Origin of the sequence: Pseudomonas sp. Au-Pse12, assembly GCF_021341665.1 — a bacterium.
Classification (GTDB): Bacteria; Pseudomonadota; Gammaproteobacteria; order Pseudomonadales; family Pseudomonadaceae; genus Aquipseudomonas.
Genome location: NZ_JAJTTH010000002.1, coordinates 225154 through 282339 on the forward strand (window position 1 = coordinate 225154; position 57186 = coordinate 282339).

General features: G+C 63.8%; 52 protein-coding genes (2 of these 52 cut by a window edge). 19 read left to right on the forward strand and 33 right to left on the reverse strand.

What is annotated here, in order from left to right:
- Positions 1-844 carry the 3' portion of a DMT family transporter gene (locus LXM55_RS05600; RefSeq protein WP_233319425.1) on the forward strand. Its footprint begins 56 nt before the window's first position, so the window shows 844 of its 900 coding nt (coding positions 57-900); its start codon lies off the left edge, out of view; it ends in the stop codon at positions 842-844.
- A 3-nt stretch (positions 845-847) separates the two neighbouring features.
- Here the strand turns inward: LXM55_RS05600 and LXM55_RS05605 are convergent, their stop codons facing one another.
- The 5 genes from LXM55_RS05605 to LXM55_RS05625 all read right to left on the reverse strand — a co-directional run bounded on the left by LXM55_RS05605 (position 848) and on the right by LXM55_RS05625 (position 5213).
- Complete coding sequence (locus tag LXM55_RS05605) at positions 848-2065, reverse strand: class I SAM-dependent methyltransferase (RefSeq protein ID WP_233319427.1); 1218 nt, start codon at positions 2063-2065, stop codon at positions 848-850.
- A 174-nt stretch (positions 2066-2239) separates the two neighbouring features.
- On the reverse strand, positions 2240-2857 hold the full coding sequence (locus LXM55_RS05610; protein WP_233319429.1) for a TPM domain-containing protein: 618 nt from the start codon (positions 2855-2857) through the stop codon (positions 2240-2242).
- Positions 2858-2886: 29 nt separating this feature from the next.
- Positions 2887-3642 carry a TPM domain-containing protein gene (locus LXM55_RS05615; RefSeq protein WP_233319431.1) on the reverse strand — a complete coding sequence of 252 codons (756 nt, stop codon included), beginning with the start codon at positions 3640-3642 and terminating at the stop codon, positions 2887-2889.
- Between the two features lie 33 nt (positions 3643-3675).
- On the reverse strand, positions 3676-4605 hold the full coding sequence (locus LXM55_RS05620; protein WP_442799738.1) for a TPM domain-containing protein: 930 nt from the start codon (positions 4603-4605) through the stop codon (positions 3676-3678).
- Complete coding sequence (locus tag LXM55_RS05625; protein WP_233319435.1) at positions 4605-5213, reverse strand: LemA family protein; 609 nt, start codon at positions 5211-5213, stop codon at positions 4605-4607. The genes LXM55_RS05620 and LXM55_RS05625 overlap by 1 nt, the downstream gene beginning before the upstream one ends.
- A gap of 239 nt (positions 5214-5452) precedes the next feature.
- On the opposite strand from LXM55_RS05625, the gene bglX reads away from it, so the two are divergent.
- A complete protein-coding gene (gene bglX / locus LXM55_RS05630; RefSeq protein ID WP_233319437.1) occupies positions 5453-7744 on the forward strand; it encodes a beta-glucosidase BglX in 2292 nt (763 codons plus the stop codon).
- Positions 7745-7916: 172 nt separating this feature from the next.
- Here the strand turns inward: bglX and LXM55_RS05635 are convergent, their stop codons facing one another.
- From LXM55_RS05635 to LXM55_RS05680, 10 genes are all read right to left on the reverse strand, one after another.
- Positions 7917-9074 carry a phospholipase D-like domain-containing protein gene (locus tag LXM55_RS05635; protein WP_233319439.1) on the reverse strand — a complete coding sequence of 386 codons (1158 nt, stop codon included), beginning with the start codon at positions 9072-9074 and terminating at the stop codon, positions 7917-7919.
- Position 9075: 1 nt separating this feature from the next.
- A complete protein-coding gene (locus tag LXM55_RS05640) occupies positions 9076-9657 on the reverse strand; it encodes a YceI family protein (protein ID WP_233319441.1) in 582 nt (193 codons plus the stop codon).
- 81 nt (positions 9658-9738) lie between these two features.
- Entirely contained in the window at positions 9739-11046 is a 1308-nt protein-coding gene (locus LXM55_RS05645) for an OprD family outer membrane porin (protein WP_233319444.1), read from the reverse strand.
- A gap of 183 nt (positions 11047-11229) precedes the next feature.
- A complete protein-coding gene (locus LXM55_RS05650) occupies positions 11230-12000 on the reverse strand; it encodes an IclR family transcriptional regulator (RefSeq protein ID WP_233319445.1) in 771 nt (256 codons plus the stop codon).
- A gap of 85 nt (positions 12001-12085) precedes the next feature.
- On the reverse strand, positions 12086-13549 hold the full coding sequence (locus LXM55_RS05655) for an amidase (protein WP_233319447.1): 1464 nt from the start codon (positions 13547-13549) through the stop codon (positions 12086-12088).
- Positions 13546-14856 carry an MFS transporter gene (locus LXM55_RS05660; protein WP_233319448.1) on the reverse strand — a complete coding sequence of 437 codons (1311 nt, stop codon included), beginning with the start codon at positions 14854-14856 and terminating at the stop codon, positions 13546-13548. Before LXM55_RS05660 ends, LXM55_RS05655 begins: the two co-directional genes overlap by 4 nt.
- A gap of 98 nt (positions 14857-14954) precedes the next feature.
- Positions 14955-16130, reverse strand: a complete 1176-nt coding sequence (locus LXM55_RS05665) for a M20 aminoacylase family protein (RefSeq protein WP_233319450.1) — start codon at positions 16128-16130, stop codon at positions 14955-14957.
- A gap of 171 nt (positions 16131-16301) precedes the next feature.
- Complete coding sequence (locus LXM55_RS05670; RefSeq protein ID WP_233319452.1) at positions 16302-16631, reverse strand: amidase; 330 nt, start codon at positions 16629-16631, stop codon at positions 16302-16304.
- The gene (locus tag LXM55_RS05675) at positions 16628-17722 is read right to left on the reverse strand and encodes a serine hydrolase domain-containing protein (RefSeq protein ID WP_233319454.1); all 1095 of its coding nucleotides are present in this window, start codon (positions 17720-17722) and stop codon (positions 16628-16630) included. Before LXM55_RS05675 ends, LXM55_RS05670 begins: the two co-directional genes overlap by 4 nt.
- A gap of 84 nt (positions 17723-17806) precedes the next feature.
- Positions 17807-18685, reverse strand: a complete 879-nt coding sequence (locus LXM55_RS05680) for an acyl-CoA dehydrogenase family protein (RefSeq protein ID WP_233319456.1) — start codon at positions 18683-18685, stop codon at positions 17807-17809.
- A gap of 140 nt (positions 18686-18825) precedes the next feature.
- On the opposite strand from LXM55_RS05680, the gene olsB reads away from it, so the two are divergent.
- Together olsB and LXM55_RS05690 are read left to right on the forward strand one after the other, a co-directional pair.
- On the forward strand, positions 18826-19581 hold the full coding sequence (gene olsB / locus LXM55_RS05685; RefSeq protein ID WP_233319458.1) for an L-ornithine N(alpha)-acyltransferase: 756 nt from the start codon (positions 18826-18828) through the stop codon (positions 19579-19581).
- Entirely contained in the window at positions 19581-20375 is a 795-nt protein-coding gene (locus LXM55_RS05690; protein ID WP_233319460.1) for a lysophospholipid acyltransferase family protein, read from the forward strand. Before olsB ends, LXM55_RS05690 begins: the two co-directional genes overlap by 1 nt.
- A 104-nt stretch (positions 20376-20479) precedes the next feature.
- Here LXM55_RS05690 and LXM55_RS05695 read toward each other — a convergent pair whose 3' ends face one another.
- On the reverse strand, positions 20480-21061 hold the full coding sequence (locus LXM55_RS05695; protein WP_233319462.1) for an acyl carrier protein phosphodiesterase: 582 nt from the start codon (positions 21059-21061) through the stop codon (positions 20480-20482).
- Between the two features lie 153 nt (positions 21062-21214).
- Here LXM55_RS05695 and LXM55_RS05700 point away from each other — a divergent pair, with 153 nt between their 5' ends.
- From LXM55_RS05700 to LXM55_RS05710, 3 genes are read left to right on the forward strand one after another with little or no spacing between them, the layout of a single operon-like run.
- Positions 21215-21517: an ArsR/SmtB family transcription factor gene (locus LXM55_RS05700; protein ID WP_233319464.1), complete on the forward strand. Its 303-nt coding sequence runs from the start codon at positions 21215-21217 to the stop codon at positions 21515-21517.
- Positions 21518-21535: 18 nt separating this feature from the next.
- Positions 21536-22702 (forward strand): MFS transporter, encoded by a 1167-nt coding sequence (locus LXM55_RS05705; protein WP_233319466.1) that lies wholly within the window; start codon positions 21536-21538, stop codon positions 22700-22702.
- Positions 22703-22735: 33 nt separating this feature from the next.
- The gene (locus LXM55_RS05710) at positions 22736-23785 is read left to right on the forward strand and encodes an alkene reductase (protein ID WP_233319468.1); all 1050 of its coding nucleotides are present in this window, start codon (positions 22736-22738) and stop codon (positions 23783-23785) included.
- Positions 23786-23872: 87 nt separating this feature from the next.
- Here LXM55_RS05710 and LXM55_RS05715 read toward each other — a convergent pair whose 3' ends face one another.
- Positions 23873-24757, reverse strand: a complete 885-nt coding sequence (locus tag LXM55_RS05715; protein WP_233319469.1) for a DMT family transporter — start codon at positions 24755-24757, stop codon at positions 23873-23875.
- A gap of 161 nt (positions 24758-24918) precedes the next feature.
- Positions 24919-25551 carry an efflux system transcriptional repressor EmhR gene (emhR, locus tag LXM55_RS05720; protein ID WP_233319948.1) on the reverse strand — a complete coding sequence of 211 codons (633 nt, stop codon included), beginning with the start codon at positions 25549-25551 and terminating at the stop codon, positions 24919-24921.
- A 265-nt stretch (positions 25552-25816) separates the two neighbouring features.
- Here emhR and emhA point away from each other — a divergent pair, with 265 nt between their 5' ends.
- From emhA to LXM55_RS05740, 4 genes are all read left to right on the forward strand, one after another.
- Complete coding sequence (gene emhA / locus LXM55_RS05725) at positions 25817-26974, forward strand: efflux RND transporter periplasmic adaptor subunit EmhA (protein WP_233319472.1); 1158 nt, start codon at positions 25817-25819, stop codon at positions 26972-26974.
- A 3-nt stretch (positions 26975-26977) separates the two neighbouring features.
- Positions 26978-30121, forward strand: coding sequence for an efflux RND transporter permease subunit (locus LXM55_RS05730; RefSeq protein WP_233319474.1), 3144 nt, complete (start codon positions 26978-26980; stop codon positions 30119-30121).
- The gene (gene adeC / locus LXM55_RS05735; RefSeq protein ID WP_233319476.1) at positions 30118-31578 is read left to right on the forward strand and encodes an AdeC/AdeK/OprM family multidrug efflux complex outer membrane factor; all 1461 of its coding nucleotides are present in this window, start codon (positions 30118-30120) and stop codon (positions 31576-31578) included. Before LXM55_RS05730 ends, adeC begins: the two co-directional genes overlap by 4 nt.
- A 299-nt stretch (positions 31579-31877) precedes the next feature.
- On the forward strand, positions 31878-33140 hold the full coding sequence (locus LXM55_RS05740; protein WP_442799739.1) for an OprD family porin: 1263 nt from the start codon (positions 31878-31880) through the stop codon (positions 33138-33140).
- A gap of 69 nt (positions 33141-33209) precedes the next feature.
- Here the strand turns inward: LXM55_RS05740 and pcaC are convergent, their stop codons facing one another.
- The 11 genes from pcaC to pcaR all read right to left on the reverse strand — a co-directional run bounded on the left by pcaC (position 33210) and on the right by pcaR (position 44131).
- Complete coding sequence (gene pcaC / locus LXM55_RS05745) at positions 33210-33602, reverse strand: 4-carboxymuconolactone decarboxylase (RefSeq protein ID WP_016965122.1); 393 nt, start codon at positions 33600-33602, stop codon at positions 33210-33212.
- A 22-nt stretch (positions 33603-33624) separates the two neighbouring features.
- Positions 33625-34413: a 3-oxoadipate enol-lactonase gene (gene pcaD, locus LXM55_RS05750; protein ID WP_233319480.1), complete on the reverse strand. Its 789-nt coding sequence runs from the start codon at positions 34411-34413 to the stop codon at positions 33625-33627.
- A gap of 11 nt (positions 34414-34424) precedes the next feature.
- The gene (locus LXM55_RS05755; RefSeq protein ID WP_233319482.1) at positions 34425-35789 is read right to left on the reverse strand and encodes a 3-carboxy-cis,cis-muconate cycloisomerase; all 1365 of its coding nucleotides are present in this window, start codon (positions 35787-35789) and stop codon (positions 34425-34427) included.
- Between the two features lie 48 nt (positions 35790-35837).
- On the reverse strand, positions 35838-37133 hold the full coding sequence (locus LXM55_RS05760; RefSeq protein WP_233319484.1) for an MFS family transporter: 1296 nt from the start codon (positions 37131-37133) through the stop codon (positions 35838-35840).
- Between the two features lie 95 nt (positions 37134-37228).
- A complete protein-coding gene (gene pcaG, locus LXM55_RS05765; RefSeq protein WP_233319486.1) occupies positions 37229-37795 on the reverse strand; it encodes a protocatechuate 3,4-dioxygenase subunit alpha in 567 nt (188 codons plus the stop codon).
- Position 37796: 1 nt separating this feature from the next.
- Entirely contained in the window at positions 37797-38501 is a 705-nt protein-coding gene (gene pcaH / locus LXM55_RS05770; protein WP_233319488.1) for a protocatechuate 3,4-dioxygenase subunit beta, read from the reverse strand.
- Positions 38502-38538: 37 nt separating this feature from the next.
- A complete protein-coding gene (gene pcaF / locus LXM55_RS05775; protein ID WP_233319949.1) occupies positions 38539-39744 on the reverse strand; it encodes a 3-oxoadipyl-CoA thiolase in 1206 nt (401 codons plus the stop codon).
- Entirely contained in the window at positions 39741-40520 is a 780-nt protein-coding gene (locus LXM55_RS05780; protein WP_233319489.1) for a CoA-transferase subunit beta, read from the reverse strand. Before LXM55_RS05780 ends, pcaF begins: the two co-directional genes overlap by 4 nt.
- On the reverse strand, positions 40520-41377 hold the full coding sequence (locus LXM55_RS05785) for a CoA transferase subunit A (RefSeq protein WP_047284229.1): 858 nt from the start codon (positions 41375-41377) through the stop codon (positions 40520-40522). Before LXM55_RS05785 ends, LXM55_RS05780 begins: the two co-directional genes overlap by 1 nt.
- Before the next feature lie 276 nt (positions 41378-41653).
- The gene (locus tag LXM55_RS05790) at positions 41654-43000 is read right to left on the reverse strand and encodes an MFS transporter (protein ID WP_233319491.1); all 1347 of its coding nucleotides are present in this window, start codon (positions 42998-43000) and stop codon (positions 41654-41656) included.
- A gap of 288 nt (positions 43001-43288) precedes the next feature.
- Entirely contained in the window at positions 43289-44131 is an 843-nt protein-coding gene (gene pcaR, locus LXM55_RS05795; RefSeq protein WP_016962563.1) for a pca regulon transcriptional regulator PcaR, read from the reverse strand.
- A gap of 685 nt (positions 44132-44816) precedes the next feature.
- On the opposite strand from pcaR, the gene LXM55_RS05800 reads away from it, so the two are divergent.
- Both LXM55_RS05800 and LXM55_RS05805 read left to right on the forward strand, forming a co-directional pair.
- Entirely contained in the window at positions 44817-45017 is a 201-nt protein-coding gene (locus LXM55_RS05800; RefSeq protein ID WP_102861491.1) for a hypothetical protein, read from the forward strand.
- 377 nt (positions 45018-45394) lie between these two features.
- Positions 45395-46870, forward strand: coding sequence for an inorganic phosphate transporter (locus tag LXM55_RS05805; RefSeq protein WP_233319493.1), 1476 nt, complete (start codon positions 45395-45397; stop codon positions 46868-46870).
- Between the two features lie 134 nt (positions 46871-47004).
- Here the strand turns inward: LXM55_RS05805 and ccoM are convergent, their stop codons facing one another.
- A complete protein-coding gene (gene ccoM, locus LXM55_RS32505) occupies positions 47005-47121 on the reverse strand; it encodes a cytochrome c oxidase subunit CcoM (RefSeq protein ID WP_015634423.1) in 117 nt (38 codons plus the stop codon).
- A gap of 144 nt (positions 47122-47265) precedes the next feature.
- Entirely contained in the window at positions 47266-47427 is a 162-nt protein-coding gene (locus LXM55_RS05810) for a hypothetical protein (RefSeq protein WP_092320233.1), read from the reverse strand.
- 193 nt (positions 47428-47620) lie between these two features.
- On the opposite strand from LXM55_RS05810, the gene LXM55_RS05815 reads away from it, so the two are divergent.
- The 3 genes from LXM55_RS05815 to LXM55_RS05825 all read left to right on the forward strand — a co-directional run bounded on the left by LXM55_RS05815 (position 47621) and on the right by LXM55_RS05825 (position 50272).
- Positions 47621-48511, forward strand: coding sequence for a LysR substrate-binding domain-containing protein (locus LXM55_RS05815; RefSeq protein WP_233319494.1), 891 nt, complete (start codon positions 47621-47623; stop codon positions 48509-48511).
- An 88-nt stretch (positions 48512-48599) separates the two neighbouring features.
- Positions 48600-49070 (forward strand): RidA family protein, encoded by a 471-nt coding sequence (locus tag LXM55_RS05820; RefSeq protein ID WP_233319496.1) that lies wholly within the window; start codon positions 48600-48602, stop codon positions 49068-49070.
- Between the two features lie 5 nt (positions 49071-49075).
- On the forward strand, positions 49076-50272 hold the full coding sequence (locus LXM55_RS05825; RefSeq protein ID WP_233319950.1) for an aminotransferase class V-fold PLP-dependent enzyme: 1197 nt from the start codon (positions 49076-49078) through the stop codon (positions 50270-50272).
- On the opposite strand, the gene LXM55_RS05830 is transcribed toward LXM55_RS05825, so the two are convergent.
- Positions 50269-50610 (reverse strand): aspartate-semialdehyde dehydrogenase, encoded by a 342-nt coding sequence (locus LXM55_RS05830; RefSeq protein WP_233319498.1) that lies wholly within the window; start codon positions 50608-50610, stop codon positions 50269-50271. The two genes, LXM55_RS05825 and LXM55_RS05830, sit on opposite strands and share 4 nt — an antisense overlap.
- Positions 50611-50829: 219 nt before the next feature.
- Here LXM55_RS05830 and rapA point away from each other — a divergent pair, with 219 nt between their 5' ends.
- Positions 50830-53679, forward strand: a complete 2850-nt coding sequence (gene rapA, locus LXM55_RS05835) for an RNA polymerase-associated protein RapA (RefSeq protein WP_233319499.1) — start codon at positions 50830-50832, stop codon at positions 53677-53679.
- A 164-nt stretch (positions 53680-53843) separates the two neighbouring features.
- On the opposite strand, the gene LXM55_RS05840 is transcribed toward rapA, so the two are convergent.
- Positions 53844-55190 carry a spinster family MFS transporter gene (locus LXM55_RS05840; protein WP_233319502.1) on the reverse strand — a complete coding sequence of 449 codons (1347 nt, stop codon included), beginning with the start codon at positions 55188-55190 and terminating at the stop codon, positions 53844-53846.
- A 326-nt stretch (positions 55191-55516) separates the two neighbouring features.
- Here LXM55_RS05840 and LXM55_RS05845 point away from each other — a divergent pair, with 326 nt between their 5' ends.
- Both LXM55_RS05845 and LXM55_RS05850 read left to right on the forward strand, forming a co-directional pair.
- The gene (locus LXM55_RS05845) at positions 55517-55885 is read left to right on the forward strand and encodes a YkgJ family cysteine cluster protein (protein ID WP_233319503.1); all 369 of its coding nucleotides are present in this window, start codon (positions 55517-55519) and stop codon (positions 55883-55885) included.
- A gap of 142 nt (positions 55886-56027) precedes the next feature.
- Positions 56028-57186 carry the 5' portion of a putative bifunctional diguanylate cyclase/phosphodiesterase gene (locus tag LXM55_RS05850; protein ID WP_233319505.1) on the forward strand. 1121 nt of this gene lie beyond the right edge of the window, so the window shows 1159 of its 2280 coding nt (coding positions 1-1159); it begins with the start codon at positions 56028-56030; its stop codon lies beyond the right edge, outside the window.

Consider the following 57186-nt stretch of genomic DNA (forward strand, 5'->3'; position numbering starts at 1 on the left):
CAGCCTGACCCTGCCCTTCACCCGGATCGTGGTGGAGCAGATGCACCCGTTGCTCAACGGCCTGGGCCGTGCACTGTTCGCGGCGATTCCGGCGGCCTTGCTGCTGCTCTGGCGCCGGGAAAAGTGGCCGACCTGGAAACAGGTCAAGGGCCTGAGCGTGGTGATTCTCGGGGTGATCCTGGGCTTTCCGGTGCTCTCGGCCTGGGCCATGCAGACCTTGCCCGCGTCCCACGGCGCGCTGGTCAATGGCCTGCAGCCGCTGTGCGTGGCGCTGTATGCGGCGTGGCTGTCCCACGAGCGGCCGTCGAAAGCCTTCTGGGCCTGCGCCGCCCTGGGCAGTGCGCTGGTGCTGGGCTATGCGCTGCTCAGCGGCGCCGGCAGCATCCAGGCCGGTGACCTGCTGATGCTCGGGGCGATTGCCGTGGGCGGCCTGGGGTATGCCGAAGGCGGCCGGCTGGCGCGGGAAATGGGCGGCTGGCAGGTGATCTGCTGGGCGCTGGTGCTGTCCACGCCGCTGCTGATCGGCCCGGTGTGGTACCTGGCCGCGCAGCATCAGGGGGCGATTTCCATGAGGACCTGGTGGGCCTTCGGCTACGTTGCGCTGTTCTCCCAGTTCCTGGGGTTTTTCGCCTGGTATGCCGGGCTGGCCATGGGTGGAATTGCCCGGGTCAGCCAGATCCAGCTATTGCAGATCTTCTTCACCATCGCCTTTTCCGCGCTGTTCTTCGGTGAACAGGTGCAGCCCATCACCTGGGTGTTCGCGGTGGGCGTGATCCTCACCGTGGTGCTCGGGCGCAAGACCGCCGTGCGCCCAGCCGCGCCACATCCCGCCCGGGCCGGCTAGCCCTCAGCCGAGGTAGCCGTCGGCCTTGAGCAAGGTTTCCAGGCAGTGTTCGCTGATCTGGTAGAAGGCCTTGAGCTCTTCGATCCGGGCCAGCAGTTGGCGAGGGTCCACCGGCTCGGCGCGCTTGACCGCCAGGATCATCTTGTTCTTGTTGGTGTGCTCCAGGGAGATGAACTCGAAGACCTTGGTTTCATAGCCGCAGGCTTCGAGGAACAAGGCCCGCAGGCTGTCGGTGACCATTTCCGCCTGCTGCCCCAGGTGCAGGCCGTATTGCAGCATCGGCTTGAGCAGCGCCGGGCTCTGGATCTGCTGGCGGATCTGCTTGTGGCAGCACGGCGAGCACATGATGATCGCCGCGCCGGAGCGGATGCCGGTGTGGATCGCGTAGTCGGTGGCGATGTCGCAGGCATGCAGGGCGATCATCACTTCCAGCTGGCTGGGGGCCACGCTGCGCACGTCACCGCACTTGAACACCAGGCCCGGGTGCGCAAGGCGCTGCGCGGCGGCGTTGCACAGGGTCACCATGTCCTCACGCAATTCGACGCCGGTCACCTCGCCCTCGGCCTGCAGGGTGTTGCGCAGGTAGTCATGGATGGCAAAGGTCAGGTAGCCCTTGCCGGAACCGAAGTCCGCCACCCGCACCGGCTGATCGAGCTGGATCGGCGAACTGCTCAGGGCGTGGCTGAACACTTCAATGAACTTGTTGATCTGCTTCCATTTGCGCGACATCGCCGGAATCAGCTCGTGCTGCTTGTTGGTCACCCCCAGGTCGGCGAGGAACGGCCGGCTGAGGTCGAGGAAGCGGTTCTTCTCCCGGTTGTGCTCGGCCGACGGCACATCGCGCTGGGTTTGCGGCTTGCCCTTGAACAGCGAACTCTTGCCCTTCTTGCTGTATTCCAGCTGCACTTCATCGGTGAGGGTCAGCAGGTGGGCGTTCTTGAACGCAGCCGGCAGCAGCTCGGCGATGGCCGCGCTGCCTTCGTCCAGGGTGAAGTTCTTGGTGATGTCGCGGGTCTTGTAGCGATAGACGAAGGACAGGCACGGCTGCTCCTTGACCGTCACTTGCTTGATGATCAGGCGTTGCAGGTCCGCCTCCGGGCCCACGTGCTTGGCCAGTACCAGCTTGATAAAGGCGTTCTGCGTGAGGCTGGTGTCGAGCAATTGCAGGAACTGGGCGTGATGATCCGGCGCGGGGCGGGCGGAAGGTGCGGTAACAGACATGGGGGGCAGGTGCCTCGGGGTGCGCGGTGTCGATCAGGGAATGGCGGGTATTTTAGGGAGGAAGCCCCGTCGGGGCACGGAGTTATTCACCCGACGGTAAAAAATAGTCGCCCGAGGGCGATGCAAGGCTCAGGGGCTGTTCGCCGGCAAGCCGGCTCCTGCACCGGTGGTGGCTCAGTTGAGCACCACCAGGCGGTTGGGCAATTCGTTGCGCACCTGGGTCAGGGGCACATGGACCTTGAGCAGTTCGCCGCTGGCTTCAATGCAGTCGAGGAAGCCCTGCAGGGTCTGGCCCTGCCGGACTTGCTGGGTAAAGTTGCGCACGATGCCGTTCCACTGCTTGTTATCCAGGCGCCTGGAAATGCCCTCGTCCACGAGGATTTCCACGTAGCGCTCGGCTTCGCTGACAAAGATCAGCACCCCGGTGCCGCCCACGGTGTGGTGCAGGTTCTGTTCGAGGAACTGGCGCCGGGCCAGGTTGGAGGCCCGCCAGTGGCGCACCGAGCGCGGGATCAGCCGGGTGGTGATCCGCGGCAGGCGAAACACCAGGCACAGCACGATGAAGGTCGCCCATTGCGCCAGCAGCAACAGGTGCATGTTCAGCCAGCCGGTGGCGTAGTGCACCAGCCCCGGCACCACCAGCGCCAGCAGGCTGGCCCAGAGCAGCGGGATATAGGCGTAGTCGTCGGCCCGGGCGGCCAGCACTGTCACCAGTTCGGCGTCGGTCTGCTGTTCCACCCGGGCAATGGCTTCGGCCACTTGCCGTTGTTCGTATTCACTGAGTAATGCCATGTCGTTGGATTTCCGCTTTTTATTTTGAGTTACCAGCCGCCGGAGGAACCGCCGCCGCCAAAGCTGCCGCCGCCACCGCTGAAACCACCGCCGCCGGACCCACCACCAAAACCGCCACCGCCGAAACCACCCCCACCACCGCCGCGACCGCTGGTGGTGGTGATGAAACCGAGCGCCTGCGCCACCATCACCACCAGAATGAACAGCAGCACCAGGAAGAGGAACAGCCACGGATGACGCTGGACAAAATCGTCCTGGGCGCGGCTCTCGCCGCTGTCGTAGGCCGTGGCCGGCTCGTCCAGCGGCGTGCCGCCGAGCACCAGGAGCATGGCCGAAACCCCGTCGCTGATGCCCTTGCTGAACTGCCCGGTCTTGAACGCCGGAGTGATCACCTGGTTGATGATCACCGAGGCCTGGGCGTCGGTCAGGCGCTCCTCCAGGCCATAGCCCACTTCGATGCGCAGCTTGCGCTCATCCCGAGCGACGATCAGCAGCGCGCCGTTGTTCTTGTCCTTCTGGCCAATGCCCCAGTGGCGCCCCAACTGGTAGCCGTAGTCCTCGATGCTGGCGCCTTGCAGGTCGGTCAGGGTCACCACCACCAGCTGTTCGCCGGTGGCCTGTTCGTGGGCTTGCAGTTGCCGAGTCAGCTGGGCGCGGACGCTCGGCTCGATCATCTGCGCATCGTCCACCACCCGCCCGCTCAGGGCCGGAAACCTCAACTCGGCCTGGGCCGTGACCGCGAAGACCCAGAGCAGCAGCACCAGGCCGATTTTATAGAGTCGCATCAGCACCTCATCCTTAATGTTTGTCCGCGTGCGCTACCAACTGCCGGACGCCCCGCCACCGCCAAAACTGCCACCACCGCCACGGTAGCTGTCGTCGTCGGAGCTGGAGCTGGAGCTGCCGGAATCGCTGTAGCTGTTCCAGCTGGAGGCGGTGCTACTGTCCTGGCTGCTGTAGCTCGGCTGTCTTGGCTCGCTGTCTGCCCGAGGATCATTGTTCGCCTGCTTGCGCACCGCCGGCTTTTTCGTGCGCACGGTGAAGTACCAGGACAGCAGAATGATCACCAGGAACAACCCCAGGTAGAACAGCTTTGTCACCAGGCTCACCGTCCACAGCGTCTGCTGATCGGGAGGAAAGGCAATCCCGGCAAGCCCTTCGCCCTGCAGCAGGCTGACCACCGAGGTGACACCGGCAATCACTCCCTGGGAGTAAAGACCGTCCTTGAAATAGGGGGTGATCGCACCGTTGATGATGACCCCGGCCACGGCATCGGTCAGCGGATCTTCCAGACCGTAGCCAACTTCGATGCGCACCTTGCGATCATCCCGCGCCACCAGCAGCAGGACGCCGTTGTTCTTGTCCTTCTGGCCTACGCCCCAGTAACGGCCCAAGCGCAGCCCGAAGTCCTCGATGCTGTAGCCACCCAGGTTCGCAACGGTAACCACGACCACCTGGTCGCCGGTGCTGCGCTCGTGCCGGGCCAGCATTTCGCTCAGGTACTGCACCGTCTCCGGCGTCAGCATCTGCGCCGTGTCCACCACCCGCCCCGTGAGTTTGGGAAACAGGCTTTCAATCGGCACTGCGGTGGCGGTGGCCGGTGCGGGCTCGACCCGGACAGCAGGTTGCGATGCACGCAACGCCACCTCATCCGTGGGCGTGGCCCCTGGTTGTTGCGCCAGTGCGGCGCCACTCACCAGCCATAGCGCCAGCAGCGCGCTTCGCAGCACGCGCGGCCCCCGAGGCATCAGAATTTCACTTGCGGCGCTTTGTCGGCGTCGGGGCTGGTGGCTTCGAAGGATTCACGCACCGGCAGGTCGCTGTACAGCAGGCCGTGCCACAGGCGGCCAGGGAAGGTGCGGATTTCGGTGTTGTACTTCTGCACCGCCAGGATGAAGTCGCGACGGGCCACGGCGATGCGGTTCTCGGTGCCTTCAAGCTGGGATTGCAGGGCCAGGAAGTTCTGGTTGGCCTTCAAGTCCGGGTAGCGCTCGGACACCACCATCAGGCGGCTCAAGGCTCCGCTCAACTGGTCCTGGGCCTGCTGGAACTGCTTGAGCTTTTCCGGGTTGTCCAGGGTCTTGGCGTCCACCTGGATCGAGGTGGCCTTGGCCCGCGCCTCGATCACCGCGGTCAGGGTTTCTTCCTCGTGCTTGGCGTAGCCCTTGACGGTTTCCACCAGGTTGGGGATCAGGTCGGCGCGGCGCTGGTACTGGTTCTGCACCTGGCCCCAGTCAGCCTTGACCTGCTCGTCCAGGGTCGGAATGTTGTTGATGCCGCAGCCGCTGAGCAGGCTGGTGAGCAGCAACAGGGCAGCGACAGGCCAGCTCGAACGCAGGCTTTGAGTGATGTTCATGGGTGGGGCTCCTTGCACAACCTGATTGAAATGAAGCTTTTGCCCGGTTTCACACCTCCTGTGGGCAAAATCTGCCTGCGCCACTGGAATGCATCGGGCTGATGGGCTAAAAGATGCCCAGCGCGAAAAAGAGTTCAGAAGTGTGCTGGATTTATCTGAACAACAATAGTCGCTCCCTAAATTTTGGCTGTTCGACGCGTCACTCATGCGTCGGTCTTGAGCCCTTGAGAACAATATTCATGAAGAAGCTGTGTTTGCTGGGCCTGCTGGTCAGCCTGGCCAGTCACCCGGTGTTGGCCGAATCTGCCCCGGTCCCCCTGGAAAACAAAGAAGCCTTTATCAACGACCTGCTCAAGCGCATGACCCTGGAAGAGAAGATCGGCCAATTGCGCCTGATCAGCATCGGCCCGGAAATGCCCCGCGAGCTGATCCGCAAGGAAATCGCCGCGGGCAATATCGGCGGCACCTTCAACTCCATCACCCGCCCGGAAAACCGGCCGATGCAGGACGCGGCCATGCGCAGCCGGTTGAAGATCCCGATGTTCTTCGCCTATGACGTGATCCACGGCCACCGGACCATCTTCCCCATCAGCCTGGCCCTGGCGTCCAGCTGGGACATGGACGCCATCGGCCGCTCCGGGCGCATCGCCGCCAAGGAAGCCAGCGCCGACAGCCTGGACATCACCTTTGCGCCGATGGTCGATATCTCCCGCGATCCGCGCTGGGGCCGTACCTCCGAAGGTTTTGGCGAAGACACCTACCTGGTCTCGCGCATTGCCAAGGTCATGGTCAATGCCTACCAGGGCCAGAGCCCAGCCCTGCCGGACAGCATCATGGCCAGCGTCAAGCACTTCGCCCTGTATGGCGCGGTGGAAGGCGGTCGCGACTACAACATCGTCGACATGAGCCCGGTGAAGATGTACCAGGACTACCTGCCGCCCTACCGCGCGGCGATCGACGCCGGTGCCGGCGGGGTGATGGTGGCCCTGAACTCGATCAACGGCGTGCCCGCCACCTCCAACACCTGGCTGATGAACGACCTGTTGCGCAAGGAATGGGGCTTCAAGGGCCTGGCGGTGAGCGACCACGGCGCGATCATCGAGCTGATCCGCCATGGCGTCGCCAAGGACGGTCGCGAAGCGGCCAAGCTGGCGATCAAGGCCGGCATCGACATGAGCATGAACGACTCGCTGTACGGCAAGGAACTGCCGGGGCTGCTCAAGTCCGGCGAGATCGAGCAGAAGCACATCGACAACGCCGTGCGTGAAGTGCTGGCCGCCAAGTACGACATGGGCCTGTTCAAGGACCCTTACGTGCGCATCGGCAAGGCCGAGGATGACCCGGCCGACACCAACGCCGAAAGCCGCCTGCACCGCAGCGACGCCCGCGACATCGCCCGGCGCAGCCTGGTGCTGCTGAAGAACCACAACGACACCCTGCCGCTGAAGAAAACCGCGAAGATCGCCCTGGTCGGCCCGCTGGCCAAGGCGCCGATCGACATGATGGGCAGTTGGGCCGCCGCCGGTGTGCCGGCGCAGTCGGTGACGCTCTACGACGGCATGCGCCATGTCCTGGGCGACAAGGCCCAGCTGGTGTACGCCCGGGGTTCCAACATCACCGCCGACAAGAAGGTGGTGGACTACCTGAACTTCCTCAACTTCGATGCCCCGGAAGTGGTGGATGACCCGCGCCCGGCGCAACAGATGATCGACGAAGCGGTCAAGGCGGCCAAACAGGCGGACGTGATCGTCGCAGCCGTGGGTGAATCCCGGGGCATGTCCCACGAATCCTCGAGCCGCACCGACCTGCTGATTCCCGCCAGCCAGCGCGACCTGATCAAGGCGCTCAAGGCCACCGGCAAGCCGTTGGTGCTGGTGCTGATGAATGGCCGGCCGCTGTCGCTGCTGGAAGAAAACCAGCAGGCCGACGCGATCCTGGAAACCTGGTTCAGCGGCACCGAAGGTGGCAACGCCATCGCCGACGTGCTGTTCGGCGACTACAACCCGTCGGGCAAGCTGCCGATCACCTTCCCCCGCACCGTGGGGCAGATTCCGACCTACTACAACCACCTGACCATTGGCCGGCCGTTCACCCCGGGCAAGCCAGGCAACTACACCTCGCAGTACTTCGACGACACCACCGGCCCGCTGTTCCCGTTCGGTTATGGCCTGAGCTACACCAGCTTCAGCCTGTCGGACATGGCCCTGTCCTCCACCACCCTGAACAAGAGCGGCAAGCTCGACGCCAGCGTGACCGTGAAGAACACCGGCAAGCGTGACGGCGAAACCGTGGTGCAGCTGTATATCCAGGACGTGGCCGGCTCGATGATCCGCCCGATCAAGGAATTGAAGAACTTCCAGAAAGTCATGCTCAAGGCCGGTGAAGAGAAGTCCATTCACTTCACCATCACCGAGGACGACCTGAAGTTCTACAACGCCCAGCTCAAGTACGCCGCGGAACCGGGTGACTTCAACGTGCAGATCGGCCTGGACTCCCAGGACGTCAAGCAACAGAGCTTCGAACTGCTCTGACCTCTGACACCGGCCGGCGCATGACCTGCGCTGGCCGGCTGCCGCTGCAATCGCTACACCCCCTGCAATTTCTGTAGCCGCTGCCGAGCCTGCGAGGCTGCGCAAAGGCCCGCAGGGCCTTGCTTGGCGGTCTTGAGATGTTGCGTCCCTTCAGGCGATTCGTAGGCTACCGTCAGCCGCGCCGATCCAGCAGGTTGACCACCAGGCGGTCGACCCACCCCCAGATCCGCTGCTTGATCCGCCGCCACAACGGCCGCTTGCGCCACACCGCCAGGCTGACTTCTTCGCTCTGGGCAAAGTCGGCGTCGAAGCTCGCCACCACCGCTTGGGTCAACTCGGGGTCCAGGGCTTCGAGGTTGGCTTCCAGGTTGAAGCGCAGGTTCCAGTGATCGAAGTTGCACGAGCCCACGCTCACCCAGTCGTCCACCAGGGCCATCTTCAAGTGCAGAAAACGTGGCTGGTACTCAAAGATCCGTACCCCGGCCTTGAGCAGGCGCGGGTAATAACGGTGCCCGGCATAGCGCACCGCCGGATGATCGGTGCGTGGCCCGGTCAGCAGCAGGCGCACGTCGAGGCCCCGGGCCGCGGCCTTGCGCAACGAGCGGCGCACCGACCAGGTGGGCAGGAAATACGGGGTCGCCAGCCAGATGCGACGCTGCCCGCTGTTCAAGGCGCGGATCAGCGCATGCAGGATGTCGCGATGCTGGCGGGCGTCGGCATAAGCCACCCGGCCCATGCCTTCGCCGGTATCGGGCAGGCGCGGCAGGCGTGGCAGGCCGAAATCGGCACCGGGCTTCCAGGCCCCGCGATGCGGGTTGGCGCTCCATTGCCGATCGAACAACTGCTGCCAGTCGCTGACCATCGGCCCGGCGATCTCCACCATCACTTCATGCCAGTCGCAGCTGTTGTCCTCGGGCTTCCAGAACTCATCGGTAACCCCGGTTCCCCCTACCACCGCCAGGGCTTGGTCCACCAGCAGCAGCTTGCGGTGGTCGCGGTACAGGTTGAGAAAGCCCTGGCGCCATTTCAGTCGGTTGTAGAAACGCAGTTCGACACCGGCCTCGGTCAGCCTGCTGCGCAGGGCCTGGGTAAAGGCCAGGCTGCCGTAGTCATCGAACAGGCAGCGCACTCGCACCCCACGCGCCGCGGCCTGCACCAGGGCCTGGACCATGGCGTCGGCGCAAGTCCCGGCTTCCACCAGGTACAGCTCCAGCTCAACCTGATGCCGGGCACGGGCGATGGCCACCAGCATGCGCGGAAAGAATTGCGAGCCATCGATCAACAACTCGAAGCGATTGCCTTCGCGCCAGGGGAACACCGCTGCGCGCATGTCAGCGCGCCGTGAAGATCAGTACCGCACCCACCGGCACCGAGAAACTGATGGCCGACAGCCCGGCCATCTTGCGCAGGGTGTCGAGGCCAGGGGCCAGGTTGAAGTCCTCGGCATTGAGCACCAGGGGCTCCAGGGTCACCACCTGGAAACGCCGGTCATCCAGGCGGGTGGCCAGCAGCTCGGCATTGTAGGTGTGCTCCTCGCCGTGCAGGGCAACGGTGACCGGCAGCAGCAACTCGATCTGTGCCCCGGGGGCCAGGTCATTGATCGGGCGCAGATTGATCTGCGCGCTGATCCGCGCCTCGGGAAACTGCTGGATCTGGAACAGCTCCTGGCGCATGCGTTCATCGCGCAGGGGAATACCGCTACTCACCGATTCCAGCTCGATCTGCACCTGGGCCTGGCCCTGGCCATCGACCTTGCCGTGCAGCACCAGAAAGCGCTGGACCTCGGAAATGCTGGCGTTCTTGGTGGTGACGAAGGACACGCGGGAAGACTCGTTGTCCAGGTACCAATTGGCCTGGACCGGCAAGGCCAGTACTCCGAGCAGGCTGAGAAGAAGGCGGATCGGCGTACGCATGCAAGCTCCCATCGACAGAATGCGCCACCTTAACTGCCCGCCGGGGGGCTGGCAAACGTCATGGCAGGCGGCGCAGTAGAGCTAGAAGCGGTAGGTATAGTTCAGATAGAAGCGCTCGGCGCTGTGGCTGATGATGCCCGCCGGCCCCCTGGAGATGCTCTGGCGCCGGATCCCGTCGGGCTCGCCCCGAGTACGAAAGCGCCCGTGCAGCCAGGCAACGTCAAGCCCATCGAGCCAGCCGTCGAAGGTATAGCGCAGCACGCTCTGGAACTCCCGGCGGGAAAACCCTTCGTAGCCCTTGGCCTGCCGGGAGCTGGCGTAGTGCATATCCCACTTCAGCCGGGGCAAGCCGAAATCGGCGAAATCCATGCCTCCCAGCAGCTTGAACATCTCCTCGTCCTGCAGCCCGAAGTAGTAGAACAGCTTGCCGCTGCTGTTCCAGGTGCCATGGTCCTGGGCGAAGAAGGTGCGGTCATAGTCGTCGCCCCAGACCTTGTTCCAGGTCAGCCCCGCGTAGTAGCGGCTGAAACGGTACTTGAACGACAGATCCAGGTGCCGGGCATCGTGGGAACGCTCCGCCTCATACAGCCCGCGCACGCCGGAGTATTCGAAGCGCTTGCCGGCATCCTGCTGGCGCCCCCAGATGGTATGCACATCGATGCCACGCTTGGGGCCCAGTTCGAAACCCTGCCCCAGCTTCACCGAGGACGCGCGCAGGTAATCCCGGGCCACGCCGTGTTCGAGCTGCAGGTTGCTGCCACCGGGCAACACATAGCCCAGGGCATAGAGCCGCAGGTCGTCGACCTTCTGCCCTCGATAGTTGCGCAGGTCCTGGCTCCAGCCCGAATCGTTGCGCGGGCTGAAACCGTCGATGCGACTGAGGTTCAGGCTCAGCGCGCCACGCTCGTAGCCCAGGTCCTGGCCCAGGGTGGCTGCCGGCAGGATGCGCGAATAGCGATCGTCACGGTACAGCTGGTATTGCCGGCTCCTTTTCCCCACTCCGCCGCTGAAGGTCCCGGCCTCATCCACCCAACGCCCACGCAGGTACAGCTCAAGGGGCTTGGCGATGCCATGGGGCTGCTGCACGCTGCGATCGGCTCGCAGGTTACTGATGTTGTTGGCGTCTCGCCCCACGTGCAAGGCATCGGCCAGGCCATAGCTGTAGTCGAGGCCCAGCACCTCGCGGTACCAGCCGGAACTGAAGCTGAACTGGGCGGCCTGCACCCATTCGTCCCGGGTCGGGCCCACCCCTCCCCCGTCGTTTTCCTTCCAGTAGGACTGGCTGTAGCGCAAGGACGTGCGGCTGTCCTCGAAAAACCCTTCAGCCAGGGCCCCACCGGCCACCAGACAGCACAACAACCCGCTCAGATAACGTTGCTCAGCCCGCATGAGATCACCTGTTCTTATTATTGGAATTGGCGTCATGGCCGCCGACGGCGGACCAGGCTTCATTCTCGGAGCAGCGGGATAAAGGACAATGGGCACTGGTTCCGCAGAATGGAACCCAGTACTTGAGGAGGGCGTTGCCCGCGCAGCACGATCAGGCCGCCCGGAGCAGCCGAGCGGGAGACTTCAGGCGATGTCTTTCTGCACCTGCTCGATGGTTTCGGCCAGCAGCCACAGATGGCGATTGCGCACCTGCTCGACACAAGCCATGTCCCGAGGCCAATGCAGGGCGATGCTGCCGATCACCCGGCCTTCGGCCTGCAGTGGCAAGGCCACCGCCCGGATCAGGAACGGCAGGCGCACCGGGTACTCCCAGTGCCCCTCGGTACGCTGGCCAAACCCCAGGTGCCGGGATTCCCGGCAAGCTTGTTGCCGGGCTTCCTGCGGCACCCGTTCACGCTCGGCCAGGCGCTCGACTTCATCGCTGGCCAGCGTCCCCAGGCAGGCCTTGCCCATTGCCGAATGAAACAGGCTGGCATGCTGGCCGACGATCCGGCTGTTGCTCGGGTAGCGCTTGCGCAATACCGCCGGGACCGCACTCTCCAGGACCTCCAGGCATTCACCGTCGAAGCTCGACAGGTCGGTGACCAGCCCGGTGCGTGCACTCAACTCCAGCAACCAGGGCGCCGCCTGCTCCACCAACTGGCGCTTGAAGCGCTGCCGACTGTCACCGAACAGGCTCCTGGCGCTCAGGCGGTAGCGCCGGTCACTCAGGCCACGGTAGATCCAGCCCTGCTCCTGCAAGGTCAGCAGCATGCGCGACACCGTGGCCTTGGCCAGGCCCGTCAGGTAGTGCAGTTCCTCCAGGCCCAGGGCCTGGTGCTGGCCAAGCAACTCGACAATGGCCAGGGCACGCTCCACTGAACGCACACTGCCGGTTTCTACCTTGCTGGCCATAGTCCGAACTCCCTGACTGAGTATGGGTAAAGGTTTTACCCAGCAAGATGCGGGCCCCCGGACCTTGGCTGCGGCACCTGCTTGGTTACCGCAGGTTGCCCGGCGGCCGCTGGCGCACCCACTGCGTCAGCTGTTCGTGGGCGTAAGCCAGTTGCAGCACGGCCTGGTCGGCCTGGGCCGGACCAATGACCTGCAACCCCATGGGCAAGCCGGCCAAGTTGAAACCCACGGGAATGCTGATACTGGGCAGGCCGGCCAGGGTCGGGCCGATGACCACTTCCATCCAGCGGTGGTAAGTGTCCATTTCCTGCCCATCGATCTGCCGTGGCCAGGCTTGCCGTGCATCGAAAGGGAACACCTGGGCGGTCGGCAACAGCAGGAAATCGTAACGTTCGAACAAGCGCTGCAACGCGCGGTACCAGTCGCTGCGGCTCTGAGAGGCGCGGTACACGTCCGCCGCGGTCAGGCTCACCGCCCCCTCCACTTCCCAGCGTGCCTCCGGCTTGAGCCAGCGGCGTTTGTCCGGGTCGTTGTAAAGCGCCCCCAGGGTGCCCTGAACCAGCCAGTGACGGTGAACCAGCCAGCAGTCCCAGAGCTGCGCCAGGGAGAAATCCGGCTGGCAGCTTTCAACCTCGCAGCCCAGGTTGATGAAATCGCCCAGGGCCTTTTCACACAGGCCCAGCACCCCCTGCTCCATTGCCAGGTAACCGTTGTAATTCCCCAGCCAGCCCAGGCGCAGGCCTTGAACATCCCGTTGCAGGGCGGCATCCAGCAACGCCGGTTCTTCCTTCAGCGACAACGGCACCCGGGCGTCAAACCCGGCCTGAGTGCCCAACAGCCGCGCCACGTCGGCGACCGTGCGCCCCATCGGCCCCTCGGTCGCCAGTTGCTGAACGAACAGTTCCGGGGTCGGGCCGAAAGGCACCCGACCCTGGGAGGGGCGCATGCCGAACACGTTGTTGAAAGCCGCAGGGTTACGCAGCGAACCCATCATGTCGCTGCCGTCGGCCACCGGCAGCATGCGCAACGCCAGGGCTACCGCGGCCCCACCACTGCTGCCACCGGCGCTCAAGGCGCTGTCATAGGCATTGCCGGTGGTGCCGAACAACTGGTTGTAGGTATGGGAGCCCAGGCCGAACTCGGGCACGTTGCTCTTGCCGACGATGATCGCGCCACTGGCACGGACCCGCGCCACGCTGATGGCATCCACCTGCGGGACATGCTCGGCGAACAGCGGCGAGCCCATGCTGGTGGTCAGCCCGGCAGTGGCGGCCAGGTCCTTGATCGCTTGAGGCATGCCATGCATCCAGCCCATCGAGCGACCCTGGGCCAATTGCCGGTCACGCTCGTCGGCCTGCTCCAGCAGGGCCTCGGGATCGCCGAGAGACACCAGGGCGTTGACGCCCGGGTTGAAACGCTCGATCTGCGCCAGATAGGCCTGCATCACTTCGCGGCAGGACAGCTCGCGAGCATGAATGGCCCTGGACAGCGCCAGCGCATCCAGGTCGACAATCGAAGCATTGATCGATGGTTCAGTGGGGTTGATCAAGACTCACCTCCCAGGGTCACGGCATCGGGTTTTTCGTCCCTGACCGCGTCATACATGCAATAGGTGCCCAGCAGGCTGAGGACCGAGGTCAGCAGGACATAGAAGGCTGGCGCCACCGGCGTGGCCATGACCTTGCTCAACCAGGTCACGATCAACGGCGCAAAGCCACCAAACAGCATGACCGTGACGTTATACGCCACCGACACTCCGGTGGAGCGCACCTCGATGGGAAACTGCTCGGCCAGGGCCGTGGGGCCGGGGCCGAAGAAACCACCGATGGCCCCGCACAGCAGCATCTGCATCACCATCAGGCGCTCGATGGACGGCGCCGCAGCGACCCACACATACAAGGGATAGACCATGACAAAAAAAGCCAGGGTGAACGCCATCAGCACCGGACGTCGCCCAATGCGATCCGACAAGGCCCCGGCAAAGGGAATCACCAGGGTCATCAGGGCCACGGCGAACATCTGCACCAACAGCACCTGATCCAGGGGCAGGCCCAGGTTGGTGTGGGCAAAGGTCGGCATGTTCACCAGCACCACATAAAAGGACACGGTGCCCCCGCAGCACATGCCCATGGACACCAGGATCGCTCGGCGATAGGCCAATACCACCTGCCACAACCCGGGCCCTTTGCCACGCACTTGCTTGCGCGCCTCGACAAAGGCTTCCGGCTCTTCCATGTATTTGCGGATCCACAGGCCCACCGGACCGATCAGCAGGCCGATCACGAACGGCAGGCGCCAGCCCCAGAGCTCCAGGGTCTGCGGCGAAAAGAAATGCGTGACCGCCGCCACCATCGCGGCGCCGCTGAACACCGCCAGGCACTGTCCAACCAACTGCCAGGAACCATACAGGCCTTTCTTTTCGGGAGGCGCGCTCTCCACCAGGTAGGCCGTGGCGCTGGCGTATTCGCCGCCGGTGGCAAACCCCTGGAGCATGCGCGCCACCACGATCAGCAGCGGCGCGCCAATGCCAATGGCCGCGTAGTTGGGGGCAAACACGATCATCGCGATGGCCAGGGTCATCAGTTGGATGATCACCAGCATCGCCGCCTTGCGGCCCTTGCGATCGGAATAGACACCCAGCAACACCCCGCCCACCGGGCGCATGAAAAAGCCCACGCCGAAAGTGGCCAGGGCCATCAGCAGCGAGGTGTATTCGTCTTCCGCGGGGAAAAACTGGCGGGCGATGAAGCTGGCGAGAAAACCGTAGACGATGAAGTCGTACCATTCCAGGGCATTGCCGACCACGGCGGCAACCACCTGCCGGGTCTTGGAAACAGAGGGGTTCGAGACGCTCATGGGGTGTTCCTTGAAGACTTTTGAGCCTTCTGGCGGGCTCGTTAAAGTGCCGGGCGCAGCAGCGCCCGGGCCGGTCGGAGGCACAGGAACAGGGAAGGTCAGGACGGCTTGAGCCAGCTTTCCGCCAGGGCACCCCAATAGGCCGCACCGGTGAGGAGGATGTCGTCGTTGAAGTCGTAACCGGGGTTATGCACCATCGGCTGCGCCACGCCATTGCCGATGAACAGGTAGCTGCCCGGACAGCGCTGCAGCATCCAGCCGAAGTCTTCGCTGCCCATCAGCTTCGGCGTATGGCCGTTGACCGCTTCGGCCCCCACCAGCTCGACGCCGACCCGGCGGGCGAACTCGGTTTCCTGCGGGCTGTTGACCAGCACCGGATAAGCCGGGCGATGTTCAATGCTGGCCGTGCAGCCGAAGCTGTCGGCCTGGGTCAGGATGATGGCCTTGACCCGCTCCAGCATCTGCTCGCGCACTGGCGCGTTGAGAGCCCGCAGGCTCAAGCGCAGCAAGGCCTGCTGGGGAATCACGTTGGCCGCCTCGCCGGCCTGCAGGGCACCGACGGTGACCACGGCGGCTTCCTGGGTGTCGATGTTGCGCGCCACCACGGTCTGCAACGCCATGACCATGCTGGCCGCCGCCACCAGCGGGTCCACCGCCAGGTGTGGCATGGAGCCATGGCCGCCCACCCCTTCGACGATCACGTTGAGCAGGTCCTGGGAGGCCATCATCGGCCCCTCGCGAAAGCCCAGGTGACCGGCCGGCAGCCCCGGCATGTTGTGCAGGCCAAACAGCGCGTCACAGGGGAAGCGCTCCAGCAGGCCATCGGCAAGCATTGCCTCGGCCCCACCCTGGCCCTCCTCCGCAGGCTGGAAGATCAGGTTCAGGGTGCCGTCGAACTGCCGGGTAGCCGCCAGGTAGCGGGCCGCCCCGAGAAGAATGGTGGTGTGGCCGTCATGCCCGCAGGCGTGCATGCATCCGCTGTAGCGGCTGCTGTAGGGCACCCCGGTGTTCTCGATGATCGGCAGGGCGTCCATGTCGGCCCGCAGGCCCAGGGTGCGGGTGCTGCTGCCGTTGCGTAGCACCCCCACCACGCCGGTCCGGCCAACACCGGTGTGCACGTCATAGCCCCACTCTTCAAGGCTGCGAGCCACCAGCGCCGCGGTGCGGTTTTCCTCGAAGCCCAGCTCGGGGTGGGCGTGAATGTCCTGGCGGATGGCCCGCAGGTCGCTGGCGACATCGTTGAGCCAGGCAAGAATGTGCTGGTGTCGGGTCATGGCGTATCTCCTCTGGGCCGGGTGGGTTCCCGTTCTTTTTTTCGGAGCGTTGCACGAGGGCCAGGGCGTGCTCGAAGCTCTGCGTCAGATAACCGCGAGCCAGAGCACAGGACAATCAAATGTGGTTCCACTGGATGGAACATAAAACGGCAGCCCCTGCTGCACCCCGGATCAGGGATCGAGGCGGCAGCCTTCCCGGGCGCTCAGCCAGACCGCGTGGTGAGTGCGCCCCAGAGCGCTGGCGGTGACACGGCGGGACTGCGCTTCATCGAGCAGGGCGCTGGTGGGCAGGTACTGGCGCACGTAGGCGCGGCAGTAGTCGGCAGGTTGTTGCATCACGTAACGGCAGGAGCAGTACTCCTTAGCGGTGTAGGCACCGAGGATATCCGGGAAGGCCTGCAGCGCCACCCGCTGTTGCCAGATCCAGCCCAGCAGCACAAGCAGCCCGAGCAACAGCACGCTGAGCAGCGGACGTCGGCGGACCAGCGCCAGGGGCTTCATGGCTGCCCCGGTGTGGCGAAGGCGGCCAGCGCCCGCTTGAGCAGCTCATTGTGCTGGTAGCTGCCGTCGCGATCGTCGCCATAACGCACGATCACCAGGCGCTGCGCGGGCAACACGTACAGCGCCTGCCCCCAGTGCCCCAGCGCCGCATAGGTGTCGGCCGGCGCATCCGGCCAGGGCCGTGGCGCCCCGTCCACTTCACGGTTGAGCCACCAGTGCCCGCCTGCCACGGCCACGTCCTGGTTGGCCCGGTAGCCGCTGAAGGGGGTGCGACAGTATTCGACCCAGGCCTTGGGCAGCAGTTGCCGGTCGCGCCAACGGCCATCGCGCTGCATCAGCAGGCCGATCCGGGCCAGGTCGCGGGCCGTCAGGTAGAGGTAGGAGGAGGCAACGAAGGTGCCGGCCGCGTCCCGCTCCCAGACCGCCTGGGTGATGCCCAGCGGTTCGAACAGGGCACGCCAGGGATAGTCCGCATACTGCTCGGCCCCCACCATGCCCCGCAGGCTGGCGGCCAGCAGGTTGCTGTCACCGCTGGAATAGCGAAACGCCTGGCCCGGTACGCTGGCGACGCCCTGTTGCGCAGCGAAGGCGGCCATGTCCCGATGCCCGCGGGTATAGAGCATGGCGACTACCGAGGAGTTCAGAGGGGCATATTCATAGTCTTCCTGCCATTCCAGGCCCGAAGCCCAGTGCAGCAGGTCTGCCAGGGTGATATCCGGATGAGCCTTGAGCGGCGGATAGAATGTCGCCGCCGGGTCCTGCAACTGGAAGCGCCCCTCGCCAAAGGCCACGCCCAGCAATACCGCCAGCAGGCTTTTGCTGGCGGACCAGGCGAGATGGGGAGTCTGTGGCCCGGTCGCCCCGGCGTAGCGCTCGTAGAGCAATTGGCCGTCGCGGATCACCAGCAAGGCATCGGTGCGAATACCCTGGCGGGACTCATCATCCCGGGGCACGAAAGCGTAATCCTCCAGGGCCTGCAGCGCCGGGCCGCTGACGGGAGCGGCCTGGCTCCATTGCTGCGCCGGCCAGTCCTCGGCCCGGGCCGGCAGGCTGAGTAGTAGAAGCACGGCCAGCAGCAAGGCTTGGGGCATGAAGGACACTCGAAGGTCGTCTGTGGCCGAGCCTAATCAAGGCTGATGACAGTTTCGCGGCAGCCTTCGCCGGCAAGCCGGCTGCTACAGGGAAGCCAGGGCCTTGGCCAGGCGCTGTGCGCGAGCGCCGGCGGCGAGCTCCAGCAGGGCCTGGTCGCGGGTCCATTGCTCGCGCCAGTGTTCCGGCCCCTGGGCAAAGGCAAGGCCGAGTTCGGGTTTCAGCGCCTCGAACTGCACGAACAAGCCGGCCAGCAGAATGTGCCCGCAGCTCAACGCCGGGTTCTGTCGGCTGGCCTCGGCGCAGCCGGCAAGCAACCCCAGCAACTGCAATTGCAAGGGCTGCGGCCAGCCACTGTCCTGGCCCACGCCATACAGCCAGGCAAGCATGGCACTCAGGACATAGATGTCTTCCAGGGTGCGGAACGGTTTGACGTAAGCGTCCCAGCCGTCGCCAGCCAGCAGCTCGCAAGCAGCGTTGTCCAGTTCCAGGCAGCCGTGGCTGATCTCCGGCATCAGGGCGATGGCCGGCAGTGTCTGGACCTTGACCCCGGGCTCGCCGGGATAGACCACCGTCAGGCGCAAGGCCGGGCGCTCTCCCGGTGCCTCGCAGCGGGCCGCCACCAGCAACCAGTCGGCGGCATCACCGGCGGTGACGAAATCCTTGCGCCCGTGCAGGCGCAAATCCTCCAGGCGAGTCTGCAGGTCTGCCGGCCGCAGGCTGCGGCGTTCGGTCGCGCACAAAGCCCCCAGGCTGAGCGGTGCGCTGGGCCACAGCATGCGCAATGCCGCCTGGTAGCCCACCAGGAAAGCCAGCCCCGGGGTGCTCATCAGGCGCCCTCCGCGCACCGCCAGTTCAAAGGGCGTGACGCTCCCCAGATGTGCCAGCAAAGCCCCGTAACCCTCGGCCAGGTCGGGGTTGGCGGGCAGTCGTTCACGGCTTTCGAGCAGGGCTTGCCAGGGCATTCGAAGGTCCTCAGGGGCTGTCATACAAGCATCACCAAAGCTTCATGGCGATGACACCGGGGCTACATAGCCTGACTTTGCACAACAAAGTCGATTGGCTGCAACCCAAGGCGGGTCAGTGGCCCGCACGGAGATTCACGATGACTCAGATCGCCCGCATCAGCGACACCGGCACTGAACGCCGTCTGCAAGCCGAACGCCTGATCGGCGCCCAGGCCTTGCAGGAAGCCCAGGCCCTGCGTTTCAACGTCTTCAGTGGCGAATTCAACGCCAAGCTCAAGGGCGCGGAACTGGGTCTGGACATGGATGACTATGATGTTCATTGCAGCCACATCGGTGTGCGCGACCTGAACACCGGGCGCCTGGTGGCCACCACTCGCCTGCTGGACCACCAGGCCGCCAGCAGCCTGGGGCGCTTCTACAGCGAAGAGGAATTCAGCCTGCACGGCCTGGTGCAGCTCAAGGGCCCGATCCTGGAGATCGGCCGCACCTGCGTCGACCCGGCCTACCGCAACGGCGGGACCATCGCCGTGCTTTGGGGCGAACTGGCGGAAGTGCTCAACCAGGGGGGCTACAGCTACCTGATGGGTTGCGCCAGCATTCCCATGCAGGATGGCGGCGTGCAGGCCCAGGCGATCATGCAGCGCCTGCGCGAACGCTACCTGTGCACCGAGCACCTGCGGGCCGAACCGAAGAACCCGCTGCCGAGCCTGGACATTCCGTCCAATGTGATCGCCGAGATGCCGCCACTGCTCAAGGCCTACATGCGCCTGGGCGCGAAGATCTGCGGCGAGCCATGCTGGGACGAAGACTTCCAGGTTGCCGATGTGTTCATCCTGCTCAAGCGCGACGAACTCTGCCCACGCTACGCCCGACACTTCAAGGCGGCAGTCTGATGCGCCGGCTGCGGGTCTACGGGCGCATCGCCCGGGTGCTGCTGGTGGTGGCGCTGGGCCTGAGCATGGCCAGTGTCTTCGGCTTGCTGGAACGCTTGGGGGTCGCCAACTCCATGATCCGGCGCCAGCGCTGGTCGCGGTTCTTCATGGCGCGCTTGAGCCATGCCCTGCCCTTCCAGGTCACAGTGCACGGCCAGTTGCCTCGCCAGCCAATGCTCTGGGTCAGCAACCATGTGTCATGGACCGACATTCCGCTGCTGGGCATGCTCACCCCGCTGTCGTTCCTGTCCAAGGCCGAAGTGCGTACCTGGCCGGTGGCCGGTTGGCTGGCAGCCAAGGCCGGCAGCCTGTTCATCCGCCGCGGCGCCGGTGACAGCCAGTTGATCCGCAAGCAGATGACCCGGCACTTGCAGGAACAGCACCCGCTGCTGCTGTTCCCCGAAGGCACCACCACCGATGGCTGCGGCCTGCGCACCTTCCACGGGCGCTTGCTGGCCAGCGCCATCGATGCCGAGGTGTCCCTGCAGCCGGTGGCGATCCGTTACCTGCGCGACGGCCAGGTCGATAGCCTGGCGCCGTTCATCGGCGACGATGACCTGCTCTCTCATTTGATGCGGCTGTTCGCCAGCGATCGGGGCCAGGTGGAAATCCACCTGCTCAAGCCGATTGCCTGCCAGGGCCAGGAACGCGCGGCGCTAGCTTTCCAGGCCCAGCAAGCGGTGCAGAAGGCACTGTTCGGCGATGTGGCCCAGCCGGCCGAACCGCGCCGCAGCGGCGAACTGGTCGCCGCCTGACCCTCCCTGTAGGAGCCGGATGCCGGCGAAGAGGCCCTTGGAACCTGCGCCGTTGATGACGGCGCTTTCGCTGGCAAGCCCGCTCCTCCCTTAGCGATCGTGCTTCAGGGTAGATCGATGTGCTGCGCGGCGAATGCCTGCAATTGCGGGTAGAACGCGCGGAAATCTTCGCTCAACGGCTGATACAGCCGCTCCAGCTCGCCCATCGCCGCGGTCAGTTCCTCGGGCCGTGACAGGCGCCGGGCAATCCCTCGCAACACCTGCTCCAGCACCGCAAATTCGCGATAGGAACCCAGCCAGTCATCCGCCGCCATATAAGGCGCAATATGCGCCAGGCGCGCCGGCAACTGCGGCTCGGCCGCCAACACCCGGTACACCTCGGCCGTGAACAAGGGCAAGGGCCGGTCGGCGTAATGCTGCCAATCCCGGGCCAGGCAATGGTCGAAGAAGACGTCGATGACAATGCCGGCGTAACGCCGGCGCGTCAGGGAAAAACGTGACAGCGACGCAGCCACCAACGGGTGGCTGTCGGTGTAGGTATCGATGCGCCGATGCAGCTGGATCGCCGCCTCGACCTCGGGAGAAAACTGCCCTTGCAGGCGTCCCTTGACGAAATCGCCATACAGGCTGCCGAGTAATTGTCCTGGGCGCTGGCCGCCGAGGTGCAGATGTGCGAGATAATTCATCCGCGCAGCTTAGCACTGCGACCTCAATATCGTTATAACCCGATATACCGACAAGTCATGATTTAAGATCAAAATCATATTGGTATATCGCGAAATAACGATTTAAATTTCGCCTCATCGCGATACAACGTTTTACGGAAAACGAGCACCGCCATGCCCCTCGACCTCGACGAAATAATAAAAGCCCTGGCACATCCGGTTCGCAGGGAAATCCTGCACTGGCTGAAAGACCCGACTGTCGAATTTCCCGATCAGGCTCATAGCAATGAGCACGGCGTCTGTGCCGGGCAGATCGACCAACGCTGCGGCCTGTCGCAGTCGACTGTGTCCGCCCACCTCGCCACCCTGCAACGCGCAGGCCTGATCAGTAGCCGGAAAGTCGGCCAATGGCATTTTTTCAAACGCAACGAGGAAACCATCCAGCAGTTCCTCGCGCAAATGAGCCAAGAGCTCTGATCTGACAAGGACCCGACAATGCCCCTTCCGCTGCTCATCCTGGCCTTGAGTGCCTTCGCCATCGGCACCACCGAGTTCGTCATCATGGGCTTGCTGCCCGATGTGGCGGCGGACCTCGGGGTGTCGATTCCCGGCGCTGGCTGGCTGGTCACCGGCTACGCCCTGGGCGTGGCCATTGGTGCGCCATTCATGGCCCTGGCCACCGCCCGGTTGCCACGCAAGGCGGCCCTGGTGGCGTTGATGGGAATCTTCATTGTCGGCAACCTGCTGTGCGCACTGGCCAGTGATTACAACGTGCTGATGTTCGCCCGAGTGATCACCGCGCTGTGCCACGGTGCCTTCTTTGGTATCGGTTCAGTGGTGGCCGCCGGCCTGGTTCCGGCCAACAAGCGCGCTTCGGCCGTGGCCCTGATGTTCACCGGCCTGACCCTGGCCAACGTCCTCGGCGTGCCCCTGGGCACCGCACTGGGCCAGGCCGCCGGCTGGCGCTCGACCTTCTGGGCGGTGACGGTCATCGGCGTGGTAGCGCTGATCGGCCTGCTGCGGTTCCTGCCGGCCAAGCGCGACGAGGAAAAACTCGACATGCGCGCCGAGCTGGCGGCCCTCAGGGGGGCGGGAATCTGGCTGTCGCTGAGCATGACCGCGCTGTTCGCCGCGTCGATGTTCACCCTGTTCACCTACGTTGCGCCGCTGCTCGGCGATGTCACCGGCGTCTCGCCCCAGGGCGTGACCTGGACCCTGCTGCTGATTGGCCTGGGCCTGACCCTGGGCAACATCATCGGCGGCAAGCTGGCGGACAAGCGCCTGGGCGCCACCCTGATCGGCGTGTTCGCGGCCATGGCCGTGGTCTCCACCCTGCTGACCTGGACCAGCGTGGCGTTGATTCCCACCGAGATCACCCTGTTCCTCTGGGCCACCGCTTCGTTTGCTGCGGTTCCGGCGCTGCAGGTCAACGTGGTGACCTTTGGCAAGGCCGCGCCGAACCTGGTTTCGACCCTGAACATCGGTGCCTTCAACATCGGCAACGCCCTGGGCGCCTGGGTCGGCGGCAGCGTCATCGCCCACGGCTTCGGCCTCACCAGCGTGCCATTGGCCGCAGCGGCCCTGGCGATCCTGGCCCTGCTGGTGACGTTGATTACCTTTCGCCAGGGCGGCAACGCCGAACTGGCTCCTGCGACCCACTGATCCGTTTCTTTCCTATATAGAAGGCTGCATTCCATGACGACTATCTTTGATCCGATCAAGATCGGCGACCTCGAGCTGTCCAACCGCATCATCATGGCGCCGCTGACCCGCTGCCGCGCCGACGCCGGCCGCGTGCCCAACGCGCTGATGGCCGAGTACTACGTGCAGCGGGCTTCGGCTGGCCTGATCCTCAGCGAGGCCACCTCGGTGACCCCGATGGGCGTGGGCTACCCGGACACTCCCGGCATCTGGTCCAACGACCAGGTGCGTGGCTGGGCCAACGTGACCAAGGCAGTGCACGGCGCCGGCGGCAAGATCTTCCTGCAACTGTGGCACGTCGGGCGGATTTCCCACCCGTCCTACCTGGACGGTGAAACGCCAGTGGCGCCAAGCGCCCTCCAGCCCAAGGGCCATGTCAGCCTGGTGCGCCCATTGGCCGACTTCCCAACCCCACGGGCACTGGAAACCGCCGAGATTGCCGACATCGTCGAGGCTTACCGGGTCGGCGCGGAAAACGCCAAGGCCGCCGGTTTCGACGGCGTGGAAATCCACGGGGCCAACGGTTACCTGCTGGATCAGTTCCTGCAAAGCAGCACCAACCAGCGCACCGACCAGTACGGCGGCTCCCTGGAAAACCGTGCTCGCCTGCTGCTGGAAGTCACCGATGCGGCCATCGAGATCTGGGGCGCCGGCCGGGTAGGCGTGCACCTGGCACCGCGTGCCGACTCCCACGACATGGGCGACGCCAACCTGGCAGAAACCTTCACTTACGTGGCCCGTGAACTGGGCAAGCGCGGCATCGCGTTTATCTGCTCGCGCGAGAAAGAAGGTGCCGACAGCCTCGGCCCGCAACTGAAAGAAGCCTTCGGCGGTCCCTACATCGCCAACGAGCGTTTCACCAAGGACAGCGCCAATGCCTGGCTCGCCGCCGGCAAGGCTGATGCCGTGGCGTTCGGTGTGCCCTTCATCGCCAACCCGGACCTGCCGGCCCGCTTGAAAGCCGACGCCCCGTTGAACGAGGCACATCCGGAAACCTTCTACGGCAAGGGCCCGGTCGGCTACATCGACTACCCGACGCTGTAAATCAGCAACGCAACCAAAAGCCCCGACTCGCCTGAGCCGGGGCTTTTTATTGCCTGCACATTCTTGTTCGCCGCAGCCGCAAGCCACTCAGCGTTTGCGCTGGGTCCAGGCCACCGCCAGGCCGCTGAGGCAGATGACCGCGATGCCGATGAGAGCGTAATGGTCCGGGGTGTGACTGAAGATCAGGTAGCCGTACAGCCCGGCGAACAGTATTTGCCCATAACTGAAGGGCGCCAGCATCGCCGGTGCGGCATGGCGGAACGCCTGGGTCAGCAACATGTGGCCGAGCATGCCGCAGGTGCCCAGGCCGATCATGAACAACCCATGAATGAAAGTCGGCGTGCTCCAGAAGAACGGCAGCAATGCGCTCATGATCAGGCTGTTGAAGATCCCGGTGAGAAAGTTGCTGGTGGTCGGGCTGTCGATTCCGCTGAGCTTGCGAGTCAGCAACTGATAGAAACCAAAGCACAAGGCCGAACCCAGCGGTAGCAGGATCGCCGGAGTGAACAGCGCGCCACCGGGACGCACCACAATCAGCACGCCCACAAACCCCGTCAGCACCGCCAGCCACTGGGCGCGGCTGACCCGCTCACCGAGAAACGGCACCGACAGCGCCGTCACCAGCAAGGGCGCCAGGAAGTTGACCGCGGTAGCTTCAGCCAGGGGGATATACCGCAGGCCGGTGGTGAACAACAGGCTGGTGCCGATCAGGCACAGCGCGCGCAGCAGTTGCAGCCCCGGGCGCTTGGTGCGTACCACCGCGGAGAAACCGCTGCGCGGCACGAACACCACCAGCATCAACAGGGTGTGCACCACATAACGGGCCCAGACCACCATGACAATCGGGTAAAAGGCCGAAAGGTACTTGGACAATGTGTCGTGGCTGGCGAAGAGCAGGACCGCCAGGCAAATCAGGGCTATCCCCTTGATGGGGTGTTCCGCGCCTTTGAACGGTGAAGGGGTCACACTCATTCACACACCCGCAACAAAATCCCTACAAAATACGTAGCTCGCTACCTATCAACCTTTAACCAGCCCGTATATAAAAGCACCCCATCGTGATCTGCGACTACGGGGATGAACATCCCTCGCCTTAGATGTTGACACAACCAGACTCAATTACGCATTTTGTCTTAATGACGGAGGCTGGGGCTCAGGCGCAGCATATCCAGCCCGATGTCGATCCAGCGCTCTGCCTCGGTGTGCAGGGCGAAGCTTTCAGGGGCCAGCAACCACTGGTAAAGAATGCCATCGATAAACGCATGCAGGGTGATAGCCGCCCGCACCGTATCGAGATTTTCGGGCAACTGCCCACGATTCACTGCATTACGCAACGCCAGTTCGATGTGTACGTTGCAGTCCAGGCTGGCAGCGCGACGCTGACGACGCAGATCGCACATTTCATCGGTGAACTCGCACTTATGAAACAGGATTTCATTGATGCGTCGGGTTTTCGGGTCCAGGGCAACTTGATGAAACAAATGAATGAGCAGCTTGCGCATGCAACCCAACGGGTCCATTTCATCTACATTTTCACTGGCCGCGGCCATCTCGTCCAAAGGTTCACGCAGGCTGTCGAGCATTGCCTGTACCAGATCAGCCTTATTGCTGAAGTGCCAATAGATGGCGCCTCGCGTCACTCCCGCCAACGCCGCGATATCGGCCAGGGTGGTACGCGCCACGCCACGCTCGTAAAAGGCCTTTTCGGCGGCCTCGAGAATCTGGCTGCGAGTTTCTTGAGCTTCCTCTTTGGTACGACGGACCATGGCAGTAAAACCTCGATCAGGATCTTTCAGCGATGCGTGAAGACCTTCTGAATAAATATGGAACGGCATCTCGAGTGCCGTTTGCCCAACCTACAATTCAACACCTACAGGGGCTTTTGTAACCGGATGGGTACGCCGCCAGGGTATTTACAAACAACCGTGAACGTAAGTATATTCCTTAGCAAGCTACTTATCCACTCAGCCAAGCATTTTTACCCTTCCACTTTTCTTGTGCGCATCTTGCGTGCCTGACCCGAGGATTTTCATGCAATTCAAGCCAGCTGTTACCGCTCTGGTCACTGCCGTCGCCCTGGCATCGCTGCTCAGCGGATGTAAGAAGGAAGAGGCGGCACCTGCCCCTCAAGCCCCTCAGGTCGGCGTCGTCACCCTGCAACCACAAGCCTTTACCTTGACTTCCGAACTCCCGGGCCGGACCACCGCGTTCCGCATCGCCGAAGTTCGTCCACAGGTAAACGGGATCATTCTCAAGCGCCTGTTCAAAGAAGGCGGAGATGTTAAGGAAGGTCAGCAGCTTTATCAGATCGATCCATCGGTCTATGAGGCAACGCTGAAGAGTGCAGAGGCGAATCTGCAGTCGACCAAGTCGATTTCCGATCGCTACAAGCAATTGGTCAACGAGCAGGCCGTCAGCCGCCAGGAATACGACACTGCCGTGGCCAACCGCCTGCAGTCGGAAGCTTCGCTGCAAAGCGCCCAGATCAACCTGCGCTACACCAAGGTGCTGTCGCCACTGACCGGGCGCATCGGCCGTTCCTCGGTGACCGAAGGTGCGCTGGTGAGCAATGGCCAGGCCGATGCCATGGCCGTGATCCAGCAGTTGGACCCGATCTACGTCGACGTCACCCAGTCTTCGGTGGAACTGCTGGAACTGCGTCGCGAGCTGGAAAGCGGCCGCCTGCAGAAAGTCGGCGACAACGCCGCCAAGGTCAAACTGACCCTGGAAGACGGCAGCCAGTACAAGCTCGACGGCAAGCTGGAATTCTCCGAAGTCTCGGTGGATGAAAGCACCGGCTCGGTGACCCTGCGCGCCGTATTCCCCAACCCCCAGCACACTCTGCTGCCAGGCATGTTCGTCCACGCCCAGCTGCAAGCCGGGGTCAACAGCGCGGCAATCCTGGCGCCACAACAAGGCGTGACTCGCGACTTGAAAGGCACCCCGACCGCCCTGGTGGTTGGCCCGGACAACAAGGTCGAGCTGCGCCAGCTCAAGGCCAGCCGCACCGTCGGCAGCCAGTGGCTGGTGGAAGACGGCCTGAAAGCCGGTGACCGTCTGATCACCGAAGGCCTGCAATTCGTCAAGCCGGGCATTGAGGTCAAGGCCAGCGAAGCCACCAACGTAGCCGCGAAGAACCCGGCCCCTGCACGAGCAACTGACAAAGCTGCAGGCGGCAAAGGGGAGTAAACCATGTCGAAATTTTTTATCGACCGTCCGATCTTCGCCTGGGTTATTGCCCTGGTGATCATGTTGGTCGGGGCTCTATCGATCCTCAAATTGCCGATCAACCAGTACCCGAGCATCGCCCCACCGGCGATCGCCATCTCCGTGACCTACCCAGGTGCTTCCGCACAGACCGTGCAGGACACCGTGGTCCAGGTGATCGAGCAGCAACTCAACGGTATCGACAACCTGCGTTACGTGTCCTCGGAAAGTAACTCCGACGGCAGCATGACCATCACCGCGACCTTCGAGCAGGGCACCAACTCGGACACCGCGCAGGTCCAGGTACAGAACAAGCTCAACCTGGCCACCCCGCTGCTGCCGCAAGAAGTGCAGCAGCAGGGTATCCGCGTGACCAAGGCGGTGAAGAACTTCCTGCTGGTGATCGGCGTGGTCTCCGAGGACGGCAGCATGTCCAAGGACGACCTGTCGAACTACATCGTGTCGAACATGCAGGACCCGATCTCGCGGACCGCGGGCGTCGGTGACTTCCAGGTGTTCGGTGCCCAGTACGCGATGCGGATCTGGCTCGACCCGGCCAAGCTGAACAACTTCAACCTGACCCCGGTGGACGTGAAGACCGCGGTTGCCGCGCAGAACGTCCAGGTGTCGTCCGGCCAGCTCGGCGGCCTGCCCGCCCTGCCCGGCCAGCAACTCAACGCCACGATCATCGGCAAGACCCGCCTGCAGACTGCCGAGCAGTTCAAGGCGATCCTGCTGAAGGTCAACAAGGACGGCTCGCAAGTGCGCCTGGGTGATGTCGCGGACGTCGGCCTGGGGGGTGAAAACTACGCCATCAGCGCCCAGTTCAACGGCAAGCCGGCCTCCGGCCTGGCGGTCAAGCTGGCCAACGGCGCCAACGCCCTGGACACCGCCAAGGCACTGCGCAAGACCATCAGTGACCTGGAACCCTTCTTCCCGCAAGGCATGAAGGTGGTGTTCCCGTACGACACCACGCCCGTGGTGACCGAATCCATCAAGGGGGTCGTCGAGACCCTGGTGGAAGCGATCGTCCTGGTGTTCCTGGTGATGTTCCTGTTCCTGCAGAACTTCCGCGCCACGGTGATCACCACCATGACCGTGCCAGTGGTTCTGCTGGGGACCTTCGGCATCCTCGCGGCGGCCGGTTTCAGCATCAACACCCTGACCATGTTCGGCATGGTGCTGGCCATCGGCTTGCTGGTCGACGACGCCATCGTCGTGGTGGAAAACGTCGAACGGGTGATGCACGAAGAGGGCCTGTCACCCAAGGAGGCAACGAAGAAGTCCATGGGCCAGATCCAGGGAGCCCTGGTGGGTATTGCCCTGGTGCTGTCTGCGGTACTGCTGCCGATGGCCTTCTTCAGCGGCTCCACCGGGGTGATCTACAAGCAGTTCTCGATCACCGTGGTGTCGGCCATGGCCCTGTCGGTACTGGTCGCCCTGATCTTCACCCCTGCCCTGTGCGCCACCATGCTCAAGGCCGTGGTCCCGGGCCAGCAGCACGAAAAGCGCGGCTTCTTCGGCTGGTTCAACCGCACCTTCGATCGCAGCGTGAAGAGCTATGAGCGCGGTGTCGGCAACATGCTGCGCCACAAGGTCCCGTACCTGCTGGCCTACGTCTTGATCGTCCTGGGCATGATCTGGCTGTTTACCCGCATCCCGACGGCGTTCCTGCCGGAAGAAGACCAGGGCGTACTGTTCGCCCAGGTGCAGACTCCAGCCGGCTCCAGTGCCGAGCGCACCCAGGTGGTCGTCGATGAAATGCGCGCCTACCTGCTGGACAAGGAAAAGGACACCGTGGCTTCGGTGTTCACCGTGAACGGCTTCAACTTCGCCGGTCGCGGCCAGAGCTCGGGCATGGCCTTCATCATGCTCAAGCCGTGGGGCGAGCGTTCTGCGGAAAACAGCGTGTTCAACCTGGCGGCCCGCGCCCAGCAGCACTTCTTCAGCTTCCGTGACGCGATGGTGTTCGCCTTCGCCCCTCCGGCGGTACTGGAGTTGGGTAACGCCACCGGTTTCGACGTGTTCCTCCAGGACCGCGCCGGTATCGGCCACGAGAAACTGATGGCTGCGCGCAACCAGTTCCTCGGCATGGCCGCCCAGAGCAAGGTGCTGTCCCAGGTGCGTCCGAACGGCCTGAATGACGAACCGCAGTACCAGTTGACCATCGATGACGAGCGCGCCAGTGCCTTGGGCGTGACCCTCACCGACATCAACAGCACCTTGTCGATTGCCCTGGGCAGTAGCTACGTCAACGACTTCATCGACCGTGGTCGGGTGAAGAAGGTGTACATCCAGGGTCAGGCCGGTGCCCGCATGAGCCCCGAAGACCTGAAGAAGTGGTACGTGCGCAACAGCGCCGGGACCATGGTGCCGTTCTCCTCCTTCGCCAAGGGCGAGTGGATCTACGGCTCGCCGAAACTGGCCCGCTACAACGGCGTGGAAGCCATGGAAGTCCTCGGTGCTCCAGCCCCTGGCTACAGTACCGGTGAGGCCATGGCCGAAGTCGAAGCGCTTGCCGCGAAGCTGCCGCCGGGTGTGGGCATCTCCTGGACCGGCCTGTCCTACGAGGAACGCCTGTCGGGCTCCCAGGCACCTGCGCTGTACGCCTTGTCCCTGCTGATGGTGTTCCTGTGTCTGGCAGCGCTGTATGAAAGCTGGTCGATTCCGATCGCGGTCATGCTAGTGGTGCCGCTGGGGATCATCGGTGCGCTGATGGCCACCAGCCTGCGCGGCCTGTCCAACGACGTGTACTTCCAGGTGGGGCTGCTGGTGACCATCGGCCTGGCGGCGAAAAACGCCATTCTGATCGTCGAGTTCGCCAAGGAACTGCACGAGCAGGGTCGCAGCCTGATCGACGCCGCAGTGGAAGCCTGCCGGATGCGTCTGCGACCGATCATCATGACCTCCCTGGCCTTCGTCCTCGGGGTTGTGCCTCTGGCCATCTCCACCGGCGCAGGTTCCGGCAGCCAGCATGCGATCGGTACCGGGGTGATCGGCGGTATGCTCACCGCGACGATCCTGGCGATCTTCTGGGTGCCACTGTTCTTCGTCACCGTATCGTCCATGGGCCGCAGGCAAGCGGACCAATCAGAAACTACTGCAACTGCTAATGAGGCTGGCCAATGAGCAAGTCGCTACTCTCCCTGGCAATCACCGCCATCGCGCTAAGTGGTTGCTCGCTGATACCGGATTATCAGCGCCCGCAAGCGCCGGTGGCGGCGCAATTCCCCCAAGGCCCTGCCTACTCGCCAAAGGAGGCCGCCAACGTGGCGGCCGCCGAACAGGGCTGGCGGCAGTTCTTCCATGACCCGGCGCTGCAGCAGCTGATCCAGACCTCCCTGGAAAACAACCGCGACCTCAAGGTCGCGGCGCTGAACATCGACGCCTATGCCGCGCAGTACCAGATCCAGCGCGCTGATCTCTTCCCCGCGGTTTCGGCCAACGGCAGCGGCAGCCGCCAGCGCACGCCAGCACGCATGTCGCAGACCGGCCAGGCCGGCATCACCAGCCAGTACTCGGCCACGGTGGGCGTCAGCGCTTACGAGCTGGACCTGTTCGGCCGGGTTCGCAGCCTGAGCGAACAAGCGCTGCAGACCTACTTCTCCAGCGAAGAGGCCCGACGCAGCACGCAGATCAGCCTGGTGGCCAGCGTGGCCAATGCCTACATGACCTGGCAAGCCGACAAGGAACTGCTGAAGCTGACCCAGGAAACCCTCGCCGCCTACGAGGAAAGCTACCGGCTGACCTCGCGCAGCAACGAAGTGGGCGTGGCCTCGGCCCTGGACCTGAGCCAGGCGCGGACCTCGGTGGAAAACGCCCGGGTCCAACTGGCGCGCTACACCCGCCAGGTGGCCCAGGATGAAAACAGCCTGACCCTGCTGCTGGGCACGGCGATTCCGGCCAATCTGCCGGCGGCCCAACCGCTGTCGGCCAACCTGTTGAGCGACCTGCCCGCCGGCCTGCCGTCGGAACTGCTGCAACGGCGTCCGGACATCCTCGAAGCCGAATACAAGCTGAAAGCGGCGAATGCCAATATCGGCGCGGCGCGGGCGGCGTTCTTCCCGAGCATCAGCCTGACGGCCAACGCCGGGACCTTGAGCCCGGACCTCTCGGGCCTGTTCAAGGGGGGCTCGGGCACCTGGCTGTTCCAGCCGCAGATCAACCTGCCGATCTTCAACGCCGGCAGCCTGCGTGCCAGCCTGGACTACTCGAAAATCCAGAAAGACATCAGCGTCGCGCAGTACGAGAAATCCATCCAGACCGCCTTCCAGGAAGTCTCCGATGGCCTCGCGGCACGCCAGACCTACAACCAGCAGTTGCAGGCCCAGCGTGATTTCGTCAACGCCAACCAGGACTACTACCGCCTGGCCGAACGCCGCTACCGCATCGGGGTCGACAGCAACCTGACCTTCCTCGACGCCCAGCGCTCGCTGTTCAGTGCCCAACAGGCCCTGATCACCGATCGCCTGTCGCAGCTCACCAGCGAGGTCAACCTGTACAAGGCCCTCGGCGGTGGCTGGAGCGAGCAGACCGCGAAGAACCAGCCACTGGCTGAAAAAGCCCCGGCGCTGCACCTGTTCTGAAGCACCGCCTGGCAGCATGAAAAACCCACCTGACGGTGGGTTTTTTCATATGTACTGTTTAGAACATTTGTGTTCGATTATCGCCCAGAAAGCGATTCATCCAATTGATTGCCCCTGATCCGCGACGCACCATTCCCGGCACCTGGACACACCAATAACAACAGGTCCGATGCCATGCCCCCACGCCCTGCCCGCTCCGGCTGACACCCCCCGGCTCCACCTTGCTTCCCCGAAACCTGTGCCCATGCCTTTGCACGGTACTGGCCAGCTGCACCCCTAACAATTAGAGAGACCGACGAATGAAGCCAATGACCCCATCCCACTACCTTCTGCCCAGCCTTCTGGCCTTGGCGCTGACCAGCGCCGCCCTGCCGGTAATGGCCGCGGAGTCGGGCTTTCTCGAAGATGCCCAGGCCAGCCTCAACCTGCGCAACTTCTACTTGAACCGTAACTTCACCAACCCCACCAAGGCCCAGGGCAAGGCCGAGGAATGGTCCCAGAGCTTCATTCTCGACGCCAAGTCGGGCTTTACCCAGGGCACCGTCGGCTTCGGCATGGACGTGCTGGGCCTGTACTCGCTCAAGCTCGACGGCGGCAAGGGCACCGGCGGCACTCAGTTGCTGCCCCTGGATCACGACGGCCGCCCGGCGGACAACTTCGGGCGCCTGGGAGTGGCGTTCAAGGCACGCTTGTCGCAGACCGAGGTCAAGGTCGGCGAGTGGATGCCGGTGTTGCCGATCCTGCGTTCGGATGACGGCCGCTCGCTGCCGCAAACCTTCCGCGGCGGCCAGATCACCTCCAAGGAAATCGCTGGCCTGACGCTCTACGGCGGCCAGTTCCGCGCCAACAGCCCGCGCGACGACAGCAGCATGAGCGACATGACGATGTTCGGCAAAGCGGCCTTCACCTCGGATCGCTTCAACTTCCAGGGCGCCGAATACACCTTCAATGACAAACGCACCCAGGTCGCCCTGTGGAACGCCCAGCTCAAGGACATCTACAGCCAGCAGTTCGTCAACCTGACCCACAGCCAGCCTCTGGGCGACTGGACCCTGGGCGCCAACCTGGGCTTCTTCTATGGCAAGGAAGACGGCAGCGCCCGCGCCGGCGACCTGGAAAACCGCACCTGGTCCGGCCTGTTCTCGGCCAAGTACGGCGGCAACACCTTCTATGTCGGCCTGCAGAAACTCACCGGCGACAGCGCCTGGATGCGAGTCAATGGCACCAGCGGCGGGACCCTGGCCAACGACAGCTACAACGCCAGCTACGACAACGCCAAGGAGAAATCCTGGCAGGTCCGCCATGACTACAACTTTGCCGCCCTGGGGGTTCCAGGCCTGACCCTGATGAACCGCTACATCAGCGGCAGCAACGTGCACACCGCCACCGTCAGCGACGGCAAGGAATGGGGCCGGGAAAGCGAAGTGGCCTACACCGTGCAGAGCGGCACGTTGAAGAACCTCAACCTGAAATGGCGCAACTCCACCATGCGCCGGGATTTCAGCAACAACGAGTTTGATGAAAACCGGTTGATCGTCAGCTATCCGTTGAGCCTGCTGTAACGCGGCAACGCCCAACAAAAAGGCCAGCCCGGTGATCGGGCTGGCCTTTTTGTTGGGCCACGGAACGGGTTACAGGCGCGATTCGGTGCCCAGTTCGTCCCATACCGATTCGGCCAGGTGGAAGGTGGCATTGGCCGCTGGAATGCCGCAGTAGATCGCGCTCTGCATGATCACTTCCTTGATCTCGCCACGGCTCACGCCGTTGTTGGCGGCAGCCCGCAGGTGCAGCTTGAGTTCTTCGTTGCGGTTCATGCCGATCAGCATGGCGATGGTGATCAGGCTGCGGGTGTGCCGCGGCAGGCCCGGACGGGTCCAGATATCACCCCAGGCATGGCGGGTGATCATTTCCTGGAATTCCGAGTTGAACTCGTTCAGGGCATTCAGGCTGCGGTCGACATGGGCATCGCCCAACACCGCGCGGCGGACCTGCATGCCTTCGTCATAACGTTGTTTCTCGTCCACAAAGGGCTCCTCGATTCGGTGCTCAGGCCAGCAGGAATTCCACGACACGGGCGCTGAACGCGTCGCCGGCCTGGACGTTGGACAGGTGCGCGGCATAGAACTCGGCGTACTCGGCGCCCGCCACGTGCTGCTGGATGAAGTGCCCGCCGCTGGGCGGTGTCACGGCGTCTTCAGTACCGGCGATCACCAGGGTCGGCACCTGGATCGCGCCCAGTTGCTCGCGGAAATCCGCATCGCGCACCGCCGCGCAGTTGGCCGCGTAGCCTTGTGGCGAGGTGGCGGCAAGCATGTCGGTGATCAGCTTGGCCTGGTCCGGGTGGGCTTCGGCAAAATCGGCGGTGAACCAGCGGGCGATGGAGGCGTCACGCAGTGCCACCATGGCTGCCTGGCCGTCACGCAGCACGGTCTCGATCCGCGGGTTCCAGACAGAGGGCTCGCCGATCTTCGCCGCGGTGTTGCACACCACCAGCTTGTGCAGGCGCTCGCCGGCGTTGATCCCCAGCCACTGGCCGATCAGCCCGCCCATGGACAGGCCACAGAAATGCGCGCGCTGGATATCCAGGGCATCCAGCAGCGCGACGACGTCGTGGCCCAGTTGTTCGATGCTATAGGGGCCCTCGGTGACCAGAGAACGGCCATGGCCACGGGTATCCATGCGCAGCACCCGGAAATGCCGGGTGAAGGCCGCGATCTGCTTGTCCCACATGTGCAGATCGGTGCCCAGGGAGTTGGACAGCACCAGCACGGGTGCGCCCTCTGGTCCTTCAAGTTGATAGTGCAGATCGCCCTCGGCGAGTTTCACGAATCCCACAGCAGTCTCCTTCAGGCCTTCAAGGCAAAATGTTCAGCCACGGCGCGCTCGACCCAGGCCTGCGCCTGGCCCAGGTAATGCGCCGGATCCAACAGACGATCCAGGTCCGCCGCCGACAGCTCGGCCGTGACCTGGGGTTCATCCCCCAACACCGCGCGCAGATGCCGCTGTTCGGCCACCGCGCGCTTGCAGCATTGTTCCAGCAGATGGTGAGCGCGCTCCCGTCCCAGGCGCTGGGCCAGGGCAATGCTCACCGCTTCGGCCAGCACCAGGCCCTGGGTCAGGTCGAGGTTCTGCGCCATCCGCGCACTGTCGACTTCCAGGCCCTCGGCCACCAGCAAGGCTTGTTGCAGGGCGCCGGACACCAGGCAGCAGATCTCCGGCAAGGTTTCCCATTCGGCGTGCCACAGGCCCAGGCTGCGCTCGTGCTCCTGGGGCATGGCGGCGAACATCGTCGCCAGCAGCCCCGGAACCCGGGTCGCGGCGCTGATCAGCACCGCCGCGCCGACCGGGTTGCGCTTGTGCGGCATGGTCGACGAACCGCCCTTGCCCGGCGCCGAAGGCTCAAAGACTTCCGCCGCCTCGGTCTGCATCAACAGGCTGATATCGCGCCCCAGCTTGCCCAGGCTGCCGGCCAGCAGGCCCAGTACCGAGGCGAACTCCACCAGGCGGTCGCGCTGGGTGTGCCAGGGTTGCTCCGGCAGGCTCAGGTGTAATTCCTCGGCCAGGGCCTGGGCAATCGGCAGCGCCTGCTCGCCCAGGGCCGCCAGGGTCCCTGAGGCACCGCCGAACTGCAGCACCAACAGACGCGGCTTGAGCTGCTGCAGGCGCTCGCGGCTGCGGGTCAGCGCCCCCAGCCAACCGGCGATCTTCATCCCCAGGGTGACCGGCGTGGCATGTTGCAGCCAGGTGCGGCCGGCCATCGGGGTCGCGGCAAAACGCTTGGCCTGGACCGCGAGGATCCCGCCCAGGCGCTCCAGGTCCTGCTCCAGCAGGTGCACGGCACGGCGCAGTTGCAGCACCAGCCCGCTGTCCATCACGTCCTGGCTGGTGGCCCCCAGGTGCACAAAGCGTTCGGCCTCGCCATCGTTGCGGGCAATCTGCTTGCCCAGGGCCTTGACCAGGGGAATCGCCGAATTGCCGGCCGTCGCAATCGCTTCGCCCAGCACCTGGAAGTCATACAGCGCGGCGTGGCAGGCCGCCTCGATGGACGCCACCGCACTGGCGGGAATCACCCCGACCCGGGCCTGGGCCCGAGCCAGGGCCGCTTCGAAATCGAGCATCGCCTGGACCCGCCCCTGATCGCAGAACACTCCGCGCATTTCCCGGGCAGTAAAGTAGGCATCGAACAACTGGTTGCTCGCAGTCAGGGTCATAAACAGTCCTTAGCAAGCCTGCGCCCGAGTCGGGCGCAGGCACACAGGTCAAAGATCGTGGTGCAGGTAGGCCGCCTGTTTCGGCAGGCGCAGGCTGAACAGGAAGGCAATCGCCATCATCACCGTGACGTACCAGTAGAAGGTGTTTTCCATGCCCATGTTCTTGAAATTCAGGGCCACCCATTCCGCCGAGCCACCGAAGATCGCATTGGCCACCGCATAAGCCAAGCCCACCCCCAGCGCGCGCACTTGCGGCGGGAACATCTCTGCCTTCACCAGGCCGCTGATGGAGGTGTAGAAACTGACGATGGCCAAGGCCAGGGTAATGAGCACGAAAGCCAGGAACGGACTGGTGACGGTCTTCAGGGTCAACAGGATCGGCACGGTAAACAGCGTACCCAGGGCACCGAACCAAAGCATCGAACTGCGCCGGCCGATCTTGTCCGCCAGCATGCCGAACAAGGGCTGCATGCACATGTAGAGGAACAGCGCGCCGGTCATGATGTAGCTGGCGGTCTTGGCGTGCATGCCCGCGGTGTTCACCAGGTACTTCTGCATGTAGGTGGTGAAGGTGTAGAAAATCAGCGAGCCGCCGGCGGTGTAGCCAAGCACGGTGATAAAGGCCGCCGAATGGTTCTTGAACAGCGCGGCAATGCTGCCGGCGTCCTTGTCCTCGCGCATTTCCTTGCTGGTGGTTTCTTTCAGCGAACGACGCAGCAGCAGCGAGATCACCGCGGCAATGGCACCGATCACGAAAGGAATGCGCCAGCCCCAGGCCTTGAGCTCGGCCTCATCGAGGAACTGCTGGAGGATCACCAGCACCGACACCGCCAGCAGTTGCCCGCCGATCAGGGTCACGTACTGGAAGGAGGCGAAGAAACCGCGCTGGCCCTTGAGCGCCACTTCACTCATGTAGGTGGCGGTGGTGCCATATTCCCCACCGACCGACAGGCCCTGGAACAACCGCGCCACCAACAGCAGGAACGGCGCCCAGGCACCGATGCTGGCGTAGGTCGGCAAAAAGGCGATGACCAGCGAGCCGGCGCACATCATCAGCACCGAGATCATCATCGAGTTCTTGCGACCATGGCGGTCGGCGACCCGGCCAAACAGCCAGCCGCCAATGGGCCGCATCAGGAAGCCGGCGGCGAACACCCCGGCGGTGTTGAGCAACTGCACCGTGGGATCGTCAGAGGGGAAAAAGGCCGGGGCGAAGTAGATGGCGCAAAAGGCATAGACGTAGAAGTCGAACCATTCCACCAGGTTGCCGGAGGAGGCACCGACAATGGCAAAGATCCTTTTGCTGCGTTCCTCTCCGGTGTAGTGACTGGTCGTTGTAGTCATGGTTTTTCACTCGTGGGGGACAGTGTGAGTCTAGACACACTTGGCAACATTCCCGTTCCCTGTCACCGCTGCCATGACGGCAGCGGCGCTCCCGGTCAGTAGTCGAAGAACACAGTTTCGGCGTCAGTACCCTGGAGGATCACGTTCCACTGATAGCGACCGTCGGCATCGGCCTTGGCCAGCAAGGTGCTGCGACGCTCCTCGGGGACGCAGGCCAGCAACGGGTCGGCGGCGTTGGCCGGCTCGCCGTCGAAGTAGATGCGGGTCAGCAGGTGCTTGACCAGGCCACGGGCGAACACCAGCACCACCAGGTGCGGCGCCTGGGTCGTGCCCTTGAGGCCCGGCACGGTGCCCGGCTTGATGGTGGTGAAGCGAAAGCGCCCTTCGGCGTCCACTGGCACCCGGCCAAAACCCTGGAAGTGCGGGTCCAGGGGTTTGGCCTGCTCGTCCTCGCCGTGGCGGTACTTGCCCGCGGCGTTGGCTTGCCAGACTTCCAGCATGGCGTCGTTGACGAAGTTGCCGTTGCCGTCCACCACCTGGCCGGTGATTGCCACCCGTTCCCCCAGGGTGCCTTCTTCGGTCAGGTCCTCGCGGTTCAGCCAGGTCAGGCCGATGTGGTAGTAGGGGCCGACGGTATGGGAGGTAGTCGCGGTCAGGCTCATGTCATTTCTCCATCGGCGTGGCATCGCGGCCGCGCAGGACAATGTCCCAACGGTAACCGAGGGCATAGGAAGGAATGGTTTTCTCCAGGTCGAAGCTGGCGATCAGGCGTTCCTTGGCACGGGTGTCCGGCACGCAGTTGTAGATCGGGTCATATGCCAGCAGCGGGTCGCCGGGGAAATACATCTGGGTCACCAGGCGGGTAAGGATGCTCGGGCCAAACAGCGAAAAATGGATATGCGCCGGACGCCAGGCATTGTGGTGGTTGCCCCAGGGGTAGGCGCCGGGCTTGATGGTCTGGAACTGGTACCAGCCGTCGGCATCGGTCACGGTGCGCCCGGTGCCGGTGAAGTTCGGGTCCAGCGGCGCATCGTGCAGGTCGCGGTCGTGGTTATAGCGACCGGCGGCGTTGGCCTGCCAGATCTCCACCAGGATGCCCGGCACCGGCAGGCCGTTCTCGTCCAGCACCCGGCCGTGGATGATGATCCGCTCGCCCTGGGGCTGGCCTTCGTGCTGCGCTGTCAGGTCGTTGTCGCGCTCCTGGATCGATTCGGCGCCGATGCTCGGGCCGGTGATTTCCGACAGCGAATGGGGCAGGAACACCAGCGGCTTGGACGGCGAGCGGGTGTTGGTCGACTGGTAGGCCGGGTGCAGGTAATCAGGCTGAGTGCCCGCTTGCGGGCGCCGGTAACCGGGCTTGTCACTCATGGTGGTTCCTCGTTCTCTTCTTATATAAGGCAGGCAGTCAGACGCGCTCGATGGCCAGCGCCAGCCCTTGGCCGACACCTACGCACATGGTGGCCAGGCCTTTTTTACCGCCGCTCTTTTCCAACTGATGCAGGGCTGTCAGCACCAGGCGCGCACCGCTCATGCCCAGTGGGTGGCCCAGGGCAATCGCGCCGCCATTGGGGTTGACCTGTGGTGCATCGTCCGCCAGGCCCAGTTCGCGCAGCACCGCCAGGCCCTGGCTGGCAAAGGCTTCGTTGAGCTCGATCACGTCGAAATCGCTGACCGCCACGCCCAGGCGTTCGATCAACTTGCGCACCGCCGGCACCGGGCCAATGCCCATCACTCGCGGCGCCACCCCGGCGCTGGCCATGCCCAACACCCGCGCGCGCGGGGTCAGGCCGTGTTTCTTGACCGCTTCGGCCGACGCCAGGATCAGCGCCGCGGCGCCGTCGTTGACCCCGGAGGCGTTGCCGGCGGTGACGGTCTTGTCCGGGCCGTTGACCGGCTTGAGCTTGCCCAGGGTTTCCAGGGTGGTGTCGGCACGCGGATGTTCGTCCTGATCAACCACTGTCTCGCCCTTCTTGTGGGCGATGCGCACCGGGACGATTTCCTCGGCGAAGAAACCGGCGGCCTGGGCCGCGGCGGTGCGTTGCTGGCTGCGCAGGGCGAAGGCGTCCTGGTCGGCGCGGGACACCTTATAGTCGTCCGCCACGTTATCGGCGGTCTGCGGCATGGCATCCACGCCGTACTGGGCCTTCATCAACGGGTTGATGAAACGCCAGCCGATGGTGGTGTCTTCCAGCTTCATGTTGCGCGAGAAGGCGCTGTCGGCCTTGCCCATGACAAAAGGCGCGCGGGACATGGACTCGACGCCGCCGGCAATCGCCAGCTCCATCTCGCCGCTGGCAATGGCGCGGAACGCCGTGCCAATGGCATCCAGGCCCGAGGCGCAGAGGCGGTTGAGGGTGACGCCGGGCACGCTGTCCGGCAGGCCCGCCAGCAGCAGCGCCATGCGCGCCACGTTGCGGTTGTCCTCGCCGGCCTGGTTGGCGCAGCCGAGGAACACCTCGTCCACCGCGTTCCAGTCCACGCCCGGGTTGCGCTCCATCAGGGCCTTGATCGGCACCGCCGCCAGGTCATCGGCACGGACGGCCGAAAGGCCGCCGCCAAAGCGGCCGATGGGGGTACGAATGGCATCGCAGATAAATACGTCACGCATCAGGCTTCTCCAGGTGCTTGGCCATGAGCCGCGGCGGTGCGCGCTTCCAGGTCACGCAGGGCGGTCAGTTCGACTTCGGTGGGTGCCGCAGTCTCGGCCACGTGCTCGGCAAAGCGGATCGCCCAGCCAGTGGCGGCCACCACCTGCTCGCGGGTCACGCCCGGGTGCAGCGAGGTGACGATGAATTCGTGGGTGCCGGCTTCCGGCTCCATGATGCACAGGTCGGTGATGATCCCCACCGGACCGGCGCCGGGCAGGCCCAGGCGCTTGCGCGAGTCGCCGCCCTCGCCGTGGCCGACGGAGGTGATGAAGTCCAGCTTGTCGACAAAGGAGCGCGAGGACTGCTTGAGGATGATCAGCACGCTCTTGGCCGAACCGGCGATTTCCGGAGCACCGCCAGCGCCCGGCAGGCGGACCTTGGGCCGGTGGTAATCACCGACCACGGTGGTGTTGATATTGCCGAAACGGTCGACCTGGGCGGCGCCGAGGAAGCCGACGTCGATGCGCCCGCCCTGCAGCCAGTAGCGGAAGATTTCACCGGTAGGCACCACGGTATCGGCGGTTTCCGCCAGTTCGCCGTCACCGATGGACAGCGGCAACACGCTGGGCTTGGCGCCGATCGGGCCGGATTCGTAGATCAGCACCACGTCCGGCGACGAGGTCAGGCGCGCCAGGTTGGCGGCCTTGGAGGGCAGGCCGATGCCGACGAAGCACACCGAGCCGTTCTGCAGGCGACGGGCCGCGGCCACGGTCATCATTTCATTGGTGGAGTAGGTCATTACTGGGCCTCCGAAGCTGCGGCCAGCTTGGCCTGGAATTCGCTGAAGTCGGCACTGCCGCGGATGTATTCGTTGATCCAGGCGGTGAAGGTCTCACGGTCGCGGGCGATCGGGTCCCAGGCCTGGTAGAAGCGGTTGTCACGCTCGGAGTAGCCGTGGGCGTAGGACGGATGGGCGCCACCCGGCACATGGCAGACCGCGCTCAGGGCCCAGGTCGGCAGCACGCAGGCGTTCATCGGGGCGTTCAGGTCGTCGACGATTTCCTCGACGGTGACGATGCAGCGCTTGGCCGCCAGGGCCGCTTCTTTCTGCACCCCCAGAATCCCCCACAGCAGCACGTTGCCCTTGCGGTCGGCTTTCTGCGCGTGAATCACCGTGACATCGGGGCGTACCGAAGGCACCGCCGCCAGCACTTCACCGGTGAAGGGACAGGTCACGGTCTTGATCAGCGGGTTGACCTTGGGCAGGTCGGAGCCTGCGTAGGCACGCAGTACCGCGAATGGCAGGCCCGAGGCGCCGGCGACATAGGCGTTGGCCAGGTCGGCGTGGCTGTGTTCCTCGATCTCCAGCGGCTGTGGCCACTGTTTTTCCACGGCATCGCGCAGGCGATGCAGGGAACCCACGCCCGGGTTGCCACCCCAGGAAAAAATCAGCTTGCGAGCGCAACCGGCACCGATCAACTGGTCGTAGATCAGGTCAGGGGTCATGCGCACCAGGGTCAGGTCTTTCTTGCCCTGGCGGATGATTTCATGACCTGCGGCCGTAGGAATCAGATGGGTGAAGCCTTCGAGCGCGACGGTGTCGCCGTCGTTGACGAATTGCTTCACCGCGTCGTGCAGCGAAAGGATTTCAGCCATGGATGGGGTCTCCCGATTGTTATTCAGCGACTGGAGAAAAAGGCGCTCTGGGCGCGCCGCAGTGACTGAAGATTAAGCGGGAGCCAAACCCCAAACAATCCGATAATCGACTGAGCGTTCGATTATCGAACGCATTGTTGCGTGGCTATCGATTACTGCTCTCCCACCTCGCAACAACCCTGGCAGCCGGTTGTGACCGCCACCGCAAGTTGCGACCTTGCGGTGGGCCTTCAGGAGCAGCGGGCCCTGGGGCAGCGGCTACAGGGCAAGATGCCGTCAGGTCGCGTCTGCATGGCTGACCATGCCCTTGATCACCACGGCGGTGGTGGCCAACGCCGCTGGAATCACCAGGGCGGTCAGTACCTGTTCGAAGTTCCAGCCCAGGCCCAGCAGGGTCGCCCCCATCCAGGCGCCAAGGATCGCGCCGAAACGGCCGATGCCGAGCATCCAGGACACCCCGGTGGCCCGCCCCTGGGTCGGGTAGAAACGCGCCGCCAGGGACGGCATCGCCGATTGCGCGCCGTTGACGCACATGCCGGCAATCAGCACCAGGGTGGCGAGCAAGGTGATGTTGCCCAGGCTCTGACCCACGGCGTAGGCAAAGACCCCGGCCAGCAGGTAGAAACAGCCGATCACCTTGTGCGGATTGAAACGGTCCATGGCCCAGCCCACGGCTACGGCGCTGAGCACCCCGCCAAACTGGAACAGGGCGCCGATAAAGGCTGCCTGTTCCATGCTCGCGCCGCTGTCACGCATCAGGGTCGGTAACCAGCTGGTCAGCAGGTAGACGATCACCAGGCCCATGAAATAGGTCAGCCACAGCAGCAAAGTGCCCACGCTGTAAGTACCGGAGAAGATCACCGCGAACACGTTGCGCGCCTTCACCGTCTTCTGCTCGGGCACACTGAAACTGCCGGCTTCGCCGACGATGGCCGGGGCGATCGGCGCCAGGGTCTTGCGCACCTTGTCGGTGCCGCGATTGCGCACCACCAGGTAACGCGCCGACTCCGGCAACCAGACCACCAGCACCAGGGCCAGGATCAACGGCAGAACTCCGCCAATCAGCAGCAGGCTGTGCCAGCCGAAGGCCGGGATCAGCTTGGCGGAAATGAAGCCACCGCCGGCCATGCCCAGGTTGAAACCGCAGAACATGCTGGTCACCAGCAACGATTTGTGGCGCTCGGGGGTGTATTCCGACAGCAGCGTGGTGGCGTTGGGCATGCCCGCCCCCAACCCCAGGCCGGTGAGAAAGCGCAGGACCAGCAACTGGTCGACGTTGCTGCTGTAGGCCGATGCCAGGCTGAAGGCACCGAACAGCAGCACCGCCCCCACCAGCACCACCTTGCGCCCGAAACGGTCGGCCAGGGGCCCGGAGCCCAGGGCGCCGAAGACCATGCCGATCAATGCAGCGCTCATCACCGGCCCGAGGCTGGCGCGGTCGATGCCCCAGTCCTGGGACAGCGCCGGAGCGATAAAGCCCATGGCGGCGGTGTCCAGGCCATCAAGGAAGACAATCAGGAAACACAGGACCACCACGCGCCACTGATAACGGGACAGCGGCTGGGCATTGATGAAGGACTGCACATCAAGGCAGTTCCCTACAGCGGATTGGGGTTGGTTCATTGTTGTTATTTCCACGCTAAAACGCAGGCGAGCACAGGCCGCCAGAACTGATCAGGTCACATAAGGAAGTGGGGGTATCAGGCGATTCGAGCGGGGCGGCAGGAACGGTCGCGGCAACGACGCAGGGAAAGCGTGCTCATGAGTGTTGGCCTCTTCTTTATTATTGGGCGGGCCATCAGCGACGGGCAAAGGTGCCAGCTTGCCGCCGATGACGCTGCCGCGACATTAATGAGCCAGGGGAAACAGCGTCAATTCGCCAAAGGCGTATCTGTGCGTTTATCGAACAGCTTAAGCAAACAGCTGGGCACTGAGGTCGCGGCTGGCGCTCAACAATCCAGGAAGGAAACGTTGCTCCAGCTCGGCGCGGCTGACCCGTCCGGCGTGGGTGCTGACGTTCAGTGCCGCCAGCACCTGGCCCGATGCGTCGTACACCGGCACCGCGATGGAACGCAGGCCCTGCTCCAGTTCCTGATCGACGATGCACCAACCCTGCTGGCGAACTTGCTGCAGGCACTCCAGCAAGGCCTCGGGGGTATGCAGGGTGCGGCTGGTCTTGGCTTGCAGGTCCGCATGTTCGAGGTATTCGTGCAGCGACGAGTCATCCAGCGCGGCCAGCAGAATCCGCCCCATGGAGGTGCAATAGGCGGGCAAGCGCCCCCCCACCGACAGGTCGACCGAAATCAGCCGCTGGGTAGTGGCGGAGCGGGCAATGTAGAGAATGTCGTCGCCTTCCAGGGTGGCCATGTTGCAGGCTTCGTGCAGTTGCTCGCTCATGCGGTCCAGGTAGGGCTGGGCGGACACCGCCAGCGGAGTCGAGGACAAGTAGGCATGACCCAGGGTCAGCACCTTGGGCAGCAGCGAATAGGTACGCCCGTCGGTGGTGGCGTAACCCAGCTTGATCAGGGTGTGCAGGCAACGGCGTACCGCGGCCCGTGGAATTTCCGTGCGGTGACTGATCTGGGCAATGGTCAGATGCCGCTTGCGCTCCTGGAACGCCTGCACCACTGCCAGGCCTCGGGCCAGAGAGGTCATGAAATCCGGGTCACCGGTCAACGCCTGAATCCTCTTCGCCGCGGATGCCACGATCGGCGGGGCCACTGAGGTAAAGGAATTACGCATCTGATCGTTCATTTCAGGTTCTCTGCGACGAAATTCTTCCGTATTACAAGCCGTATTGGCGAAGCAGCACAAGCTGGGCCCGGCAACATTGTGCGATTATCGAACCGTCGACCGATAATCGCAATCCGGCATGCCGGGCACTGTCAGTTGTTGGCCCGAGCCTCTAGTACAAAAAGTCAGGCTGATAATCACCCATCGAAGGCTGGTTTATCCGGGGTGTTTTGCAATCGTCCACTTGCCTTAACAACAGAGTCACCCCATATAGATTTACGCCAGCGGAGTAAGAATGCGGCACTCCTCGCGTAGGAAATGATTAGAACTTTTGTGTCACAAATCGCTCACAATAAAGTTGGTCGTTTTAAACTTGTCGCCCGTAGAGTTATTCTTCGCCGTGGCTATACTGCCGGAACGGGAATGTGGAATCAGTTGCACATGCCCCTCAGCCGGGTGACTTCAAGCAGTAATCAGTCACCTGCCGCAAGCGCTTGACCCAAAACCAGATTCGGCCAACCCGCTTGCAATAAACAACACTGTTGCTACGACAGTCGTTTTCATCCGGTGACGTGGCCGCATGCAATTAACGGCACGCATGAGAGAGTCGAAGTCAAGGCCAGACAAGCAATGACTCCACCTCTGCGTAGATGCCCGCCAGCAATGCGTTGCACCGGATTGGACCTTCACTCAATTAGGTAACACTGTGACGAAAGACGAACTGCGCGCGGAACTTGAGCGCCAGGAACAACGTTACAAGGAAGTTTACGGCGGCGAGATCACCCGCTATGCCGCCCAGCCTGAACCCGAACGCAAACCGTGGCGCAAACGCGCAAGTATTCGCGATCAGGCATTCACTCAAGAGCTGCAAAAGATGGAAAAAGAGCTCAAGGCCGAACAACCATGATGCTCCCGGCCTGACTCATTCAGGGCTTGCTCTACTTGCCCGCCCGCTCACCCTGGCGGCCAGGCAGACCATTGATGCTCGCAACCCCGAGCCCATTGCCACCTCGCCCACCCGCAGCGAGAAAGGCGACCGGGCAGGCCCTTTGCTTGAAATTTCATACAAGCGTTTTAACCCCCCGTTTTCAGTGGCCAAGCCACCGGATTGGCGGCTTTCCCCCAATAAACTCAATGACTTGCAGCGCCTGACAGGAATCAGCGAAATCTCTGCTCTCGGTCAGTTTTTTCGTTGAAGAATGTTACCGGTGAGCACCTTGTGCATTGATTAGCAGGGTTTTCTGGCATAATCGCGCCCCCTTATGACCGGGTCAGAAAACCTTCATGATCGATTTATTCAGCGGACTGGATGCTTGGGTGCTTGTGAGCCTCTTGCTCGCCCTGGCTTTTGTCCTCGCCTACGAGTTCATCAACGGCTTTCATGACACCGCAAATGCGGTTGCCACTGTTATCTACACCAAGGCCATGCCGCCGCACCTGGCCGTGTTCTTTTCCGGTGTGTTCAATTTCCTCGGCGTGCTGCTGGGCGGGGTCGGCGTAGCCTATGCCATCGTCCACCTGCTGCCGGTCGAGCTGCTGATCAACGTCAACACCGGCCACGGCCTGGCCATGGTCTTCTCGTTGCTGGCCGCGGCCATCACCTGGAACCTGGGCACCTGGTACTTCGGTATTCCCGCCTCCAGCTCCCACACCCTGATCGGCTCGATCCTCGGCGTCGGCCTGGCCAATGCCCTGCTCAACGACATTCCCCTGGGCGATGGCGTGAACTGGCAGAAGGCAATCGATATCGGCGCTTCCCTGGTGTTCTCGCCGATGGCGGGCTTCATTATTGCAGCGCTGGTATTGATCGGCCTGAAGTGGTGGCGTCCGATCTCGAAGATGCACAAGACCCCGGAACAGCGCCGCAAGGTCGATGACAAGAAGCATCCGCCGTTCTGGAACCGCCTGGTGCTGGTGATCTCGGCCATGGCCGTGAGCTTCGTCCACGGCTCCAACGATGGCCAGAAAGGCATCGGCCTGATCATGCTGGTGCTCATTGGTATCGTGCCTGCGCAGTTCGTGATGGACCTCAACAGCACCACCTACCAGATCGAACGAACCCGCGACGCGACCCTGCACCTGAGCCAGTTCTATCAGCGCAATCACGAGTCCCTGGGCGAGTTCCTGGCCCTGGGCAAAAGCGTGAAAGACGACCTGCCGGGCAAATTCCGTTGCAACCCGCAACAGACCGAGCCGACCATCAATGCCCTGCTGAGCAGCCTCAAGGGGGTTTCCGACTACCATTCGCTGTCGCCGGAAAGCCGCATTGAGGTACGTCGCTACCTGCTCTGCCTGGACGACACGGCGAAGAAAGTCGGCAAGCTGCCAGACATCACTGCCCGTGAAAAGGCCGACCTGGACAAGCTGCGCAAGGACCTGACCGCCACCACCGAGTACGCACCATTCTGGGTGATCCTGGCCGTCGCTCTGGCCCTGGGCCTGGGCACCATGATCGGCTGGAAGCGCGTGGTACTGACCATCGGCGAGAAGATCGGCAAGCAAGGCATGACCTATGCCCAAGGCATGTCGGCGCAGATTACCGCGGCGGGCCTGATCGGCCTGGCGAACATCTTCAGCCTGCCGGTCTCCACCACCCACGTACTCTCCTCCGGCGTCGCCGGGACCATGGTCGCCAACAAGAGCGGCCTGCAAGGCGGTACGGTGAAAACCATCCTCCTGGCCTGGGTCCTGACCCTGCCAGCGACCGTGGCCTTGTCCGCCAGCCTGTTCTGGGCGGCCTCGAAGATCCTGGGAACCTGACCCCCCAGTTGCCAAGAAAAAAGGTGCGCCCCTCGGGACGCACCTTTTTTTATGCCCTGAACGTTTCGACAGGCAAAAAAAAGGGCAACCGAAGTTGCCCAAAATGCCTTGCGTGCTCGTTGCCCTGGAAAGACTTAAGGCTTCTTGCGCTTATTCGCGTCTTTCCAGATAAAGAATCCAAACCCTGCGAAAAACAGAACCATGAGGCCGACAGTCAGCACTCCGGCGATCACCACATTGTCGAAAAACATGACTGGCCTCCTGCTCTTGCCCTGTTGCGATGGGGCTAAGTTAACCAAAGAGGCGGCGGGGAAAATTGACCGGGGTCAATGTCGCCCATGACTGGGCGCGAGGAAGGGGGAATAACTGACCTGTATCAACAGAAAACGCCCAATTCAGCGCTTTTTCGGTTTGTTTTTCGGCTTTTTCTTGGCTTTGCCCAACGGCATGGCCTGTTCGAATGCCTGACGCACTTCATTCAGGCGCTTTTCATTGAGGTCATGCACGCGCTTGGCGCGCTCGGCAGTCAGGTCGATCAGTTTGTCGTCTTGATTCATGGCTTGGCTTGCATCACTCGAAGTCAATATCGACCGCACGGTCTGGAACCCGGGGCGGCCTTGGCGAATGTGCCAATAATGCGACGCGGCGCCGCACCTGACCAGTGATCAGACCAACGCGAATGCAATAAAGTCGCTGCCGGAAAGATTTTTTATCCGCACAATGGCCGCCCCCACCCACAGGAAAGCGGATGTGCAAACGCCCCAGCACCTGCCCCCCCTACTGGCCCTGCGCGCCTTCGAGGCCGTGGCCCGCCACCTGAGTTTCAGCAAGGCGGCCCGGGAGCTGTGTGTCAGCCAGAGCGCGATCAGCCATCAAGTGCACAAGCTCGAACAGCACCTGGGCCAGCCACTGTTTGTGCGGCGCACCCGCGCCATCGACCTGAGCACCGCTGGCGCCACCTATTACCAGCAGATCCAGCCGGCCCTGGAGCAGATCGCCGCAGCCACCCGGTCACTGCTGGCCGCGGAGCCGCCTCGGGTGCTGCGCGTTGGCCTGCTGGCGTCCTTCGCCACCTTGTGGCTGGCCCCGCGCCTGGCGGACTTCAGCCGCCGTCACCCGGAGATCCAGCTGGAGCTGCAACCGGCAATCGACCTGGCGGATGTGACCGGGGCCGAGGTCGACCTGGCCATTCGCTACGGCAAGGGCAACTGGCCCAAGGTCGAGGCCAGGCGCTTTCTCGCCGAACAGCTGTCGCCGGTGTGCAGCCCGGAGTTCAAGGCCCGCGCCCTGGCCAATGGCACCTTGCTGATGGCCCGTTCCCACCGGCCCTTTGAGTGGGACGACTGGAGCAGGCAGAACAGGCTCGACCTCGGCACCCACCCCAGCGTCATGCTCCACGACTACAACATCGTGGTGGAAGCGGCCGTGGCCGGCCAAGGCATCGCCATGGGCCGCCGTCAGTTGATCCGGCGCCACCTCGCCCAAGGTAGCCTGGTGGATGCCTTCGACCTGCCCTCCCTGCGCAGCCCTGACATCGGCTACTGGCTGGTGACCGCCGAAGGCGCAGCCAATCCGTCAGCCGAGTGTTTTGCACGTTGGTTAATGGAGCAGGGGCTAATGGAACAGGGCCGCGACACATGAGAAATTCAGATACGTCGGATTAGAACTATCCGTTTGTCGCCCCAGGAGCGAACACCGATGCTGCAAGCCTTTCATTCGAGGACTTGCCATGAGCGACTCTCTGCAGCAACGAGTGCAACAACTGGGTCTTGAACTGCCGCGCCCCAGCCAGCCGATCGCCAACTACGTCAACCATGCCCGCAGCCAGAACCTGCTGTTCATCTCCGGGCAGACGCCGTCGGCCGAGGAGCATCCGCAGTTGCTTGGCCGGCTCGGTGACAACCTCAGCGTCGAGCAAGGCGCCCAGGCCGCAGAACTGGCGGCTCTGGCCCTGCTGGCGCAACTGTCGGCGGCCCTGGGTGATGACCTGTCACGGCTGCAACGCATCAGTCGGCTGGGGGTGTTCATCGCCGCCAGCGCCGACTTCAAGCACCATGGCCAGGTCGCCAATGGGGCCTCCAACCTGCTGGTCAATGCCTTGGGCGAGAAGGGCCGGCATGCCCGCACCTCGGTGGGCGTCGCCAGCCTGCCCGCCGGTGTCGCGGTGGAGGTCGACGGGATTTTCGAGCTCAAGCCGTGAAGCCCCTGGGCCTGGAGCAGATCTCCCGGTTGCGGGCCGCCACGCCGGGGTGTGCCCGGGTCTGCCATTTCAATCATGCTGGGGCTTCATTGCCCAGCCAGGGCACCCTGGACGCCATGCTGGGGCAACTGCAACGCGAAGCGCACAGCGGGCCGATGGAAGCCGCCCGCCATGGCGCGCAGTGGCAAGAACAAGCGCGGCAAGCCGCGGCCCGTGTGCTCAACACCTGCCCGCAAGCGATTGCCTTTGCCAGCAGCGGCTCGGCGGCCTGGAGCATGGCTTTCCACGCCCTGCCCGCCTGGCAACCGGGAGACCGGATCCTCGTGGGGCGCCAGGAATGGGCCGGCAACCTGGCCTGCATGGCCCCGGCCCTGGCGGCCGGCGTGCGGCTGGAGGTGATTCCCTGCGACAGCCAGGGCGCGGTTTCAGTCGAGGCGCTGCAATCCATGCTCGACACCCGGGTGCGGCTGATCGCCCTGACCTGGCTGCCGGCCAACGGCGGGCTGATCAACCCGGCAGCCGCCATCGGCCAGCTGGCGCGCCAATGGCGCATCCCCTATTTCATCGACGCCGCCCAGGCTGTGGGCCAGATGCCTTGTGACGTGCAGGCGCTGGGCTGCGATGTGCTCAAGGCCGCCGGGCGCAAATACCTGCGCGGCCCTCGGGGCACGGCCCTGCTCTATATACGGCCAGGCTTCCTCGAACAGCTCAACCCGCTGCCACGGGACGTCTTGTCGGCCCCCTGGGACGGCCAGGGCTTCGCCCTGCGCAACGATGCCCGACGCTTTGAAACCAGTGAAGTGTCGATGGTGCTGCTGGCCGGGCTGGCCAATGCCCTGCAGGAACTGGAGCACATTGGCATTGATGCCATCGCCCAGCGGATCCGGATGCTGAGCGACCGCGTACGCCGGGGGCTGGAGCGTTTGCCCGGCGTGCAACTCCGGGACCTGGGCCGCCCAGGGCAGCAATCGGCCTTGATCGCCTTCACCCTCGAAGGCTGGGACGGGCTGACGCTGAAGGAGGAGCTGGCGCGCCGCGACATCAACATTGGCGCCAATGGCATTCACTACACACCGCTGGACATGCAGGCCCGGGGCCTCGGTGACATTGCCCGGATCGCGGTGAGTTATTTCAATACAGAAGAGGAAATCGAGCGCCTGTTGCAGGCCCTCGCGGAACTGGCGCAAGCCAAGCGGTCCTAGACTTCGACATCCACCCACAGGCCTTGGCGCGGGGCGTCTTCAATCAGCGGCGCCACCGGCACGGTGTTGTCGGCGTTCAATTCGTCACCGGGCACCGCCAGGTGCTGCTCCGGGTCTTCCTCGGCCTCACGCTCACGCCGCTGCTTCTGTTGCTGGCGTCGTTGCTCCTCGCGCAGCAGCAGGGCGGACTCCTCGGGGTCGCGCTTTTGCAGGTCGATGGTGCTTTCGTTGGAGCTTTCCTGCACCGGCACCACAGGTGGAATGTCCGGTCGCTGGCGGACCGGATCCTGCTGGGCGGTGATGGGCACGGCACTCAAGGGGAGCATCGGTGGCAACATATTATGGTTCTCCTGTCGGCAGGCTGTCGGCTGCGGCATGGGCGACTTGAGCCATCGGTCGCAAAAGTGTGACCCAGTCGTCAGCCGATAGTGCCCTGCCACCCGACGAATGCACGCCGTACGCTACCTTTTAATCCAGGCGTTTTTATCAGAGTTCTTTGGACTGGAAGCGTCGTTCCGTTAAGATAGTCGGCTTTTTCAAAGCGGGAGTCAGGCAGCATGGCGCAGCAGTATCAACCGGGGCAACGCTGGATTAGTGACAGCGAAGCCGAGCTGGGTTTAGGCACCGTTCTGGCACAGGACGGTCGCTTGCTGACCGTGCTCTATCCGGCCACTGGCGACACCCGCCAGTATGCGCTACGGAATGCGCCCCTCACTCGCGTGAGGTTCTCTCCAGGTGACAGCATCACCCACTTCGAAGGCTGGAAAATGACCGTACAGGAAGTCGACGATGTCGACGGCCTGCTGGTCTACCACGGCCTCAATGGGCAGAACGAAGCCGTCACCCTGCCGGAAACCCAACTGTCGAACTTCATCCAGTTCCGTCTGGCCAGCGACCGTCTGTTCGCCGGGCAGATCGATCCGCTGGCCTGGTTCTCCCTGCGCTACCACACCCTGGAACACACCAGCCGCCAGCTGCAATCCTCGCTCTGGGGCCTGGGTGGCGTGCGCGCCCAACCCATCGCCCACCAGCTGCACATTGCCCGTGAAGTGGCCGATCGCATCGCGCCGCGGGTCCTGCTGGCGGACGAAGTGGGCCTGGGCAAGACCATCGAGGCCGGCCTGGTGATCCATCGCCAACTGCTCTCGGGTCGCGCCAGCCGGGTGCTGATCCTGGTGCCGGAAAACCTCCAGCACCAGTGGCTGGTGGAAATGCGCCGGCGCTTCAACCTGCAAGTGGCGCTGTTCGACGAAGAGCGTTTCATCGAAAGCGATGCCAGCAACCCGTTCGAAGACACCCAGCTGGCCCTGGTGGCCCTGGAATGGCTGGTGGACGACGAGAAGGCCCAGGACGCGCTGTTCGCCGCCGGTTGGGACCTGATGGTCGTCGACGAAGCCCACCACCTGGTGTGGCACGAAGATCAGGTCAGCCCGGAATACGCCCTGGTGGAACAACTGGCCGAAACCATCCCCGGCGTGCTGCTGTTGACCGCAACCCCGGAACAACTGGGCCAGGACAGCCACTTCGCCCGTTTGCGCCTGCTGGACCCGAACCGTTTCCACGACCTCGCGGCGTTCCGCGCCGAGAGCGAAAACTACCGCCCGGTGGCCGAAGCCGTGCAGGAGCTGCTGGACAAAGGCCGCCTGTCTGCCGAAGCGCACAAGACCATCCACGGCTTCCTCGGCAACGAAGGCGAAGCCCTGCTGGCCGCGGTCAACGACGGCGACAGCGAAGCCAGCGCGCGCCTGGTGCGTGAGCTGCTGGACCGCCACGGCACCGGCCGCGTGCTGTTTCGCAACACCCGCGCCGCCGTGCAGGGTTTCCCGGAGCGCAAGCTGCATGCCTACCCGCTGCCGTGCCCGGACGAATACCTGGAACTGCCGCTGGGCGAACACGCCGAGCTGTACCCGGAAGTCAGCTTCCAGGCGCTGCCCGAGGCCAGCGACGAAGAACAGCGCTGGTGGAAATTCGACCCGCGGGTCGAATGGCTGATCGACCAGCTGAAAATGCTCAAGCGCACCAAGGTCCTGGTGATCTGCGCCCACGCGGAAACCGCCATGGACCTGGAAGACGCCCTGCGCGTGCGCTCCGGGATCCCGGCCACGGTGTTCCACGAAGGCATGAACATTCTCGAACGCGACCGCGCGGCGGCCTACTTCGCCGACGAAGAGTTCGGCGCCCAGGTGCTGATCTGCTCGGAAATCGGCAGTGAAGGCCGCAACTTCCAGTTCGCCCACCACCTGGTGCTGTTCGATCTGCCATCGCACCCGGACCTGCTGGAACAGCGGATCGGCCGTCTGGACCGGATCGGCCAGAAACACGTGATCGAATTGCACGTGCCGTACCTGGAAACCAGCCCGCAAGAGCGCCTGTTCCAGTGGTACCACGAAGCCCTGAATGCCTTCCTCAACACCTGCCCGACCGGCAACGCCCTGCAGCACCAGTTCGGCCCGCGCCTGCTGCCGCTGCTGGAAAATGCCGACGACGGCGAGTGGCAAGCGCTGATCGACGAAGCCCGTGGCGAACGCGAGCGCCTGGAAGCCGAACTGCACACCGGCCGCGACCGCCTGCTGGAGCTCAACTCCGGCGGTGCCGGCGAAGGCGATGCGCTGGTCGAGGCGATTCTTGAGCAAGACGACCAGTTCGCCCTGCCGATCTACATGGAAACCCTGTTCGACGCCTTCGGTATCGACAGCGAAGACCACTCGGAAAACGCCCTGATCCTCAAGCCCAGCGAGAAGATGCTCGACGCCAGCTTCCCCCTGGGCGACGACGAAGGCGTGACCATCACTTACGACCGCAACCAGGCGCTGTCCCGCGAGGACATGCAGTTCATCACCTGGGAACACCCGATGGTGCAGGGCGGCATGGACCTGGTGCTGTCCGGTTCCATGGGCAACACCGCCGTGGCGCTGATCAAGAACAAGGCGCTGAAACCCGGCACCGTGCTGCTTGAGCTGCTGTACGTCAGTGAAGTGGTCGCTCCACGCTCGTTGCAACTGGGCCGCTACCTGCCACCGGCCGCCCTGCGCTGCCTGCTGGATGCCAACGGCAACGACCTGTCGCCACGGGTGGCCTTCGAGACCCTGAACGACCAGTTGGAAAGCGTGCCCAAGGCCAGCGCCAACAAGTTCATCCAGGCCCAGCGCGACCAGCTGGCACCGAAGATCAACGCTGGCGAAGCCAAGGTCGCACCGCGTCACGCCGAGCGCGTGGCCGAGGCGCAACGCCGCCTGGCAGCCGACACCGAGGAAGAACTGGCGCGCCTGACCGCGTTGCAGGCAGTCAACCCGACGGTTCGTGACAGCGAGTTGGTGGCCTTGCGCAAACAGCGCGAACAGGGCCTGGCCATGCTGGAAAAGGCCGCCCTGCGTCTGGAAGCGATCCGGGTGCTGGTGGCGGGCTGATTGCCCGGCTCCTCCTGCTGCACAAAAGGCCCGCATCATGCGGGCCTTTTTTTTCACCTGCCCTGCGTAGGAGCGGGCTTGCCCGCGAAGGCACTCCTCGCAGCAGCACCCCGCCTCAACGCCTCTTTCACCCTCTTCGCCGGCAGATGGAGCGGTACGCAAGCTCAGACTGCCAGCGCATTCGCCCCAGGCGCGGCCAGCGCCAAACCGTCCTTCATGCGCTGGGAGTCGCTGACAAAGCAGCGGGCGGCCTGAAACAGAAACAGCAAAGTCAGGAACAGCGCCACCGGAATCAGGTACATGGCGTCGTGCAGGCCGATGGCCTTGAACTCCTCGGTCATCAACTGCGCACCTGCGGCGTACATCGCCGAGTGGGCGAAATGGTCCGACAGCGCACCGACCACCACCGGCCCCAGGCCGCCGCCCAGCAAGTACAGGCCGGCGAAGAACAGGGCCATGGCGGTGGCCCGCAAGCGCGGCTCGACCACATCCTGCAGGGCGGTGTAGACGCAGGTGTAGAAGTTGTAGGCAAACAGCCAGCCGACACTGAACACGGCCACGAACACCCCGATCTCGACTCGCCCGGCATGCAGCGCCCAGGCGGTGGCCAGGGTCGAGATGATCAGGCTGCAGGCAGCGAACAGCAGGCGACCGTTGGCAATCCGCTGATGGATCTTGTCGGCGAACCAGCCCCCCAGGGTCAGCCCCACCAGGCCGGTGACGCCAACGATCAGCCCGGTGGCCATCGCCGCCTCCTGCAAGGGCATGAGGAAGTAACGCTGGAGCATCGGCACCAGGAACGAGTTGCAGGCGTAAGTGGCGAAATTGAAAGTCAGCCCGGCCAGGGTCAGCCAGAGAAAGGTCGGTATCGCCAGCACCCGGCGGATCGGTCGGTCGATAGGCACTTGCGCCACCTTCACCGTTTCCGCCGCGCCGCGCTTGGGCTCCTTGATGAAGAACATGAACACCGCCAGCACCAGCCCCGGCACCGCGGCAATGAAGAACGGTGCCCGCCAGCTGTCGAAGGCCTTGACCATGGCGCCGATGGTGAAGAACGCCAGCACCAGCCCCAGGGGCAGGCCGAGCATGAAGATGCCCATGGCCCGGGCCCGGCGGTGAGCGGGGAACAGGTCGCCGATCAGCGAGTTGGCGGCCGGCGCGTAGCTGGCCTCGCCAATGCCCACGCCCATGCGCACCAGCAGAAAGCTCCAGAAACTGCCGACCATGCCGTTGACCGCGGTCAGCCCGCTCCACACCGCCAGGCCCCAGCCCATCAGCTTGCTGCGCGAGCCGGTGTCGGCCAGGCGCCCCAGGGGCAAGCCGGCGATGGCGTAGACGATGGTGAAGGCGGTGCCGATGATCCCCAGTTGGAAGTCACTCAGGTGCCACTCCATGCGGATTGGCTCGATGATGATGGCCGGAATGGTGCGGTCGAAAAAGTTGAACAGGTTTGCCAAAAACAACAGGAACAGAATGCGCCAGGCATTTGCCGCTTGAGTCGAATTATCCATGGATCGATCTCTTTTATTGTTATTGGGCCAGACGCGAGCGAGCCTGGAAGCTGCAATCTAGTCAGCCCCGGGGCAACTGTCTGTGATTATTCGCCAGCCTGATATCGAACCATCGCAACCCGGTTCCCGGCTCTGGCCTGGAGGCGCCCGAATCCTTTGCCGAGCCATCCGCCACAGCCCCGCCACCCGGGCGTTTCCGAGCTTTTTCAAGGGCTTGGCCGAGGCTGAAAAAATACCTCGCGCCCCCCCTTCCCAAGGCCAATGGGAAGCCTAGAATAGCCGCCTTGCCTGCCCCCTTACCCTTCCCTCTCCCGTTGAATACGCCTATGTCCGAAGCCAGTCCGTGTCTGAATTGCGGTGCCTGCTGTTCATACTTTCGTGTGTCTTTTTTCTGGGGCGAATGCGCCTCATCCGGCGGTACGGTTCCCGACGATCTGGTGCAGAGCATCAGCCCCACTCGGGTGGCCATGCTCGGCACCGACTGCAAATCGCCACGCTGCATCTCCCTTGAAGGCGAGGTCGGCCAACGCGTGAGCTGCTCAATTTATGAGCAGCGCTCGAGCCCATGCCGAGAGTTCGAAGCCTCCTGGGTCGACGGTCAGCACAACAGCGATTGCGACGCCGCCCGCGCCGCCTTCGGCCTGGCGCCCCTGGAACCTGCGGACATCGAGCCCTGGTACGAGGAAAGCGCTTAGCCGTTTTGGCGATAGACCCCATAAGCAAATCATTGGAAGCAATGTGCCACCTTCGATGGCAGCCAGCAGGTGCCTTCTATACTCCAGGCACTTGTTGGCGCGCGGCTTGGCCAACCCCGGATGACTCAGAGATGGGCAGGCGATGGACTGGCTGGGCGTGCACTTCATTAACGAGCTTGCAGATGCCGGGCACGTGGTCCTGCAATGCACCCACAACCCGGTCCTGGTGCTACTGGCCTACCTGGTAGCCTGCGCCGCCTGCTTCGCCACCCTGGACATGGCCGAGCGTGTCAGCCATGCCGAACAGCCGGCCAGCCAACGCCTGTGGCGCTGGGTCGGCGCCTGTTGCCTGGCCGGCGGTATCTGGGCCATGCATTTCATCGCCATGCTGGCGTTCGAGGCGCCGCTGGCCATCCACTACGACCTGCCGCTGACCCTGCTGTCGCTGCTGATCGCACTGAGCGCCGCCTGGCTGGCGATGAACACCCTGGGCCACGCACAGTTGCCGCCATGGCGCTACGGCATCGCTTCGCTATGGATCGGCCTGGGCATCGCCGCCATGCACTACGTCGGCATGGCGGCCATGCGCAGCAGCGCCAGTCTGTATTACGACCCCTTGCTGATGACCCTCTCGGTGCTGCTGGCGATCGCTTGCAGCCTGGCCGCGCTGCTGCTGTCGCGGCACCTGCGCGAAGGCAGCGGCATGTTCCACCAGTTGCTCAAGTACGCCAGCAGCCTGGTACTGGGGGGCGCCATCGTGCTCGTGCACTTCACCGGCATCTGGGCCATGACCCTGGTCTTGCCCGCCGGCAGCGTGCCGGCGCCCATGGCGCCCAACGAACACCTGCAACTGGGCCTGACCCTGAGCGTGATCGCGCTCTTGATCATCGGCAGCGGCATCAGCGCGGCCCTCGCCGACAAGAAGCTGCAGCACAAGGAGCGCGACCTGCGCCGGGTCAACGCCTTGCTTTCGCAACTGGACCAGGCCCGGGCCTCACTGCAGCAGGTGGCCCACTACGACGCCCTGACCAACCTGATCAACCGCCGTGGCTTCAACCAGCTGTTCGCCGAAAAGCTCATCGAAAAAACCACCTTCGGCGGCATGCTGGCCGTGATGTTCCTCGACATCGACCACTTCAAGCGCATCAACGACAGCCTCGGCCACGATGCCGGGGACGAGCTGCTGAAAGTCATCGCCGCGCATATCAAGAGCTCCACCCGTAGCCACGAGGACGTGGTGGCGCGCCTCGGCGGCGACGAGTTCTGCATCCTGGTCAACCTGTATGAGCGTGAAGAGGCCC

What these genes read in the sequence shown, in the direction of transcription:
- LXM55_RS05605 (WP_233319427.1), bottom strand. Translation starts at nt 2,065, where the DNA reads ATGTCTGTTACCGCACCTTCCGCCCGCCCCGCGCCGGATCATCACGCC.
- LXM55_RS05610 (WP_233319429.1), bottom strand. Translation starts at nt 2,857, where the DNA reads ATGGCATTACTCAGTGAATACGAACAACGGCAAGTGGCCGAAGCCATT.
- LXM55_RS05615 (WP_233319431.1), bottom strand. Translation starts at nt 3,642, where the DNA reads ATGCGACTCTATAAAATCGGCCTGGTGCTGCTGCTCTGGGTCTTCGCG.
- LXM55_RS05620 (WP_442799738.1), bottom strand. Translation starts at nt 4,605, where the DNA reads ATGCCTCGGGGGCCGCGCGTGCTGCGAAGCGCGCTGCTGGCGCTATGG.
- LXM55_RS05625 (WP_233319435.1), bottom strand. Translation starts at nt 5,213, where the DNA reads ATGAACATCACTCAAAGCCTGCGTTCGAGCTGGCCTGTCGCTGCCCTG.
- bglX (WP_233319437.1), top strand. Translation starts at nt 5,453, where the DNA reads ATGAAGAAGCTGTGTTTGCTGGGCCTGCTGGTCAGCCTGGCCAGTCAC.
- LXM55_RS05635 (WP_233319439.1), bottom strand. Translation starts at nt 9,074, where the DNA reads ATGCGCGCAGCGGTGTTCCCCTGGCGCGAAGGCAATCGCTTCGAGTTG.
- LXM55_RS05640 (WP_233319441.1), bottom strand. Translation starts at nt 9,657, where the DNA reads ATGCGTACGCCGATCCGCCTTCTTCTCAGCCTGCTCGGAGTACTGGCC.
- LXM55_RS05645 (WP_233319444.1), bottom strand. Translation starts at nt 11,046, where the DNA reads ATGCGGGCTGAGCAACGTTATCTGAGCGGGTTGTTGTGCTGTCTGGTG.
- LXM55_RS05650 (WP_233319445.1), bottom strand. Translation starts at nt 12,000, where the DNA reads ATGGCCAGCAAGGTAGAAACCGGCAGTGTGCGTTCAGTGGAGCGTGCC.
- LXM55_RS05660 (WP_233319448.1), bottom strand. Translation starts at nt 14,856, where the DNA reads ATGAGCGTCTCGAACCCCTCTGTTTCCAAGACCCGGCAGGTGGTTGCC.
- LXM55_RS05665 (WP_233319450.1), bottom strand. Translation starts at nt 16,130, where the DNA reads ATGACCCGACACCAGCACATTCTTGCCTGGCTCAACGATGTCGCCAGC.
- LXM55_RS05670 (WP_233319452.1), bottom strand. Translation starts at nt 16,631, where the DNA reads ATGAAGCCCCTGGCGCTGGTCCGCCGACGTCCGCTGCTCAGCGTGCTG.
- LXM55_RS05675 (WP_233319454.1), bottom strand. Translation starts at nt 17,722, where the DNA reads ATGCCCCAAGCCTTGCTGCTGGCCGTGCTTCTACTACTCAGCCTGCCG.
- LXM55_RS05680 (WP_233319456.1), bottom strand. Translation starts at nt 18,685, where the DNA reads ATGCCCTGGCAAGCCCTGCTCGAAAGCCGTGAACGACTGCCCGCCAAC.
- olsB (WP_233319458.1), top strand. Translation starts at nt 18,826, where the DNA reads ATGACTCAGATCGCCCGCATCAGCGACACCGGCACTGAACGCCGTCTG.
- LXM55_RS05690 (WP_233319460.1), top strand. Translation starts at nt 19,581, where the DNA reads ATGCGCCGGCTGCGGGTCTACGGGCGCATCGCCCGGGTGCTGCTGGTG.
- LXM55_RS05695 (WP_233319462.1), bottom strand. Translation starts at nt 21,061, where the DNA reads ATGAATTATCTCGCACATCTGCACCTCGGCGGCCAGCGCCCAGGACAA.
- LXM55_RS05700 (WP_233319464.1), top strand. Translation starts at nt 21,215, where the DNA reads ATGCCCCTCGACCTCGACGAAATAATAAAAGCCCTGGCACATCCGGTT.
- LXM55_RS05705 (WP_233319466.1), top strand. Translation starts at nt 21,536, where the DNA reads ATGCCCCTTCCGCTGCTCATCCTGGCCTTGAGTGCCTTCGCCATCGGC.
- LXM55_RS05710 (WP_233319468.1), top strand. Translation starts at nt 22,736, where the DNA reads ATGACGACTATCTTTGATCCGATCAAGATCGGCGACCTCGAGCTGTCC.
- LXM55_RS05715 (WP_233319469.1), bottom strand. Translation starts at nt 24,757, where the DNA reads ATGAGTGTGACCCCTTCACCGTTCAAAGGCGCGGAACACCCCATCAAG.
- emhR (WP_233319948.1), bottom strand. Translation starts at nt 25,551, where the DNA reads ATGGTCCGTCGTACCAAAGAGGAAGCTCAAGAAACTCGCAGCCAGATT.
- emhA (WP_233319472.1), top strand. Translation starts at nt 25,817, where the DNA reads ATGCAATTCAAGCCAGCTGTTACCGCTCTGGTCACTGCCGTCGCCCTG.
- LXM55_RS05730 (WP_233319474.1), top strand. Translation starts at nt 26,978, where the DNA reads ATGTCGAAATTTTTTATCGACCGTCCGATCTTCGCCTGGGTTATTGCC.
- adeC (WP_233319476.1), top strand. Translation starts at nt 30,118, where the DNA reads ATGAGCAAGTCGCTACTCTCCCTGGCAATCACCGCCATCGCGCTAAGT.
- LXM55_RS05740 (WP_442799739.1), top strand. Translation starts at nt 31,878, where the DNA reads ATGAAGCCAATGACCCCATCCCACTACCTTCTGCCCAGCCTTCTGGCC.
- LXM55_RS05755 (WP_233319482.1), bottom strand. Translation starts at nt 35,789, where the DNA reads ATGACCCTGACTGCGAGCAACCAGTTGTTCGATGCCTACTTTACTGCC.
- LXM55_RS05760 (WP_233319484.1), bottom strand. Translation starts at nt 37,133, where the DNA reads ATGACTACAACGACCAGTCACTACACCGGAGAGGAACGCAGCAAAAGG.
- pcaG (WP_233319486.1), bottom strand. Translation starts at nt 37,795, where the DNA reads ATGAGCCTGACCGCGACTACCTCCCATACCGTCGGCCCCTACTACCAC.
- pcaH (WP_233319488.1), bottom strand. Translation starts at nt 38,501, where the DNA reads ATGAGTGACAAGCCCGGTTACCGGCGCCCGCAAGCGGGCACTCAGCCT.
- LXM55_RS05780 (WP_233319489.1), bottom strand. Translation starts at nt 40,520, where the DNA reads ATGACCTACTCCACCAATGAAATGATGACCGTGGCCGCGGCCCGTCGC.
- LXM55_RS05785 (WP_047284229.1), bottom strand. Translation starts at nt 41,377, where the DNA reads ATGGCTGAAATCCTTTCGCTGCACGACGCGGTGAAGCAATTCGTCAAC.
- LXM55_RS05790 (WP_233319491.1), bottom strand. Translation starts at nt 43,000, where the DNA reads ATGAACCAACCCCAATCCGCTGTAGGGAACTGCCTTGATGTGCAGTCC.
- pcaR (WP_016962563.1), bottom strand. Translation starts at nt 44,131, where the DNA reads ATGAACGATCAGATGCGTAATTCCTTTACCTCAGTGGCCCCGCCGATC.
- LXM55_RS05805 (WP_233319493.1), top strand. Translation starts at nt 45,395, where the DNA reads ATGATCGATTTATTCAGCGGACTGGATGCTTGGGTGCTTGTGAGCCTC.
- ccoM (WP_015634423.1), bottom strand. Translation starts at nt 47,121, where the DNA reads ATGTTTTTCGACAATGTGGTGATCGCCGGAGTGCTGACTGTCGGCCTC.
- LXM55_RS05810 (WP_092320233.1), bottom strand. Translation starts at nt 47,427, where the DNA reads ATGAATCAAGACGACAAACTGATCGACCTGACTGCCGAGCGCGCCAAG.
- LXM55_RS05820 (WP_233319496.1), top strand. Translation starts at nt 48,600, where the DNA reads ATGAGCGACTCTCTGCAGCAACGAGTGCAACAACTGGGTCTTGAACTG.
- LXM55_RS05830 (WP_233319498.1), bottom strand. Translation starts at nt 50,610, where the DNA reads ATGTTGCCACCGATGCTCCCCTTGAGTGCCGTGCCCATCACCGCCCAG.
- rapA (WP_233319499.1), top strand. Translation starts at nt 50,830, where the DNA reads ATGGCGCAGCAGTATCAACCGGGGCAACGCTGGATTAGTGACAGCGAA.
- LXM55_RS05840 (WP_233319502.1), bottom strand. Translation starts at nt 55,190, where the DNA reads ATGGATAATTCGACTCAAGCGGCAAATGCCTGGCGCATTCTGTTCCTG.
- LXM55_RS05845 (WP_233319503.1), top strand. Translation starts at nt 55,517, where the DNA reads ATGTCCGAAGCCAGTCCGTGTCTGAATTGCGGTGCCTGCTGTTCATAC.